Genomic DNA, 56,685 nt, shown 5'->3' with positions numbered 1-56,685 from the left:
TCCACTTCGGTGGGGAGAGGGGCTCCTGCCTTTGTCCGGGCATGTCCCTGACGTTCCCCCTGGTGTTCCCCTGATGTTCCCCTGGCGTTCTCGTCGGGCCCGCGCCATTCCCCCGTTGCCCCGTCGCGCGCTCTGCCCGGGAGGGGATCGCCCGGCACCCGTCACGGATTAGCTTTCTAGAAATATCCCCTAATTAAATGTGCTTCCGCTCTGCGTGGGGCGGTATGGCGCAGCGGCACTACTACTCGGCCACGCGGCGGAGCGGGTGGCGAACCTGCCGGGGCTGCACGTCGGAACCGTGCGGACCTGTGTGCGGGGGGACACCACGGCGGAGCTGCTGGAGATCATCCGCACCCTGACCGAGGAACGGGAATGAGCGACGCCCGGGATGCGCCACCCCGGGGATGAGCAGCACCGGAGACGCGCCGCTCCACCGCCGTGAACCGCACCCACACCGCGGCTCCTGCCCGAAGGGGCATCGAACGCTGCCCCGCTCCCCCTTCTCTCCAGGGGGGCCGACCGGGTACGTATGGGACACGCTTGTCGAGTCCGTCGCCCCCTGGAGAGGTCCGTCTCATGCGCGCGCAAGACCCCGGCAGGAAGGCCGGCGCCGAGCAGGCCCGCCGTCCGGCGCCGCCCACGCTCCAGCAGGCCCCGGACGCGGCCGCGTTGGCGGCGGGCGGACCGTCCCCGGAGAGCATGGCCACGCTCCAGCGCGCCGCCGGGAACGCCGCCGTGACGCGGATGCTGCAACTGGCCCGGGAGCAGCACGGCCCCGGCTGCGGCCATCCGCAGCCCGGTCCGCCGCCGGTCCAGCGCTCCGCCGTCCATGAGGTGCTCAGCCGCCCCGGACAGCCCATGGACGCGTCGCTCAAGGGGGAGATGGAGGCCCGCCTCGGCGCGGACTTCTCCGATGTCCGGCTGCACACCGGAGACGCGGCCCGCGCCTCCGCGACGGAGGTCGGTGCCCGCGCCTACACCTCCGGGCACCACGTCGTCATCGGTGAGGGCGGCGCCGACAAGCACACCCTCGCCCACGAACTCGTCCACGTCATCCAGCAGCGCCAGGGCCCGGTGGCCGGCACCGAAACCGCCGACGGCCTCCAGGTCAGCGACCCGTCGGACCGGTTCGAGCGCGAGGCCGAGGCCGTCGCGAGCCAGGCCCTCCGCGGCGGGCAGCCGGACCTGGCGGAGACCCCCGCCGCCGCGACGGGCCCGGACCGAGGACCGGCACCGGTGCAGCGCATGGAGCGTTCGGCCTCCGCGGCCCATCTCGACCTCCCCTATTTCGACACCGCATTGCAGCAGCGCGGGCCACACCGGCAAGGCGTGCGAAACCGCTTTCTCACTCCCACCCCGGAGCTGACGGAGGAGCAGGAGCAGGACGGGCGCCCGCGACGGCAGATCACCCCGGAACAGGCGGCTCGGTACGAGCGCATTCAGGATCAGGTGATCGAGAACGAGGAACGGGACGGCGACAAGCATTATCCCTTCTTCCATGCCCAGGATCCCCGTATGCGGATCTCGCAGGACGTCTACAAACGCGTCTACGCCCAGCATCACGGCAGGGACGTACCGGAGGACTTCCACTTCCTGAGGTACCCGGGCCCGGAGGAAAAGGAATTCCAGCAGTACGAGAACGTGTCGCAGTTCTTCGATGAAGATATGGCGGCGAACGGGCTGATCGACGACAACATCAACCCCACCAAATCGCACATCATCTCCGCCAACCTGTCCTTGCACGGCGGCCTGAACCACTCGGGCGAGGAGACCTTCCACTACTTCCAGATCGGCAAGGGCCAGACCGAGATCCCGGTCGCTTCCTTCATCGAAGGATTCCTGACGAAATTCGGCCTGGACAGCAGCGGAGTGGCCGAGCTCTACAAGAAGGCCGAAGCCCTCAATGACACCAAGGAGGGCAGTCTCTTCCAGATCATGGTGCCCAAGGACATCGCGGACGACGTCGCCTACCTGGCCCATCCGCACGGCCTGCCCCACGACGACGAGCTGCTCGACGATCTCCACAGCCTGGGACCGATCCGGTACGACAAGCCCGCGCCCGGCACCGCGCAGATCATCGACGGCGGAGTCGACGAGCTCTACGAGTCCGACGACCCCCGGAAGCCCACGCCCGAGGCCGTGAAACGCCTGCAGAAGGGCGATAAGCCTCCCGCCCATTACGGGCGGGAGAAGATGAACGACGAGATCACCAGAAACCTCATCGAGGTCCGCGAACTCTGGAACCGTGACATCAACGAGCCGTCGCCGCTCCCGGAAGGCACCATCCCGTCCGGGCCGGGCGTCACCAAGGATCAGCTGAAGGCCGTACGCCCGCAATTGGACGAGCACGCGGAAGCGGGACGCCAGTGGCGTGTGAAGAATCAGGCCAAGGAGCTCCATAAGAGGACTCTCGACAGGTTCCACGACGGCAAGTACCGGCCGTCCCGGCACCTGGAGGACTACACGGCCAATCCGGAGAAACTGCGCCATCCGGAATTCGAGCGCCAGCAGCAGCTCATCGAGAAGAACCCCGAGCACTTCCAGGGGCAGGGCAAGAACAGTAGCCACGAAATGATGCGGGTGGCGAACCGGCAGAACTTCATGCAGGCCCGTGTTCTCCTCTCGGAGAGCCATATGCTGAACCCGCAGAGCGGTATCAAAATCATCCGGCACACCACGCTGGACGACGACATGCGCGTCAAGTACGAGGCGTTGCTGGACGAGTACGTCGCGGAACTCTTCCGCAAGAAGAACACCGGATCACAGCAGCCCGCGTCGGAGCGGTCCGCGCCGCAGTAGTCCACGCCGCAGGTGCTGATGGGGGCCCGAGTTCATGCGGGCCCCCATCAGCGGGTCCATCGCGGACGTCTACGTCAGAGACCGGCGAGCCGCTCGAAGGGGAACGGCGGCTGGGCCAGCGGACGCACCGCGAGCCGGGTGAGCGGCAGCGCGTTGTCATCGCCCGCGGTCCGGTTGGCGTGCAGGACGCCACAGCCGGTGCAGCGGTGGACGATCACCCACTCGCCGTCCCCGCGTACGGAGATCGCGAGCGGTTCCATGCGCGCCCCGCAGTCCGCCGCCCGGTCGCCGGGGGTGTCGTCGAGGTGACGGCTCCACAGGCAGTTGGGGCAGTGGTTGCGGTGGCTGGTGCCGATGGCGCTCATGGAGATGTCGAGGCCGCACTGGAGGCAGCGGAAGGACTGGGCGCGCGCGGAGGAACGCGTACGTGCCCGTTCGGGGGTCTTGCGGTTCATGTGAAGTGGACTCCTGGCGTGCTGCGTTGACGGAGGGAACATGTCGAACGCCGCTCGTCGCCGAGGAGTACGGTCGCGGTCAGCCGTGCCGTACGGGCAGTGCCGCCGGTGCGGACCGTCCTCGCTGACGAGAGCCGTTCCGCGACGCCTGGGGCATAAAACGCCACCTTTCACATACGGGCCCGGCCCGGTGCAGGGCCCCGCAGTCCACCGTCGATGAAAGCCGGTGCGGGGCCGTGCGGCAATCGAATTTCCGGGCGACCGCCACGCTGTCCGGGCGCCGGCCGCCCCCGCTCCGGACGGGGACGACGCAAGACCCCGTGCCGCCTCCCCCACAGAGGTGACACGGGAATCCAGTCTGACGCCCCGGGGGCCCCGGCTCCAGAGCGCGGGCGGCACCTTTCTTACCCCGGGGTCAGATCGTTTCGTACGGCGTTCCGTCCGCGGTGCTCCGTCTTCTCCGCTCCGCCGCCGCTACTCCGCCAGTCCGCGGGTCTCCTCGATGAAGTCGCGGAACACCGCGGCGTTCGGGACGGACACGACGAAGGAGCTCGGACCCTTGGGGGCGCCCGTCTGCCGCTGGAAGCGCAGCAGGACATCCGAAGTGGGGCTGATCCTCGTCTCCTTGAGCTGGGACCAGTCCAGCAGCACCGGTGGCCGGTCCTTGTCGGCGGCGGGGAAGCGGATGCCGGTGCGGGTGACGGCGACCGGCCCCACCGGAACCTCGCCGTTGGCGTCCAGGGCCGCGTTCAGCGACTCGAACAGCCGCGGGCGGATCTCCTCCTCGATCGTCGAGGCCAGCTCCGACTGGCGCAGGACGTGCATCAGCACGATCGGGGGCTTCCCGTCCGACGGCCAGATCGTGAGATGCCCGTACTTGGTGGTGGACTCGATGCCTCCGCTTCTGAACTTCACGTCGGACTGCTCGTACACCTGCCTGCTGGCCTCGACGTCCTCCCAGAGCAGCGTGACGGGGTACGCGTTGGTGTGGACGAAGAGCAGCCCGTTCTCGTACACGAGGATCAGCCGTATCCCCGTGCGGGGCGGAATCCGGCGCAGGCCGACGAAGATGCCGACGGCGATGGCGGCCAGCACGGGGACGTAGAGCAGCGGCGTCTCCAAGAGCACGTACGCCACCACGGCGATCATCATGTACGGGACGACCAGCCACTCCGTGTGGCGCAGGCGGCGGCGGACGCGGTAGACGTTCCACCGCTCGCCCAGGCCCTTGCGGTCGGCCACTGTGTCGTATTGCTCCAACTTGCCCACGGCTCTTCCCTCTTCCCCTGTGTGGTGCGCGGCGTGGTCCGCCCCCACGCCATCCGGCGCTCACCGAGAAGGATGCCGTTGATCAGCTGACGGTGACCAGCTAATCGTTCTGCTTGATGCAGGTCCGGTCCTTCGCGGGCAGCTTGCCCGTGGCCAGGTAGGCGTTGACCGTGTCGTCCACACAGGTGCTGCCGTAGGCCCCGTAGATCGCGTGCCGGTTGGCGCCCTTGAGGGTGAGCAGCTTGGAGCTCGGCAGCTTGTGGTGGAGTGCGACGCTGCCCGTGTAGGGGGCGCGCGGGTCGCCGGTGGCGGCCACGATCAGCGCCGGGGTGTCGTGTCGCACCTGGGTGGGCTCCTCACGGGGCCGGTCCCAGAAGGCGCACGCGCCGATGTTGTTGGTCAGCGGGCCGAACAGCGGGTGCGCGGCGCGGCTGCGCTCGATGTCCTGCCAGTACTGCTCGGGGTCGCGCGGGGCGGCCACGTCGCCGCACAGGATCGCGGACTGCATGCTGCCGGCGGGCGAACCCTCGCTGGTGAGGCCCAGCCGAAGGACGGCGGCGAACTGCGCGGACAGCCGGGTCGGCTGCTGCCCGTCGGCGGCCTTGGCCAGTACGGACACCTGCTCGCCGAGGGCCTTGCGGTCCTCCTCGGTGTCGCTCGCGATCCCGGAGTTGATGACGAAGGGCGTCTGGGAGCTGTCGAGCCGGAAGACGTCGGGGGCGGTGCCGACGGTCAGCGGGCGGCGCGAGGACGCCTCGACGATGCGGTTGACGGTGGCGAGCACCTGGGCGCGGGTGCGGCCGAGGCCGTAGGTGTCGTGGCGCGCGGCCGCCCAGGCCGCCCAGTCGGCGAGTGCCTGGTCCTGCTCCTTCTCGACGCCCTTGAACAGGCGGGGGTTGTAGCGGCTCGGGTCGATCGCCCCGTCCAGCACCACCCGGTCGTAGCGGCCGGGGAACATCTGGGTGTAGGCCGTGCCCAGATAGGTGCCGTACGAGTAGCCCAGGTAGGAGAGCTTCCGTTCGCCGAGCGCACCGCGGATGACGTCCATGTCGCGGGCCGTGTTGCGGGTGGTGATGTACGGCAGGACCTTCCCGTTGGTGGCGCGGCACTTGTCGGCCAGGCCCTTCTGGAAGGCGACCTGGCGCTCGAAACTCGCCCGGTCGGGACCGGCCGAGCGGATGGAGGGGCCGACGGACCAGCCGCAGTCGAGCGCGTTGCTGCGGCCGACGAAGCGCGGGTCCATGCCGATCAGGTCGTAGAGCGCGCCGGCCTCCTTCATCGCCGGGCGGATCTGCGCGGGGACGGTGAGGCCGGACCCGCCCGGACCGCCGGGGTTGAGGAGCAGCGGGCCGACCCGGTGGCGGGTGTCGGTGGCCTTGAGCCGGGATATCGCGACGGTGAGGGTGCGGCCCTTGGGGTCGGTGTAGTCGAGTGGGACGGTCACCTCGGCGCAGCGCGCGCCGGCGTTCTCCAGCGCGCGGCCCGACGCGTCATCCGGGCCCAGAACGCAGCTGCGCCAGTCGAGGCGCTGGTGGTAGTAGCGGTCGAGCCCGGTCCCGGACGCCGCCGCGCCGCCGTCACGGTCCGGGGCGGCGGTGGCGGCGGTGGCCATGGCGGGGGTCGCGGTGAGGCAGGCGGTGAGGGCGAGGCCCACGGCCGAGGCGCGGCGCGCGGCGGCTCTGAGGGTGGTCACACGGTCTCCTTGGGGGGTGCGGTCGGTGACACGGGAGGTGTCGGTGGGACGGAGGGGGCGGCGGCGCGGGAGGTGTCGGCGGCACGGCATTCGGTTGCCGTGACGGCGAGGGGGCTTGTCCGGCACGTCCGGTGCCGTTGCGGTGCGGCCCGGCATGGTCAGTGCCGGGCCTTCGGATGCCGGGCCCGGTCGGGTGCCGGTCCGGTCAGGAGCCGGGCCGTCGCCCGTCCGTCCCGAGCCTCAGCCTTCCACCGCACCTGACCTCGCATCATCACTCTCCGGCAGGACCGGCCCCTACCGCATCGGCGTTAGATCCGCTACGGGCCATGGCACCTGAGAAGTACGGCGGCGGCCCCGCCCTACCGCAGGAGGCGCAGCCGCCGCACCCACCCCAAACCACCGGTCCACTAACGCACTTGGGCAACCGGCGGCGCGTCCCCCGCGCCCCGCACCCCCCGTATCCCCCGCACCCCGTATCCCCCTGTCCCCGTGATCCGCTACCCGGCCGAGCCCCGCCGCCGGCTCACCACTCGGCTCACCGCTCGGCTCACCGCTCCTCGCCCGGTACCCAGTTCCCGTGCAGCCCCAGCGGCACCCGCGCCGGCAGATGGATCCGCGCCACGGGCTCCCCGGTGAAGTCCTGGGCAGAGAGGATCACCAGGTCGGAGGCGCCGCGCTCCGGGTTGAAGACGTACGCCATGACGTATCCGTCGTCCTCCGCGGTGGGTGACTCCGCGGCGACGAACACGCCCTCCCCCACCGCCCCGTCCCGCCCGAACTCATGCGCCTCGGTGGTCCCGCGGTGCAGATCGTGCTTGAGCAGCGCGTTGCTGAACCCCTCGTCCGGACGGTCGTCGTCGGGTCCGGCCGGCGGCGCGTAGAGCTCGACGGCGGCGGCGTACCCGTAGCGGTAAGGACGCCCCGTGTAACGGGAGTTGAGGCGGGGGAACTCCTGCACCCGGTCGTCCATCCGCTCTTCCCGCACCTTCCCTCCCCTGAGGTCGATCGTCCAACGGTCCAGAGTGGGCCGGCTGGACCCGATGTTCCTGATGTCGAACCCTTCCGGGTGCCGGACGACATCGATGACGATCTCCGGGCCGTTCCCGCCCACCCCCTCATACGCGTTGAGGGTGTGCCCCACCAGGCACGGCGCGATCTCGAACCACCGCACCGCACCGCCCTCGCGCGGCAGCACGCCCACCCGCGCCCCGCGGTCGCCGTCCCAGCGGAAGGGCACCCCCGTGTGCAGATGGGCGGCGCTGAACACCACCGGCGAGTCGAAGACCAGCACGTAGTTGTCGGTCAGCGCGAAGTCGTGCATGTACGGGTTCCCGGGCGCCGGGATGTCGGTGGTCCGCACGACCTTCCCGGCCTCGTCCATCACGATGTGCTGCACGATGTCGGACCCGTAGAGGAACGCGAGCGAATGCAGTTGGCGGGTGCGCGGATCGAAGAGGGAGTGGGCGTTGGCGCTGTACCCCTCCGGGGTCGCCCCCAGGTCGCAGGGGCCGACCGTGTCCAGGTCATAGGTGAGTTCGTACGGGCGGATACCGCCCTCGATGAGCGCGAAGGTGCGGCCCGCGAGTCCGGCGACCTGCACGTTCGGGGAGATGTCCAGCCGTTCGTCCACCTGGTGGCCCCGTCGCGGCTCGCCGAGCTGGTCGGCGACCGTACCGGAGCGCACCCAGCGGTTGCGGTACCACTCGGCCCGCCCGTCCCGGATCCGTACACCGTGCACCATCCCCGCACCAAGGGTCCAGATGTGCGCGGCGGGGTCCTCCACACCGAGCGGATTGGGGCCGATGCGCAGATAGCGGCCGTTGAGGTGCGCCGGTATCCGCCCGGTGACGGGCAGGTCGTACGCCGTGACCTCCTCGGCTACGGGTGCGAAGTTGCCCGACAGATAGCGGTTGACCGTCATGACTGCTGCCCTTCTCGCGCGGCGGCGGAGGTGGAGGGAGAGGAGGCGGATTTCTGAACGGCATCGGGGACGGCATCAGGGCCGGGCTCGGGGACGGACACCGGGATGGACTCGGGGTCGGTGCTGAACGCCCGTCCCACCGCCGTCATCAGGGCGGCATAGCGACGGGCCGCCGTATCCCCCGTGAAGTGTCCGGCGATCTCCAGGCTCACCGCGCCGTGCGACGCGGCCCAGAAGATCTTCGAGATCTCCTCGGCGTCGCCCGGCCGGAAGACTCCGGCGTCGATGCAGGCGGCCACGGCCGCGGCCGAGGCGTCGAACGCGGTCCCGGCCACGGCCAGGGCCTCCGCGCTCGGCCGGTAGCCGGGTACGGCCTGCTCGAACATCACCCGGTAGTAGGCCGGTTCGGCCAGCGCGTGCTCCCGGTAGGCCGTCCCGAGCTGGGTCAGATGCGCCAACGGGTCGTCCACGGCGGGGACTCGCTCCTGCGCCCGCCGCAGACGCGCGAACCCCTCCCGGTACAACGCGTCGACCAGCCCCTCCTTCCCGCCGAAGAGGGTGTAGAGGACCTTGGTCGACGAGCCGATGTCGGTGGCGATCCGGCGCATCGTCAGGGCGGCGGGGCCCTCCGTGACCAGCAGATCGATGGCGCGGTCGAGGATCGTGGTGCGCACGGATTCCTGACCGGCGCGCTGGGCGTCTTGGTAGAGCGTGCTCATGAGTAACAACGTACCCTACGGGTAACGCTGTTACCGCCCGGGTGTGCGAAACGTGGGCGGGGTGACGTTTCACACCCGCCGTCGCGCTTCAACCGGAGCTTCGCCGGCCGCCCTTGGGGTCCGGGCTGCGCGGCACCGCCCTCGCGGTTCGGACGGCAGCCGGCGCCCCGCCCGTCCCACCCGTCCCGCTCAGCGGGAGCTTTTCGCCAGGCGCTCTTCGGGGGCCGTGGGCAACGGCGGCTGCGGCTGGTCCGGTTGCTTGAAGACCAGCGTGCGGTACGTCCAGAAGCGGAAGAGCGTGGCGATGCCGATGCCCAGGAACTTGAAGATGTTGTTCTGGAGCGGGCTGTTCCAGTCGAAGGCGTACGTCGCGGTGTAGAGCACGCCGTTCTCGATGACCAGGCCGATGGCGCTGAAGACCGCGAACAGCGTCAGCTCCTTCGCGCGTCCGCCGCTGTCCCGGTCCCGGTAGGCGAAGTAGCGCAGGCCCAGGTAGTTGAAGGCGATCGCGACGACCGTGGCGATCACGCTGCACCGGACCACCGCGAGATCGGTCACCGCCCGGCACAGGTTGAACGCGCCCAGGTTGACCAGGACGCCGAGGCCGCCCACCGTGCCGAACTTCGCGAGTTCACGGACCAGGCGGCGCAGCCGTCCGCCGGCACCGTCGCGCTCGCGTATGGGACTCAGGGGGCTCATTCGTTCCTTCTCTGGACGACATCCGATTTAGGCGCATAAGCAGCATGTAGTGTAAACGTTTGTGAAAAAATCTCATCTGGCTGACTGGGGACTCGCGTGACGGAAGCGGTACTGCTAGTGGGCGGCAAAGGCACTCGCCTGCGGCCCCTGACGGTGAACACCCCCAAGCCGATGGTTCCGGCGGCCGGAGTGCCGTTTCTGGCGCACCAGCTCGCCCGGCTCAAGTCGGCCGGGGTGGACCACGTGGTCCTCGCCACGTCGTATCTGGCCGAGGTGTTCGAGCCGTACTTCGGTGACGGGTCGGCGCTCGGACTGCGGCTGACCTACGTCACCGAGGCGGAGCCGCTCGGCACGGGCGGCGCCATCCGGTCCGCCGCCGACGCCCTGACCTCGGCGCCGGCCGAGCCCGTGCTCGTCCTCAACGGCGACATCCTCACCGGCCTCGACATCGCGCACCTGGTGGAGCGGCACGAGGCGGCCCGCGCCGCCGTCACCCTGCATCTGACCCGGGTCGAGGACCCGCGCGCCTTCGGGCTCGTCCCCACCGACGAGACGGGCCGGGTGCTCGCCTTCACCGAGAAGCCCACCAGCCCCGCCGAGATCGTCACCGACCAGATCAACGCCGGTTGCTACGTCTTCCGCCGGGAGGTCATCGACGCCATCCCCACGGGCCGTCCGGTCTCCGTGGAGCGCGAGACCTTCCCCGGCCTGCTGGCGGACGGGGCCCACCTCCAGGGCGTCGTCGACCGCACCTACTGGCTGGACCTGGGCCGGCCGGACGCCTTCGTCCAGGCATCCGCCGACCTCGTACGGGGCGTCGTGGCCTCCGCGGCCATGCCCGGCGAGCCCGGACCGTATCTGGTGCTGCCGGGGGCGAAGGTCGCCGCCGGCGCCAAGCTCGGCGGCGGCACGGTCGTCGGCGCGGGCGCCGAAGTGGCCGAGGGCGCCGTGGTCGAGGGCTCGGTCCTGCTGGACGGCGCGCGCGTCGCGGACGGCGCGTGGATCGGCGACAGCCTCGTCGGCGCGGGCGCCCGGATCGGCGCGCGCACCGTCGTGGACGGCGCCGTCGTCGGCGACGGCGCCCGGGTGGGCGCCGACAACGAGCTGCGCAAGGGGGTCCGGGTGTGGTGCGACACGCGCCTGCCGGACGCCTCCGTCCGCTTCTCCGCCGACTGCTGAACCCGCCCCACCGCACTTCCTTCCGTGGCATGCACGGACCCGAACTCTCCGTGGCATGCACGGACCCGTAGAAAGCACCGAGCACGTGGCTACCACCGCACCGGCCCCGCACACCGCGCGGCTCCCCGCACCGCTTCCCGACGCCTGGGCCCGTACCGCCCTGACCATCGTGATGCCGACCTACAACGAGGCCGAGAACCTCCCCGGTATGGCGAAGGAGCTGATGGCCCTCGGCCTGGAGGGGCTGCGCCTGCTGGTCGTCGACGACAACAGCCCCGACGGCACCGGCCGGATCGCCGAGGAGCTCACCGAGCAGTACCCGGGCCGGATCGACGTACTGCACCGCACCACCAAGGACGGTCTGGGCCGGGCGTACGCGGCCGGTATGACCCGGGCCGTGGACGACGGCGCCGCCTATGTGCTGCAGATGGACGCCGACGGCAGCCACCCCGTCGAGTACGTACCGCAGATGCTGGGCAGCGCGCTGTCCACCGGCGCCGGCCTGGTGGTCGGCAGCCGCTATGTGTGCGGCGGCCGGCTGGCCGAGGAGTGGGGTCTGCACCGCCGGCTGCTCTCCCGCTGGGCGAACCGCTACGTCAGCACCGTGCTCCGCACCGGACTGCGCGACGCCACGGCCGGCTTCGTCCTGTGGCGCGCCGACGCGGTCCGCGCCGCCCGGCTGGACCAGGTCCGCTCCAGCGGCTACAGCTTCCAGGTCGAGCTCAAGTACCAGGCCGTCGGCGCCGGATTCACCGCGCTGGAGATACCCATCCACTTCGAGGAGCGCCAGATAGGCGCGTCCAAGATGTCGGCCGCCGTACAGGTCGAATCCGCGATCATGCCGTGGCGCATCCGGCTCGACGGGATACGGGCGCCCGGTGGGGGGAGCGGTCGGCCGGGCCGCAGGTGAGCGCCCCCGGCGCCACGACCATGCCGTCCGGCCGGCCGGAATCCGTCGCCTCGGCGAACTGCCCGAACACCGCCTCCGCGGCCTCCAGCCGGGCGACCTCGGCATCGGTCTCGGCGAGCTTCTCGCGCAGCCGCCCGGCGCGTTCGACCAGCGCCACCCGCCGCTCCATCGCCCGCACCGGCACATCCGCCATGACCGCACCTGCCCGAAGCGGATGTCCCCGACAGAGGGCATGAGGCGGCCGTCGCCCGGCAGAACGACTCCGGCGAACAGGCGCCGCGATGAACGGCCACCCGGCCTGTCACGGCACTTGAAGCGCCGACTGATCCGGTCACGGTGCCACGGCTCCCGCGCTCGTGCGTGAAGCCCTCCGCGTCGACGGTCACTGCGACGCGGGCGAGGCCGCTCCCATGGAACCGGGCTGCGCCCCCGGGCGGCCGAGTGCGCCGTCTTCGGAGTGGGCAACCACCGCTCTCGAAAGGCGGCGCGCCGTTCGTTGGTGAGGCGAAGGCACTTCGCCTGGTCTGCCGCGCCCGCGGATCCCGACGGGTGGCCAGGGGGCGAGCGACACGGTGCGCAGCAGTACGACCTCGGCCGGGCGGCCCGGAGAAGTGGTTCCTCCGGGCCGCCCGGCCGACGATCGACGTCGAGACGAGCAGTTCTGCCGTGGCCGTCTACGACCAGCTGTTCTCCGGGATGTTGCTGGCGGCTGAGGGCCTCGGCAACACCCTGGTCTGGGACGGCACCGCCAGGGCCGGCTGCTGTCTGCGGATCCGGCCGGCGCAGAAGACCGTCAGCAGCACGGGCAGCAGCATGAGCGTGGAGAACGATGCGAAGACCATGTGCTTCTCGTTCTCTATGGCCTCGGCGAAGGCTGCGATCAGGTATTGCGAGACAGCGGCGGTGACCAGGAAGAGGAGCATCGTGCCCAGTGACCGGTCCAGGTGGGTGCCGCCGCGACGCAGTCCGCGGCGCAGTGCCCGCAGTCCGATCCAGGTGGACCCGGCCCATAGCGGTACGAGCAGGAAGAGCCCGGCCCCCTTCACGCTTTGGGCAGCGGTGGTGAAGAAAGTGACGCGGTGTTCCTGTTCCTTGGGCTGCTTGTGGGCGCTGGGCGCGTAACTGCCGAGGTAGTCGGGGCGCAAGCCGAGCAGTTGCTGGCCGCGCAGCTGCGCGACCTCCAGTGCGCGCCCGGGGTGGTGCAGCCAGTACTGGGCCACGTTGCCCAGGGTCAGCTGGTCCTGGAACTCCTGGTAGCGCGGGTCGCGGGAGATCTTCTGGCGATGGCTCCAGAAGTGGTAGCCCGCGTACTTCGACCATTCCTGCGGGAGCCCGAGGAACTCCAGGTCGCCGGCGGTGTCGTGCTTGCCGTCAACGATGCCGGAGAAGATGGTGTCCACGGGGTTCATGCGTATGTAGCGGTCGTGGGTCTGCTGCGACTGGTAGCTCAGTGCGCCTACCGTGATCACCCCCAGCGCGGCCACTGCCCCCAGCACACGCGGCGCCAGCAGCCGGGCCACCCGTCCGCGCAGGTTGCCTATACGGACCGTGCGGAGCAGCAGGATGGCCATGACCGGCACGGTCAGCACCAGCAGCTGGGTCTTGGAGCCGACTGCCAGCATGCCACCGCCCCCGATCATCACCAGGGCGGGGAAGCCGGCCATGAAGCCGCGGCCGAGCAGCGGGATTCCGGCGCAGATGAGGAGGATGCCCAGCACGCCGACGGCTTCTCCGACCGGGGAGGCGAAGTAGTCGAAGTAGGCCGCGTCCGCGACGATCAGCCACACCAGCGCGGCGATGGCGACGCGGGCTGCCAGGCTGACCCGGAGTGCCATCGCCATCGCGGCGATCGCCACGCTCGCGATGAGGCAGCAGATGAGCCCGACGGCGAGCAGGTTGACCTCGCCCTTCAACCCGAGCAGGTGGGTCAGCGGACGCCCCAGGTCGAGCAGCAGCGTCTGGCTGGTCCAGTACGCCTCGACGGTGTTGGTGCACTGCACCGGATCCGGGTTCAGCTCGGCGAGCAGGAAGGAGTAGAACCGCGGGAACCCGTGGGTCTCCGGGATCAGGCCGAGCGTGCAGGTGGCCCGATACCCGTCACCCTGATTGGAGGCCCCCACCGGTACGGGTACCAGATAGCGAAACAGGAAGAGCCCGAGCGAGACGGCGAAAACGACCAGCCCCAACAGGGCGGTCGCCCGAGGGGAGAGTTGGACACCCCGGGCATACCACCGGGGGCGTCCGGATGCCGCGCCGCCAACCTTGGCGTGCTTACGGGACGAGCCGCGCAGTGTCATCGGCCACCTCGCACCCGCGTCGCGAAGGCCGGCACCCGCAGCGGGGCCTGCCGCATCCGGGACGGCAGCTCGGCCGACACCCCCGAAGCACCGTGCCGGCGCTGTCCTGCGCAACGCAGTGAGACCTGGCGGAGGGCGGCACACTCACCGCCCGCAGCCGGGTACGTGAGCGTGCCCCTGCAGTCGGCGACCTTGGAAAGTATCGATGCGGGGCGGATGGCACGTACTGCGTACCGGCGGAGCGGGAGGAGTGCCTGCGCAGCCGTCGAAACCATCGGCCTCGGGGCGCTGCACGTGCGTGGTCTTCGCCGTATCCCCCTACCACTGACCGGCCGTATCGCTTCCCGCACGTCCCCATCCTTGCGTCAAAATAGAGTAATAATTTAATGAATCTACCCTAAGTGAGCTATTTGGGGATCTTGCGCAGGATGTGAGACAGAGGGAGCGAGTACACGCTTCGTCCCCAATCAGACGAAGCATCCAGAGATGCGCCAAGGCTCGACGGGCCGCATGCGGTCAGGGGCGGCCGTGCCCGGGGAGAGGGTCGCCTCTGGCTGTGCGGCTGATCGCGGAGGGGCGTGATGCGTACGACTCGGACTCCGGCCCGGGGTCAGCGCAACTGGTCCGCCGGTACGTTCCGGGGTGTGGGGAGCCCGATACCCGGGAACTTGAAGATGTTGCTCTGCAGCGGTCTGTTCCGGTCGAAGGCGTACGTCGCCACGTGGAGCACGCCGTTCTCGATGACCAAGCCGACCGCACTGCAGGCCGCGAACAGCACGAGCTCCCTCGCGCGGCCGCTTTTGTCGCAGTCCCGGTACGCGAAGTACCGGAACCCCACGTAGTTGAGGGCGATGGCGACGACCGTGGCGATGACGTTGCATCGGACCACCGCAGCGTCGGTCACGGCGCGGCTCAGGTGGAAGACACCCAGGTTGACCAGGACGCCGAGCCCGCCCATGGTGCCGGACTTCCCGAGTTCGCCTATCAGGCAGCGCAGCCCGCCGGGCCACCGACGGCGTCCCCAGCCGACCGGTGCCACCGGGAACGGGGGCCCGTCACCCGAGCGTGTCGAGGATCGCCGCTACCTCGTCGGGCCGGAGCTGCACGCCGACGTGGCCGGTGTCCACGGTGTGGACCTGGAAGGGGTTCCCCGGTGTCAGCGCGTCGGCCTCGGCGATCATCCGGTCCTGCATGGCGAGCGGGATCGCCCGGTCCTGGGCGAAGCGGATATAGGTGCGGGGAATCCGGCCCCAGGTGCCGGCCTGGACGCGGGCATCGGCGGTGAGGACCCGCGCGGAGTCGGCGGGTTCGAGGATGTTCAGGCAGGCCCGGAACTGCTCATCGGTCGCCTCGGCCATCAGCCCCTCCTTGGCCATGTGCAGGAACTGCGGGTCGGCCGAGCGCCAGTTGACCAGGGCCGAGCCGACGTTCCGGTGCCCCAGGGTCTCCAGGTAGTCGGCCACGCTCGGCAGTTGGACGCAGCACCACGCGGAGACGTACACGATCCGGCTGATCAGGTCGGGCACCGCGTTGCCCACACCGCTGATGACCGCCCCGCCACCGCTGGTACCCACCAGGACCACCGGCCCGTACTCCGCGACCCGGCGCACCGCCGCCACGACGTGGGTGACGTTCTCCTCCCACGTCACCCCGGCCAGCGGTGACGGCTGCGCCGAGAAGGACTCCAGATCCTGCGGCGCCTGGTAGGAGAGCGGGAAACGGGCGTCCATACCGTGGCCCGGCAGGTCAACGGCGAGCGCGCGATGTCCGAGCAGCGCAAGCCGCTGGAGAACGGGCGACCACGCGTAGGAACTGCTGTGCGCACCGTGCACGAGCACGAAGGTCGGCCGGCCGTCCCGGCGCGATACGCCCTGTCGGCACTCCTGGACCATGCGGGCTCCTCTCGACGGGAGAACGGGCTCGATTCGACGGGAAAACGGGCTCGATCACCCTGGCATACCGTCATCCGGCCCGGCTCGACGGTGGCCGTGGCCGCATCGGGCTCCGCGCGGTCGGCGTCGCGCAGTTCGGCCGGTAACTCGCCGGCGGTGCCGGATCTGACGGCGAGGACGAGGCGTGGGCGAGGCGGGGCGCCTTTGCGCAGCCTGCCGGGTACGCCGCTCGGCGGCGGCTGCCGCGCCGAGGATCGCGCGCCCCTCGCCCGCGGAGATCCGTCAGAAGCCCCAGGACCCGTCAGCGGACCTCCGACGGTCCCGCCGCGAACGCCTGGGCGACGGCGAGGCTGTCCTCGTAGACATGGTGCCGGGTGACAAGGCCGCCTTCGACCGTGAGGTGCAGGGCGAAGCGGGCGCTGTAGGAGCGCCCGGTGGACCGGGCGGTCTGGCGGATCACGCCGAGTACGACCGCATCATCGCCGTCGATGAGGATGCGCTCGATCTCGGTGGCCGCCCGCCCGGGGACGTGGTGCTCGGCGAGCTCGCGGTAGTGGGCGGCGGCGTCGGCGCGGGTGGTCCGGTGGCGGATCCACGGGGTGGCCGCGCGGCCGTGCTCCGCCGCCGGCCAGTCCAGCTTCCAGTCGCCCCGCTCCGCGTACAGCTCGGCGATCCGCTCGGGGTCGCCCTCGCCGATCCGGCGCAGGAGCTCCTCCACCACGGTGCGCGTGGTCGTGGGGGTGGCTGTGGCCATGGTTGATGCCTCCAACGTGGCGGCCGCGTCGGACCGACGCGGCGAGATCACCATTCTTGTCGGCGACGGCGGTCCGCGACGATTACCCCCCAGGTAAGCGTCCCGGGTAAGTGTCCCGGGTAGGCGCGCATCACCGTGATCCACGCTGGTGCACACCACCGCGATCCGCACTCGCGGCGGGCCCCGTCCGGACCGAACGGCCGGTAAGGCGCCGCCCGTTCGTCCGATGTGCGGGGCACGGCCCCGCGAGTGGCCCGCCGGAGCGCACCGCGGCCGGCCGCCGGACCCACGGCCCGTCACGCCTCCGGCGCCCACCGCTCGCCGTCCATCAGCCGCCCCAGCCCGGCCCAGGCGAAATTCATCAGCGTGGCGGCCGTGTCCTTCGCCGCCGGACGCTGCCGACCCCTTTCCCCTTCCTGTTCCTGTTCCTGTTCCGCCGAAGCGTCCTCGTCCGTACGGACGTTGGCCCACTCCGCGAGCGACTCGGCCGCGCCGACCAGCGCATGCGCCAGACCGGCCACCTCACGGTCGGCCAACTCGCCCACACAGCCCGCCTCCTGGGCCGCCGCGCCGATCAGCTCCGTCACGAACCGCACGATCTCCGCCCGCATCGCGGCCACTTCGAGGGCGAACGGCTCGCCGTGCGTGCGCGCCTGCTGATGCAGCACCGCCCAGCCGTCCGGATGCTCGGCGGTGTGCGCGAAGAAGCCCGTCAGCCCGCTCCACAGCTGGCGGTCGGCGGGCGCGTCCGGTTCGACGGCCGCCGTCACCGCCTCGACCAGCGCCGCCGACTCCCGTCGGATCACCGCGCTGAACAGCTCTTCTTTCGAGTTCAGATAGAGGTAGACGAGCGGTTTGGAGACCCCGGCCACCTCGGCGATCTCATCCATCGAGGCCGCCCGATAGCCACGCCGCGCGAACGTGCGCACCGCGGCGTCCAGCATCTGCTGCTCCCGCACCGCCCGCGGCACCCGCTTGCTCTTCACAGCACTCACGCCGCACGCCCTTCCAGCCCGCCCCATTTACTGCAAAGTAAGTTTACGATCTCCGCTCTCCGCCACCCGGCCCTTGACCCAGTCCTGGGCAATGCGAGACGATACGTCTCGTCACGCGATGGCCGCGGCAGCCGCCACCACGGCTCCGTCGCAGGCGCCGTTCCGCCGTTCCGCCACCGTTCCGATCCGTTCCACCGTTCCGTCCCACCGCCCCCCCGAAGCCAGCTTCCGAAGCCGGCCCCGGAAGCCGTTCACCGCCCCGGAAAGGCCGCCCCATGCAGCAGCAACAACAATTCATCGACACCGCCCCGGGATTCCGTCTGTGGACCGAACAACTCGGCCCCGTCGACGCGCCCCCGCTGCTCCTGATCGCGGGCGCCACGATGCCCGGCCCCGGCTGGCCCGAACCGCTGGTCGACGCGCTCGCCGCCCACCACCGCGTCATCCGCTACGACCACCGCGACACCGGCCGCTCCACCTGGGCCTTCGACGAACGGCCGTACCGCATCACCGATCTCGCCCAGGACGTGATCGCCGTCCTGGACGGCCTCGGCATCGGCCGGGCCCATATCGTCGGGCTGTCCCTCGGCGGCATGCTGGCCCAACTGGCGCTGGCCGACCACCCGGACCGGCTGCTCAGCGCCACCCTGATCGGCACCAACGCGCTCAGCACCGCCCCGTACACCCGCCCCGACGGCACCGAGATCCCGGCCGCCGACCTGCCCGGCATCTCGCCGGAGGTCCTGGAGATGTGGGCCCGCCCCGTCGAGGACCACGGCCCGGAGGCCGAACTGGACCGCCGGGTCGCGCACTGGCGCCTCCTCGCCGGGCCCCAACTCCCCTTCGACGCCGACTACTTCCGCGATCTCGAACGCGGCATCATCGAGCACACCGGCCACTACACCTCCTCCACCGCACACGGCCGCGCCGACCACTCCGGCATGCTCCGCACCGAGCAGCTCGCCGCGAACGAGATCCCGACCCTGGTCATCTCCGCCCCCGCCGAACCGGTCTTCCCGCCCCCGCACCCGCACCACCTCACCCAGGCCATCGGCACCGCACACCTCGTGGAGATAGCGGGCATGGGCCACGCCCTCCCCCCGGCCGTCCACGCCCCACTGGCCGGCGCCTTGCTGCGGCATACGGGGGCTACCGCCTGAGCGGGGGGAATCGCCGGCCCCGAGCCCGTGGGCCCACCGCGCCGGGACGCACACCGAGTACCTGGAACACGGTGAGCCACCGAGGCTCCGCACAACGGCTGACGCAGTGAGGCGGGTCCGTCCCGATGGCACCGTCCGGATCGGCGGTTGGGCGTTCAGCTCGGCTCGGGGACGTCGTGGATCGTGTCGGACGGCCCGGGGGACCGCCCGGAGCCGCTACCGCCGCAGCGCGGCATGATCAAGGATTTCGTTCCCCGGACCCCCGGTCCGCGCGCGCCCGCAGCCTCGCCGCTCGTGGGTCGTCGAACTCGGCGATCAAACGCAGCACGTCGCTCCAGCACCGACGGGCCTCCTCCGGGCGGTCGGCCCGGAGGGCGGTGGCCAGCGCGTCCAGGGCAACGGCCGCGTTCCAGGAATCTCCCAGCTCTCGGTGGACGGCCGCCGCCCGCCGGTGAAACGCCGCCGCCTCCTCGTCTCTCCCGAGCCGTGCGTACACCTCTCCCGTACCGTGCCAAGCCAGGGCCTCGCGACTGCGATCCCCCAGGCGCCGATGCAGCACGGCTGACCGCTGGTAGGACTCCAAAGCCACCCCGGGCCGGCCGAGCGCCAGCTGCGCGGCACCGAGCGTCAGCAGCCAGAACCCTTCCAGCGTGTGATCGCGCAACTCCAGCGCGATCTCCACCGCTTCCTGCGCCGCCCGCAGTCCCTTCTCGGGTTCACCGCGGTCGAGATGCACGGCGCTGAGAACCGCCAGCGCATCGCCCACGCTCGCGCTGTCTCCCTGCTCGCGGTGCGCGACGACGGCCTCCCGCACATCGTCGGCCGCTTCGGTCAGCAACCCGGCATCGTGCCGGGCTCTGCCACGGTTGGAGAGGACAACGGCCTGCCAGCCAGCGTCGGCCAGTTCCCGGAAGCCGGCCAAGGCGCCCTGGAACATGCTCTCGGCTTGCGGCAACCGCCTCCTGCGGAGATGCAGCAGGCCGAGTGCGTTCAACGACACCGCCTCGCCGTGCCGGTCGCCCAGTTCTCGCCAGATCCCGAGCGCATCCTCGTGGTGACCCAGGCTCTCCGCGGGGCGATTGATGCGCCGGTAGATGATCCCCAGGCCGTCCAGGAGCCTGGCCTCCCACCAGCGGTCGCCCGTCCGTCGCACGGCACGCAGGCCGATCTCGCCGATGGGCAGCCACTCCGCGGCCGGGGCGGACGGCGGCTGCCCATATCGCCACACGGCAGCCAGCCGCCAGGCGTGACCGTCCCTGCCGGCGTCCTCGGCGGCGCGCACAGCGGGCAGTATGTTGGCCTGCTCGCGCTCCGACCATTCCACTGCCTGGTCGTAGCCGGGGAGGGACAGCGGTTCCGTGCTTTCGCCGTGTTGCGGTAGCGGCACATGCTCTTCGTCCGGTGCGATCCATCCCTGCGCCGCATCCGCCATGCGCAGATACCAGTCCAGCAGCCGGCCAAGGGCCTCACCGCGCGAGTCGTCGCTCTCCTCCTCTCGCACGCGGTCCACCGCATAGACGCGCAACAGGTCATGGAACTCATACCGGTCCGCTGCGGTCTGTTCCACCAAGTGGGCGCCCACCAGTACGTCGAGCACCTGCCGGGCACGCCGCACGCTGATGCCCGCCAGCGCGGAGACCGCGCCGGCTCCGAGGTCGGGACCGGGATGCAGCCCGAGCAACCGGAAGACGCGCGATGCCTCGGCAGGCAGCGCCCGGTACGACCAGGCGAACACCGTCCGCACCGCTTCGGCTTCCTCCTCGTCACCGGAGCTGAGGGCATCCCACAGTGCCGATTCGTCCCGCAGGTCGGCGATCAGCTCTTCCAGCCGCATGTGCGGATGGCTCGCCGCCCGCTCCGCCGCGATACGCAGGGCCAAGGGCAGCCTCGCGCACAGGCGCGAAAGCTCTGACAGCTTCTCCTCGTCGTCCTGCGGACGGAACCCGGCCGTCACGACCCGCAGCAACGCGACGGCCGCTTCCTCGGGCAGGGTTCCCAGCGTGATGCGGTGCGCGCCGTCCCGTATCGCCAGTCCCGACAGCCGGTTGCGGCTGGTCACGATCGTCAGACATCGATCACCGCCCGGCAACAGCGGGCGGACCTGGCTGACGGTGGAGGCGTTGTCCAGGACGACGAGAACTCGGCGGTCGGCCAGCAGGGACCGATACAGCGCGGCCGCGGCCTCCGCGTCCGGCGGCACGGCGTCGGAGGGAACGCCGAGCGCAGTGAGGAAGCGATGCAGTGCTTCCCCCGCGGTCACGGGCTCCTGCGGATCGTAGCCACGGAGGTTGAGGTGGAGTTGGCCGTCGGGAAAGCGGTCCCGGACCTGGTGGGCCCAGTGCAGGGCGAGCGACGTCTTGCCCGCTCCCGCGGTACCCGCGATCACGCAGATGGAGACGACCACGGGTTCGCCGTCCCGGCCCGGCAGCACCGCGTCCAGCCGCTCCAGTTCGTCCACGCGGTTGACGAAGCCCCTTACGTCACCGGGGAGTTGACGTGGCGGTGAGGTTCCGCGGTCCCGGCTCCCGTGGTGGTGGAAGTGCACCCCGCCACTGACATTCCCCGCTTGCACCACATCGCGGGACGTCCCCGACATCTCCGACCAAGTGCTACCGGGAGGCTCCTCACTCCCGCGGCCGTTCCCGCTGGTCAATCAGTCCTCTTCCCGTCCGAGGCCCGGCCGGGGGAACTGCGACACATACCGGTCGACACAGGAGACCACGTCCTCACCGTTCTCATAGAGAGACGCGATGAACCTCTCCCAGCTCTCCGCGAGCCCGGCGTCGGTGAATCGCCTGCCCCCTTCCAGCACGCCCGCCTCGGTATAGACGACCTCGTAGAGCACCCGCCCGCCGATCACCACGACCTCCGGCAGCAGGCGGGCCTTCTCCCACGGGCGCACTCGCTCGGCGTCGACGACCCGGATACCCATACCGGCCTTCGCCTGCACGCTCAGTGCGTGCAGCTCCCACCACATATAGGGAGTTGGCGGCGCCTCCACCACACGGACACGGCGGAACGGCGCGCCGCGCTGCTCGTCCTCCCGTGCGATGGCCAGCCAGCGGCCGCGCTCCTCATCCAGGAGCCGCAGCGCCTCGTCCCAGCGGCCCTGGCCGAGCGCATCCCGACTGGGATCGTTCCGCTCTTCGAAATGCTGGCGGCGCTCGAACTTCCAGGACACGTGATCACGCGTGGCGCTCTCGCGTTCCGCGAAATCGCTGTTGTAGAGGTCCAGAGGAAGGTAGACCCCGCGCGATGGATCAAGGTGCAGGGCGTCGAGATCAAGCATCGGGAATATCCGGCTTCGCCAACCGCAGCATGCGCCCAGGGATGATGACGATGCGCTCGTCCGGTGCGACGGTGACTCCCCCGGGAAGACGCGAGCTGTACGTCTCCGTGTGATCCCGGCCAATCACCGCGATATCCCCGTTGTCCAGTTCCCAGATGTCCGGACAGCCGCTCTTGTCCTTTGATTCCCCCGACTCCTGGGCCGACTTCCCCAGCCGCCGGGCGAACGAGGCTGAGGGGTCGACTTCCCACCCACGGTCCATGGCCGCCTCCGAGTTCACCGATCCGGACAGGTCCACCACACTAGTGACGCGGCTCACATCAGGACAACAGCGCGTCCGAGGCCCCTCACACCTGGCGACGAGAAGGCCGCAGACACCAGTACCAGGTAACTCACGGCATTCGACCCGGCGTGCCCATCCTTCGGTAACTCCACCAACGGCGTTATGGACCGGCAGCGCACACGAATGCGCCCCGGCCTTGAAAAAAGGCCGGGGCGCATCCACGGAAGAACTCAGGCTAAGCAGCAGCCGCCACGGAGACCTTCTCCTCCACGCCGTCAGCGACGGCCGTGTCCAGGCTGATGTCCGCGGCACGCCCGTACGCCTCGTGATCCAGGATCTTCTCCTTGGCGGAGACCAGGATCGGGATGACGACCTGACCGGCCACGTTGGTGGCGGTACGCATCATGTCGAGGATCGGGTCGATCGCCATCAGCAGGCCGACGCCCTCCAGGGGGAGGCCCAGGGTGGAGAGGGTCAGGGTCAGCATGACCGTCGCGCCGGTCAGGCCGGCGGTGGCGGCCGAGCCGATGACCGAGACGAAGGCGATCAGGAGGTAGTCGCCGATGCCCAGCGGGACGTCGAAGATCTGCGCGATGAAGATCGCGGCGATGGCCGGGTAGATCGAGGCGCAGCCGTCCATCTTGGTCGTCGAGCCGAACGGCACCGCGAAGGAGGCATACTCCTTCGGCACACCGAGGCGCTCGGTGACCTTCTGGGTGACGGGCATGGTGCCGACCGAGGAGCGGGAGACGAAGGCCAGCTGGATCGCGGGCCAGGCGCCCTTGAAGAACTGGAGCGGGTTGACCTTGGCGACCGTGCCGAGCAGCAGCGGGTAGACGCCGAACAGGACGATGGCGCAGCCGACGTAGATGTCGACGGTGAAGGTCGCGTACTTGCCGATCAGGTTCCAGCCGTACGTCGCGATCGCCTTGCCGATGAGGCCGACGGTGCCGATCGGGGCGAGGCGGATGACCCACCACAGCGCCTTCTGGAGCAGTTCCAGCACCGAGCGGCTGATCTTCAGCACCGGCTCGGCCTTCTCACCGAGCTGGAGGGCGGCGATCCCGGCGACGGCCGCCATGAAGACGATCTGGAGGACGTTGAGTTCGGTGAACGGCGTGACGACATCGGTGGGGACGATGCCGGTCAGGAAGTCGATCCAGGAGCCGGCGTGCTGCGGGAGCTTGCCGTCCTTGGGGGTCAGGCCGGTGCCCGCGCCGGGGTTGGTGATCAGGCCGATGGCCAGGCCGATCGCGACGGCGATCAGCGAGGTGACCATGAACCACAGCAGGGTGCGGGTGGCGAGCCGGGCGGCGTTGTTGACCTGCCGCAGGTTGGTGATCGACACCAGGATCGCGAAGAAGACGAGGGGGGCGACGGCCAGCTTCAGCAGCTGGATGAAGAGGTCGCCGATCTGCTTGAGGGTGGCCGTGAGCCAGCCGACGTCACCGCTCTTGGCGATCCAGCCGAGCAGCACGCCGAGGACGAGGCCGGCCAGGATCTGGGCCCAGAACGGGACCTTGGGTATGCGGAACTTGGAAGTCTTGGGGGCCTGGGACGAGGCCGGGGTCTCGGCAGACGTGGACAACGGACACACTCCGGGGACAGGTGACGGCGTCGGGAAGCGGTGAAAGGGCGCCAGGAGGTCCGTACAGGGATCTCCGGCCGCTGTGCGGGGTCAGCGGCGGCAACAGGCCGCGGACATGCAGCGGCAAAGATCAATGTGCAGGCGCGCCACGAGCGGAACGCTCATGGGGAAGGCGGGCGCGGCTGCTGTCTTCATGTCAGGTACGTTAACACTTGAACTTTGAGGGACCCAAAGAAGATCTTTGAGATCTCACGGCGCGGACCGCGGAGATCTCAGCGCTCGGACGCCCCGCGCCCACCGGCCGCCCCATCGGTACGTCCCGGAAGCGCGGTACGCCCCGGAAACACGCAGCCGCCCCGCCGCGGAGCGGAACTCCACGGCGGGGCGGCTGTCGGGTGTGTGCGGCGTCTTACGACAGCCCGTCCTCCTGGCTGGCGTTGGCCGCGAGCCGTTCGCGCTGGCGGTCGACCTTGGACACGATCTGCTCGGACATCGCGTCGCGCTGCTTGCGCAGCAGGACGAAGCTGAGCGGTGCGGAGATGACGATGGCGAGCAGCAGCAGCCAGACGGTGCTGGAGCTGCCGACGCCGAGCGGAATGATCCGGAAGTAGGCGAGCACCCACACCACGGCGAACGACGCGACGAAGAGGCCGATGCGAAGGGCGGTGTAGCGGAGCGTGGCGAACTTGTGGCTACTCACGGACGGGACCTTCTTCTCAACGGCAACCAAAGGGTCACCCTCCAGTCAAGCACAGCGGCCCGCGTGATCTTCCTGACCCCCGTCGGCGGCCCGCGCCCCGCGGCTCAGTGGAGTTCGAGCCACATCGTGACGTCGTCACGGAGGTCGCCGTCGGCGACCTTGATCGCGCCGGGCACCCGGCCGACCTCCTTGTAGCCGCAGGCGGTGTAGAAGCGGGAGATGCCCGTGCCGCCGCGGCAGGTGAGCCGTATACCGGTGATGCCGTCGAGGGTGCGGGCGGCGTCGGCGACCGCGGCCATCAGCGCGCGGCCGGTGCCCCGGCCCTGCTCGGAGGGGTGCACCATCACGGTGTACACCCACAGCCAGTGCCGCATCAGCCGGTGGCTGTTGAGGTTCAGGAACGCCGTCGCCAACACCCGGCCGGCCGCGTCCCGGCCCACCACCAGGCGCTCGCGCCCCTCGGCCATCGCCGCCAGATGGCCCAGCAGGTCGGGGCGGACGTCCTCGGGCGTCACCGGCGGGACGAAGCCGACGGCACCGCCGGCGTTGCTGACATCCGTCCACAACGCGCAGATCCCGTCACGCAGTTCGGGGGTGACGGAAGGGTCCAGGTCGAAGCGCACGCTCATGACCTGGACCCTAGACCCGGCCACTGACATCGTCAGCGGCAGCCCCGGTCAGAGGCGCATCGGCTGCGGCGCCTCGCGGCGCGCCGCGTCCGGGCCCGGGTACTCGCGGATGATCTCGTAGCGGGTGTTGCGCTCGACGGGGCGGAAGCCCGCGTCGCGGATCAGCTCCAGCAGGTCGTCGCGGGTGAGCTTGTTCGGCGTGCCGTAGTTGTCCGCGTCGTGCGTGATCTTGTACTCGACGACCGAACCGTCCATGTCGTCCGCGCCGTGCTGGAGCGCCAGCTGCGCGGTCTGCACACCGTGCATGACCCAGAAGACCTTGACGTGCGGGACGTTGTCGAACAGCAGCCGGGAGACCGCGAAGGTCTTCAGCGCCTCCGCGCCGGTCGCCATCGTCGTGCGCGCCTGGAGGCGGTTGCGGACCTTGCCGTCCTTCATGTCCACGAAGTCGTGCTGGTAGCGCAGCGGGATGAAGACCTGGAAGCCGCCGGTCTCGTCCTGGAGCTCACGCAGCCGCAGGACGTGGTCCACCCGGTGCCGGGGCTCCTCGATGTGCCCGTACAGCATCGTCGCCGGGGTCTTGAGCCCCTTCTCGTGGGCGAGCCGGTGGATGCGCGACCAGTCCTCCCAGTGGGTGTTGTGGTCGACGATGTGCTGGCGGACCTCCCAGTCGAAGATCTCCGCGCCGCCGCCGGTCAGCGACTCCAGACCGGCGTCGATCAGCTCGTCGAGGATCTCGCTCGCGCTGAGCCCGGAGATGGTCTCGAAGTGGTGGATCTCGGTGGCGGTGAACGCCTTGAGGGAGACCGTGTCGGGCAGCGCCTCCTTGAGGGCGCTGAGCGAGCGCGGGTAGTAGCGCCACGGCAGGGTCGGGTGCAGACCGTTGACGATGTGCAGCTCGGTGAGGTTCTCGTTCTCCATCGCCTTGGCGAGGCGGACAGCCTCCTCGATGCGCATCGTGTACGCGTCCTTCTCGCCCGGCTTGCGCTGGAAGGAGCAGTACGCGCAGGACGCGGTGCACACGTTCGTCATGTTGAGGTGACGGTTGACGTTGAAGTGGACGACGTCGCCGTTCTTACGGGTGCGCACCTCGTGGGCGAGCCCGCCCAGCCATGCCAGGTCGTCGGACTCGTAGAGCGCGATACCGTCCTCGCGGGTCAGCCGCTCTCCGGCGTGGACCTTCGCCTCCAGCTCACGCTTGAGGCCCACATCCATTGACGCAGCCATCCGGTCGCCTCCCAGTATCTCTGCCGTGTCCGTCCGGTAACTCGTGCCGCTCCGGCGCCGGAATCGGGCGTGGAGCGGGCTCAGCCGAGCCTACTCCCCCGTTACCGGAGCGGACGGGACCCCCTCGACGGGCCCCGTCCGCCCGGCCCTCCCGGTCCGTGCCCGGGGCTACTCGGCCTCTCCGGGCAGTTCGCCGACCCGGTTCTCCCACTTGGTGGAGAGCACGATCGTGGTGCGGGTACGGGAGACGCCCTTGGTGCCGGAGAGCCGCCGGATGGTGCGCTCCAGCCCGTCCACGTCGCCCACCCGCACCTTGAGCATGTACGAGTCCTCGCCGGCGATGAACCAGGCGTCCTCGATCTCGGCGAGGTCGCGCAGCCGGCGTGCGACGTCCTCGTGGTCGGCGGCGTCCGACAGCGAGACGCCGACCAGCGCGGTGACGCCGAGCCCGAGCGAGGCGGCGTCGACCGTCGCGCGGTAACCGGTGATCACACCGGCCGCTTCGAGGCGGTTGATCCGGTCCGTGACGCTCGGACCGGAGAGGCCGACGAGCCGGCCGAGCTCCGCGTAGGAGGCCCTGCCGTTCTCGCGAAGTGCCTGGATGAGCTGCCTATCCACCGCGTCCATGCCCTCAAGCCTTCCAATCTTTACGCGTTTTCGAGTTCTGCATGTAGAATCTAAGGCATACAGGCCCTCGGAGCCTGCGATTCACCCAAACGATCAATGACGATCTTCACAGGAGTTGTCACCGTGTACTCGATCGAGATGGCCTACGCCCGCATGCGCGAGCTGCAGGACCAGGCCAATCGTTCACGTGCCCACCGCCCCGCGGCCCCCCGCGCCCGGCGCCTCCTCGGCCGCGCCGCCGCAGCGGCCGCCAAGAAGCGCTAGGGAGCGTCCGGGGCCGCTCCCTTGGAGCCGCCCCCCAGCTCCCCCTCCCACCGCCGGAACAGCCCGTGCGGCACCTCTGCCGCATCGAGCACCCGGCCCGCGACGAAGTCCACCAGATCCTGGATGTGTGTCGCCCCCGCGTAGAACGCGGGCGAGGCGGGCAGCACCACGGCGCCCGCCTCGTCCAGCGCCACCAGATGCTTCAGCGTCGGCCCGTTCAGCGGGGTCTCCCGCACCGTGACCACCAGCCGGCGGCGCTCCTTGAGCGTCACGCTCGCCACCCGCTGGAGCAGATCCTTCGAGAGTCCGAGCGCCACCCCGGCGACGCACGCCGTGCTCGCCGGGACGATCAGCATCCCCTTGACCGGGTACGACCCGGACGAGGGCCCGGCCGCCAGATCCCCGGCCGGCCAGTACCGCACGTCCGCCAGCGCCGCCTCGGGCACCTCGAACGTCTCCGGTTTGCCGTCCGCCCCGCGCGCCAGCCACTCCCGCAGATCGGCGCGCCAGTGCGCGTCCCGGAAGGCGATCCCGGTCTCGTCCAGCAGGGTCAGCCGCGACGCCCGGCTGACGATCAGGTCCACCGCCTCCCCGGCGGCGAGCAGCCCGCGCAGCACGGACGCGGCATACGGCGTACCGGACGCGCCGGAGATTCCCACGACCCACGGACGGCGCCGGCCGGGGTCCTGCTGACTGGTGTTGTTGTGCGGCGACTCCACGGCATCGAGCCTATCCGCCGGAACCATGGACCCGGTCACGGCCGTTCCTCCCCTTGACACCCCCAGGTGATTGACTCACCCCTGGCGGCCAGGTCCGCCCGGCACGGCCCGCGACAGGTACGGCACACGGAAGGAAGACCGGACATGGCCTCACGCGCGAAGCCCGCGATCTGTCTGATGCTGGGCTGGGTCGGGCTGCTCTGGCTGCTGGAGGGCATCGACGTCATCAGCGGGAACGCCCTGGACGCCTTCGGCATCCAGCCGCGCGACCCGGCGGCCCTGCTCGATGTGATACCCGCCGCCTTCCTGCACTTCGGCTTCGGCCACCTCGCCGCCAACACCCTGCCGCTGCTGGTGCTCGGCTTCCTCGCCGCGCTCCGCGCCGGGCTGCGCCGCTTCCTCGGCGTCGCCCTGCTGATCATCGTCATCAGCGGCCTGGGCGTCTGGCTGACCGCGCCCCCGCACAGCAACACCGCGGGCGCCTCCGGCGTCGTCTTCGGCCTCTTCGGCTATCTGCTGGTGCGCGGCTTCATCGAGCGCAAGGTCCTCGACATCGGCATCGGCCTGATAGTCGCCGTGCTGTACGGCTCGATCGTGTGGGGCGCGCTGCCGACCGACAGCGGGATCAGCTGGCAGGCGCATCTGTTCGGGCTGATCGGCGGGGTGCTGGCGGCGTTCGTCCTCCGCCAGCGGCGCCCCGTACCGCTGCCCGCGGGCGGCGTCCGGTTCGCTCCGTAGCGGCAGGGCACGGCAGGGCACGACACGGCTCAGAACAGCACGGACACGGAACAGCACCGTGGCCCCGGTTCCCGTACGGATACGGGGACCGGGGCCACGGCGGCCGCGCACCCGGGGCCCCGGGTGCGCGCAACGTTCAGACCGTGAGGCCGCGCACCAGCAGGTCCAGCAGCGCGAAGCCGAAGAGCGCGATGCCGATGAAGCCGTTGACCTGGAAGAACGCCCGGTTGAGCCGGGACAGGTCGTGCGGCCGGACGATCGTGTGCTCGTAGACGAACGCGACGGCGACGACCACCAGGCCGATCCAGAAGCACACCCCGGCACCGATGGCCAGCGCGTACCAGACCAGCAGGGCCGTGGTGACGACATGGCAGGCGCGGGCGCCGTGCAGCGCGGCCGGGATGCCGAAGCGGGCCGGCACCGACTTCACACCGTGCGCGCGGTCGGCCTGGACGTCCTGGGTGGCGAAGATCAGGTCGAACCCGCCGATCCAGACGCCGACCGCCAGCCCCAGGATGACCGCGTCCCAGGACCAGGTCCCGGTGATCGCGATCCACGCGCCGACCGGCCCCATCGCCTGGGCCAGGCCCAGGATCGCGTGCGGGAAGTTCGTGAAGCGCTTGCCGTACGGATAGACCACCATCGGGATCACCGCGACCGGTGCCAGCGCCAGGCAGAGCGGGTTGAGCAGCGCGGCCGCGCCGAGGAAGCAGACGACGGCGATCAGCGCGCCGGTCCACGCCGACTTCACGGAGACCGCGCCGGTGACCAGCTCACGGCCGGCGGTGCGCGGGTTCCGGGCGTCGATCTCCCGGTCGATGATGCGGTTGGCGGCCATCGCGAACGTCCGCAGGCCGACCATCGCGACGGTGACCAGCAGCAGCCGGGTCCAGTGGACGGTCCGGTCCCACTGGAACATCGCGGTCAGCGCGGCGATATAGGCGAACGGCAGCGCGAAGACCGAGTGCTCGATCATCACCAGCCGGAGGAACGCCTTGGTCCGGCCCGGCTGCGGGACCGCGGCGGCGGCACTGGTCACAGCCCGTACCCCGGTTCGCCCTCGCGGCGGCGGGGAAACCCCGGCTCCGGCCTGCCGTTCTCCCGATCGAGCCTGCCGATCACAGCCCGTACTCCTTCCAGCGCTTCGTCACCCGGTCGGCGGTCCGCGGGTCGGACTCGACCATGTTCGGCCAGCCGCCGTCCCGCGTGTACCCCTCCTCGGGCCACTTCTTCGTCGCGTCGATGCCCGCCTTGCCGCCCCAGAACTGCTGGTAGGAGGCGTGGTCGAGATGGTCGACCGGCCCCTCGACGACGGTCAGGTCGCGGGCGTAGTCCGTGTTGCCCAGCGCCCGCCAGGACACCTCGTGCAGGTTGTGGACATCGCAGTCGGCGTCCACGACCACGATCAGTTTGGTCAGCGACATCATGTGGGCGCCCCAGATGGCGTGCATGACCTTCTGTGCGTGCTTGGGGTACTTCTTGTCGATCGAGACGATCGCGCAGTTGTGGAAGCCCCCGGACTCCGGCAGGTGGTAGTCCACGATGTCGGGCACGATGATCTTGAGGAGCGGCAGGAAGAACCGCTCGGTGGCCCGCCCCAGCGGGCCGTCCTCGGTCGGCGGCCGGCCCACCACGATCGACTGGAGCAGCGGCCGCTTGCGCATCGTGACGCAGTCGATGGTCAGCGCCGGGAACGGCTCCTGCGGCGTGTAGAAGCCGGTGTGGTCGCCGAACGGGCCCTCCGGCAGCATCTTTCCGGGCTCCAGCCAGCCCTCCAGCACGACCTCGGCGTTGGCCGGGACCTGGAGTGGCACGGTCTTGCAGTCCACCATCTCGATCCGCTTGCCCTGTACGAAGCCCGCGAAGAGGTACTCGTCGATATCGCCGGGCAGCGGGGCCGTGGAGGCGTACGTCACCGACGGCGGGCAGCCGAAGGCGATGGCGACCGGCAGCCGCTCACCGCGCTTGGCCGCGACCTGGTAGTGGTTGCGGCTGTCCTTGTGGATCTGCCAGTGCATGCCGATGGTGCGCTTGTCGTGACGCTGGAGGCGGTAGAGGCCGAGGTTGCGCACGCCCGACTCGGGGTGCTTGGTGTGCGTCAGCCCCAGGTTGAAGAAGGAGCCGCCGTCCTCGGGCCAGGTGAACAGCGCGGGCAGCGCGTCGAGGTCCACCTCGTCACCGGTGAGCACGACCTCCTGGGCGGGGGCGCTCTCGCCCTTCACCTTCTTCGGCGGTACGTGCGTCATGCGGGCGAGCTTGCCGAACGCCTCCCGCACCCCGACGAAGCCCTGCGGCAGCTCCGGCTTGAGCAGCCCGCCGATCTTGTCGCTGATGTCGCTGTACGCGTCGAGGCCGAGCGCCTTGAGCAGCCGGCGGTCGGTTCCGTAGACGTTCATGGCCAGCGGCATCGCCGAACCCTTGACGTTCTCGAAGAGCAGCGCCGGACCGCCGGCCTTCTGCACCCGGTCCACGATCTCGCCGATTTCCAGATACGGATCGACCTCGGCCTTGATGCGCTTGAGGTCGCCTTCCCTGTCGAGCGCGCGCAGGAACGAGCGAAGATCGTCATAAGCCATGCGTTCCAGTATCCGTTACGCACTACCCTGTACGGGTCACCGGGCCCCGCCGCGGGCCCGCCGCCGCTCGCAGGGGGCCCGTTCCGCAATGCTCAGGTATCTGCCGTTCCTTCTGGTGCTGGCACTGTGGATCTACGCGTTCATCGACTGCCTCAACACCCCCGAATCGCAGGTGCGCGGGCTGCCCAAGGTGGTCTGGGTGATCATCATCCTGCTCTTCGGCGAGGTGCTGGTCGGCCCGGTCGCCTGGCTGGCCGCGGGCAAGGTCCGCGGGCCGCGGCCGGACGGCTCGGCGCCCTTCGCGGGGCGCGGCGGGCGCCGTACGCAGTGGGTCGCGCCGGACGACAATCCCGAGTTCCTCAAGTCCCTCAAGGACGAGAGCGCGCCCGCCAAGGACGCCGCCGACGCGAAGGGCGCCGAGAGCGCCGAGGACTCCGCGCGGCTCAAGGACTGGGAGGCCGATCTGCGCCGCCGCGAGGAGGAGCTGCGCCGCAAGGAGAACGGCCCCGAGGACACCCCGCCGCCCGCCAAGGGCTGACCCGCCGGGCCCGCGGCCCCCGTCCGCACCGCCGGCCCGTTTGCCGGGCCCCGGCCGGACGAGGAGAGTGACCGGCATGAACCACGTGCAGGAGCAGGCCCGCGCGATGCTGGCGACCGCGGTCGCCGAGGCGCGGGCCGGGCTGGCCGAGGGCGGCATCCCCATCGGCGCGGCCCTCTACGGCCCCGACGGCACCCTGCTGGGCCGCGGCCGCAACCGCCGCGTCCAGGACGACGACCCGTCCGTCCACGCGGAGACCGCCGCCTTCCGCGCGGCGGGCCGCCAGCGCAGCTACCGCGGCACCACGATGGTCTCCACCCTCTCCCCCTGCTGGTACTGCAGCGGCCTGGTCCGCCAGTTCGGCATCTCCCGGCTGGTGGTCGGCGAGGCCCGCACCTTCCACGGCGGCCATGACTGGCTCGCCCGGCACGGCGTACGGATCGTGCTGCTCGACGACCCCGAGTGCGCGGCGATGATGCGCGACTTCATCGGGGCGCACCCGGCCCTGTGGAACGAGGACATCGGCGCCGAGTGAACCCGGGGGCCGCGCGGCCGGCCGAACCGGCGGGCCGCGTCGAGCGAGCGGGAGTCGCCCGGACCTCAGCCGAGTCGCTTGCGCATCTTGACCGAGGTCGTCTCGTAGCCGAGCGACTCGTAGAGGCCGCGCGCACCCGGGTTGAACCCGAAAACACTGAGGCCGAGCGTATGAGCGCCCCGCGCGCGGGCGTATTCCTCACCGAGGACCATGGCCATTCGGCCGAAGCCCCGCCCCTGCTTGTCGGCGTCGATCGCGATGTCCCAGATCCACCAGGCGCCGGGGTCATCACTCGTGTCCGGTCCGATCCAGAGGTAGCCGACGGTTTCCCCGGCGTCGTCGACCACGTCGAAGACCGCATGCCCGGGACTCGGCGTACCGGAGGGAAAAGAGCGGGCCATGCTCTCGCCGGCCTGCCGGTGGGCATCCTCGGGTGATTGCCCCGTGGCGACAAGGTCTTTGGCGTACTCGGCTCGACTGCGTTCGAGCCAGGAAGGGAGGAGTTGGGCGTCCAGGTGGCGGAGGGTCACAGACATCGGATCAGCCTTCCACACCGCGGACGTGGGAACGGCGCGGCCCCCGCCCAGCCGTTGCGACAGGCCCCCGCTGTCGCTGGGCATGGCGTCGGTGGCGGCTGCCGCCGGGGTCGTCGCGACGCTCGCGAACGCGGGGTTCCTCGCCGTGACCATGACCACCGCCGCCACGCTGCTCCCGCCCGGCAAGAAGGGGCGCGCGCTCGCGGTGCTGCTGTCGGGCATCACGGTGGCCACGATCGCCGGTGTCCCCGGGGGGATCGCTGCTCGGCACCCGGCCCGGCGGAAACCGGTCGCCCGGCGGGCCCACCGTCCGTCAGGATGCGGTGCCATGAGCACCGGACAGCGCGCCCCCGCGCGCCCCGCCCCGACCACCACGCCGCAGCCGCCACCTGCCGGAACGCCCGAACCGGCGCGCCGCGTCCGGGCACTGCACACCGCGCGAACGGTCACCGTCTACCAGGCGTACGCACCCGCGCTCGGCGACCCCGCCGCCCGGGACGGCCGCTTCCCGGCGGCCTGGAAGCGCGAGCGGATGACCTGGATCAAACCGTCCTTCCTCTGGATGATGTACCGCTGCGGCTGGGCCACCAAGCCCGACCAGGAACGCGTGCTCGCCATCGAGATCGACCGGGCCGGTTTCGACTGGGCACTGCGCCACGCCTGCCTCTCGCACCACGACCCGTCCACCCAGCCCGACCGCACCACCTGGCGACGGCAACTGAAAACCTCACCGGCCCGCGTGCAATGGGACCCCGAACGCGATCTGCACCTGCGACCGCTCCCCCACCGCTCCCTCCAACTCGGCCTGACCGGCGAGGCATCCCGCCGCTACGCCGACGAGTGGACGGTCACCATCACGGACGTGACACCCCTGGCCCACGAGATCCACCACCTGATGCGCACCGGCCGGACAACGGCGGCAGCCGCCCTCCTCCCCGACGAACGGCCCTACCCGGCACCGGAGGAGACGCCGGCGCTCAGCAAGCTCACCCCGACGCCCGCCGAGTCACTGCCGGACTGCTGACCGGCTCGCTACCGTCGCTGTCGTCGCTGTCACCGCTGTCACCGCTGTCACCGCTGTCGTCGCTGTCGTCGCTGTCGTCGTCGGCGGAATCGGACAACCGCCCGCCCCTGCTCTCGGCGACCCGCAGCGCGTCACGCAGCGCCTCGCACAGCCGATGCCCCACAAACCGGAGTTCCCCGGCACCCGCCATCTGATCACCGAGCATCTCGACCGAGTGCCGGAGCACATCCTCGGCCGTACCGAGCTGGATCTCTTCCCACTCGTCAGCGAGCCGTGACAGAAGGCTGTCGCCGTCATCGGTCACCAGATAGGACGGTTGCCCGGCCGGGCCAGGCCACGGGAGCAGTCGGGGATGCCTGCTCACAGCGTCACCGTCCTTCCGTGCGCCGCGCCTGCCGGCCCCGTGCGAGAGCCGCACTCACGCCGCCGCGCGGCCGCACACTCATGGGCGACCGCATACGGTCGGGCCAGATAGGCGTCCTCGTCCCGCATCGACCGCCAGACGTACGGGTCGGGTACCCACCGCGAACTCATCGTCGGCGCATCCGCACAGCTCACGGCGGGGTTCATTGCGGCGGCGCGATGCTGACCCCGCGCGGGCAGCAACAGACTCAGCAACCGCTCGAAAACCCTGCCGGTATGGTTCCGCATGTTGACCTGCTTTCACCAGGTTGGCCGTGCCCCGGGGTGCCTGCACAGCACCGCCGGGGCTTCCTGTCCCGACAGTCAACGACGGTCTTTGGCCATGCGGCAGCGTTCACGCAGGGGTTCATGCGCACACGGGGGTTCGGCGAGACCGTCCCGGGGGTTCACGATGAACCCCCGTACCAGGAACCGCCGTGCCAGGATGCTTACTTGACGTGACGCCAGGGGTGGCAGCAGAGCGTGAGCAAAGAGCCGAACCACCAGTTGGCCGCTGTCATGGCGGAGGCCGGAGTCTCGAACAAGGGATTGGCCAAGCGAGTCCGCGACATCGCGCAGCGCCATGGCGAATACCTGGGAACCACATATATCGCCGTTCAGCGATGGCTGAACGGCGGCGGTATCCAGCACCGAACCGCTGTATTCATGGCGGAGGTGCTGGGCGACAAGTTGGGGCGGAAGGTCAGTCCCGAAGACCTCGGTTTCCCCGGTGCGAGGCCGGTGCCCGTCAACGAGGCCGGCATAAGCTATGCCACCTCGCTGACCGAGGCGCTGAACACACTCGACAGCCTCACCCATCAGCGCCCGGAAGACGGACCCGCGGATGGTTCCCCGCTGCCTGACGGCGATGTGCACTCCGCAGCGCTTTCCTGGCTTGTCTCTCGCCCCGACGGTTTGCCCACGGACGCCCCCGCCACCCGTCGAGTCGGCATGCGTGACGTCGCCGCGATCCGGACTGCCGCCGGGTTCTTCATGCAGCTTGATTTCCAGTTCGGCGGCGGGCACGCGCACAAGGCATTCCGCCACTACTTCCGGGAAGACGTACTTCCTTTACTGGGTGCCGGCTTCAGCGCCAAGGCAGGAGAAGCACTCTTCTACGCCGCATCGGAGATGGCACAGCTTCTCGCCTGGACCGCATACGACAGCGGCAACCATGCCCTGTCCAGCCGTTACATGGTGTCGACATTGCGCCTTACGCAGGCATCCGGCGATCGCATGATGGGCGCGCGCATCCTGACCAACATGAGTCATCAGGCAAATTACCTGGGCCGAGCGACCCACGCCGTCGTGCTCGCCCGCGCATCGGTCGAGGGCGGGAGGAATCATGCGACGCCTCGTGCCATGGCCCTTTTCTCCGCCCATGAGGCACGTGCGCTGTCCACCGCTCAGGACCACAAGGGCGCTGCCCGCGCGATGGGCGAAGCGGAGAGATTCTTCGAGCGGGCCGACAGCGCTGATGACCCCGAATGGCTTTCCTACATGGACGAGGCCGAACTCTTCGGCGAGTTCTGCCACTGTTTCCGCGATCTCGGACAGGGGCCTGAAGCCGTTCGGTTCGCCGAACGTGCCGTAGCACTCACCGACCCCAAATACGCCCGCACACTGGGTTTCTGCCGCATGGTCCTCGCGCAGAGCCAGTTGCTCAACGGCGAACTCGAAGCCGCTGTGGCGACCGCAGGTCTCGCCGTCGAAGAAGGGGACGCCCTGCAGTCCGCGCGATTCCAACGCTATGTGGGCGACTTCCAGCGCGCGGTCTCCACCCACGTGAACAATCCCGCCGTCCAGCAGTTCAACGAACAGCTGCGGAACGCAGTGGCACGCCTTGACCAGGAGTAACCAGGCTCAGCCGGGGTTCCAGTCGCGCGGCGCGTTCTCGTCCCGGAGCGAGGCGATACGCCGCGCGTACTCCGCCGCTGTCTCCGGGCTTTCGGAAGCGTTCTGCATCAGCCATGTCGTCATGTTGAATTCCTGAACCGCTCGCAGCGTGGAGAACCCGGACCAGGCCCGGAGATCCCGGCCGTAGGAGCTGACGAAGTCCCCGTACTCCGCCGAGGTCTGCCATCCCAAGCTGTGGTGTTCTGTCGCCGTCACCATGAGATCCCATTCCGGAAAGTCATGGCTGAACCTTTCCAGGTCGATCAGGATCACCTGACCATTCCGATCCACCATGAGGTTCTGTACGTGGGCATCCCCATGCACAGGCCCCTTCTTGGCTGCGAACCGAAGCGCGGAGACACGGACCTGCAGCTCATGCGCGCGCTTGCGCAGGAATGCGCGGTCGTCCTCGGGTATGCCCGTGGCCGCAGCGATCCGCTGCTCCGTCCGGTCCAGGCCGGAGAAGGGAGGCAGCCTCAGCGATGCCGGCACGCCCAGTGAGTGCAGGTCCCGGAGAACAGAGCCCAGTTCCCCGTACGTCGCCTTCCGATCGCCTTCCACGATCAGGTGCCAGAACGTGACCGGGTGGCCATCGATGATCAGAGGCTGCTCCAGGTCATCGACGATCCGCGCCGCAGGAAACCCCTCGTGCCCCAGCCAGCGCGACACCTCCACCTCACCCCGTACAGCGGGCAGGTACTCGGTCGATCTTGCGATCCGCACCACCACAGGCTGCGCCGCCAGCCTGAACAGCGCGTTCTCTCCCAATCGGATCAAGCACGCATCGTCAGCGTCGAGGCCCACGCGGCGGCACGCTGCCGCCATCACCCGCGCGGCACCCTCCGGCGTGAACCTCTCCGCCACGCCCCGTGCGGCATCAGACGGCATGCCCGAACCAACTCCCCTGGAACTCGCCAACGTGGCAGCCCGGACCGCCGAGACAGCCGGCCACCAGCGGTGGACATCAAGGCGACGCTACCCAGAAGCGACGGAAAGCCTCACCCGCTCGCGGGCAATCAACCGTCCCGCCCCTACGCCAACAAACGGACGCCCGCCACCGCACACAGAGGGCACCACCGACACCCGAGAGCCGCCTCCCACCCCGCAGCAAGCAGACACCCACGCCAGTCGCACCCCGCCCCCCGTGCGCGACCCCCTCGGCGGCCAGGAGTTTCCGGTGGTCAGTCCGGTGTCCTGACAAACCGCCATGAGGGCGTAGCGGGGTGTGCGCGCGGTCCGCCACGCGCTGCGGCGTACGGCGTACGGGGCGTAGTCATGATCAGCCAACTCGCGACTGTTAACGGCCAATTGACGCTTCGTTCAGGAACCTCCCCCTGCCTGGGACACTCCGCCACCGCCAGAGTCGGACCCGCCCACCGAGGGCTCCGGCGACTCAGGGAAAGCGAGTGGCATCCATGCCCGATATGACCCGACGCAGACTTCTCGGCTCCGCGGCCGGTGCGGTCGGCGGCGCCGCCGCGCTGTCGCTGCTGCCGCCCAGCGTCCAAAAGGCCGTCGCGGCCGGCCCGCCCCGGCACGGCGGGCTGCACGACATCGAGCACGTCGTCCTGCTCATGCAGGAGAACCGCTCGTTCGACCACTACTTCGGCACCCTGAGCGGCGTCCGCGGCTTCGCCGACCCGGACGCGCTCACGCTGCCCAACGGGCGCTCCGTCTTCCACCAGCCGGACGCCGAGAACCCGGACGGCTACCTGCTGCCGTTCCGGCTCAACACGCACACCTCCAGCGCCCAGGCCATCCCGTCCACCAGCCACGCCTGGTCCGTCCAGCACGAGGCGTGGAACGGCGGCAAGATGGACCGCTGGCTGCCCGCGCACCGCAAGGCCGACGGTGTGAACGGCCCGTACGTGATGGGCTACCACACCCGTCAGGACATCCCGTTCCAGTTCGCGCTGGCCGAGTCCTTCACCCTCTGCGACAACTACTTCTGCTCCGTCTTCGGCCCGACCTGGCCCAACCGCCTCTACTGGATGACCGGCACCATCGACCCGGGCGGCACCCACGGCGGCCCGGTCCTCAACAACACCGCGCCCTCGCCGTACCGCTGGACGACCTACGCCGAGCGGCTCCAGAAGGCGGGCATCAGCTGGCAGGTGTACCAGGAGGAGGACAACTACGGCTGCAATCTGCTGGAGGAGTTCGCACAGTTCAAGAACGCGAAGCCGGGCAGCCCGCTGTACGAGCGCGGGATGCGCCGGCGGCCCGCGGGCGCCTTCGAGGACGACGCCCGCAACGACCGGCTGCCGGCCGTCTCCTGGCTGATCCCCACCAGCACCCAGTCCGAGCACCCGGACTATCTGCCGGCCGCCGGCGCCGACTTCGTCGCGCGCAAGATCGAGGCGATCGCCGCCAACCCGAAGCTCTGGCGCAAGACCGCGTTCATCCTCAACTACGACGAGAACGACGGCCTCTTCGACCATGTGCCGCCGCCCACCCCGCCGCCGGGGACGAAGGGCGAGTTCGTCAAGGGGCTGCCGATCGGCGGCGGCTTCCGCGTCCCCTGCATGATCATCTCGCCCTGGACGGTGGGCGGCTGGGCCGCGGGTGACGCCTTCGACCACACCTCGGTGCTCCAGTTCCTGGAGCACTGGACGGGTGTCGAGGAGCCCAACATCACCGACTGGCGGCGGGAGACCTTCGGCGATCTCACCTCGGCGTTCGGCTTCGGCCGGCCCGCGAACCGGCCGCCGCGGCTGCCGCGCGACACCGCCAAGAAGCTGGCCGAGGCCAAATGGGAGGTGGCGCATCTGCCCAAGCCGACGCTGCCGGGCAAGGGCCAGCAGGAGCCGCACCAGGAGAGCGGCGGGCGCAAACGGCGCTGACCGCGCCCCGCGGACCGCTCAGAGCGCGCGCTCGTACGCCCCGTACAGCGCGCGCCAGCGGTCCAGGGTCCACGTGCTCCAGTCGACCGGGCGGCCGGCCAGCGCCTCGGCCAGGAACTCGAAGTGCTGGTGCCAGCCGGCCAGCCGCCCCAGCACGGCGCTGTCCGGGACGGTCAGCTCGTTGGTGAAGAGCAGCAGGGTGCCGGTGGCGTGATCCGGGTCGGCCCGGAGCTCGAAGCGGATCCGTCCGTGCACGTCGACGGTGTACTCCGCCAGCCGGGCCGGGCCCCAGCAGGTGACCTGGCCGGACGCGACGGTGGCGGCCCCGTACTCGTCGCCGTTCAGCCAGCGCAGCGTGATCGCGCCGCCCTCGCGCTGGACGAAGGGGTCGGCGGCGGCCAGCCAGGTGCGCAGGCCGTCCGGGCCGGCGACCGCGGCCCAGACCTCCTCCACCGGCTGCGGGAAACGCAGCGTGAAGGTGAGGACGTGGCTGTCCCCGCCGGCGGAGACGACGGTGCCGTACGGGATCGGGCTCTCCATGAGGCCACGATCGCGTACGGCACCGGTGGGCGCAGCTCAGACTCCGGCGTAGGAGTGCAGTCCCGTGACGAAGATGTTCACGCCGTAGTAGTTGAAGAGGTAGCAGGCGAACGCGATCAGGCCGAGCCAGGCGGCCTTGCGGCCCTTCCAGCCGGCCGTGGCGCGGGCGTGCAGGTAGCAGGCGTAGGCGACCCAGGTGATGAAGGACCAGACCTCCTTGGGGTCCCAGCCCCAGTAGCGGCCCCAGGCGGCCTCGGCCCAGATGGCGCCCGCGATGATGGTGAACGTCCACAGCGGGAAGACGGTGGCGTTGATGCGGTACGCGAACTTGTCGAGCGAGGCGGCCGAGGGCAGCCGCTCCATGACCGAGGTGGCGAAGGCACCGGGCTGCTTGCCCGCCGGGTCGGCGCGCTTGGCCTCGTAGCGGTCGCGGAAGAGGAAGAGCAGCGTCGAGACGGCGCCCAGGTAGAGGACCGCGCCGGAGATGATCGCGCAGCTGACGTGGATCCACAGCCAGTACGAGTGCAGCGCCGGCACCAGCTGGTCACTGGCGGTGTAGAGCACGCTGACCGCGAGCCCGAGGTCGAGCAGGACCGTGGTGATCAGCGGCAGGCCCAGCCAGCGGACCTTCTTCTTGAGCACGAGCAGGACCAGGTACGCGGTGACGGCGACCGCGGCGAAGGTCGTGGAGAACTCGTACATGTTGCCCCAGGGGGCACGCTCCACGGACAGGGCGCGGGTGACGACCCCGCCGACGTGCAGCGCCCAGGCCAGGACGGTCAGCGAGACGGCGATCCGTCCGTAGAGGTCGCCCTTCTCGGTACCGCCCGCGGCGCCCGGCCCGTCGGGGACGTCGCGGCTGCCGGGGGCGGCCTTGGTGACGACCTCCGGGCGCTCCAGGACAGCCGTGCCGCCCTTGCGCTCCACCCGGGTGGCGGCCGCGGCGGGGGTCCGTACCTCGCTGGTCAGCGCGGCCGCGGTGCGTCCGACCTTGCTGCGGGAGCCGAACACCCATTCGGCCATGTAGGCGAGGAAGGCCAGGGTGTAGACGGCCATCGCCGAATAGACGAGCACATTGCTGTTGTGTGCCAGCGTCTCGTTGGCTGCGGCAGCGATATTCACGCGCGCGCTCCTTCGGAGGGATCAGCAGGATCGGCGGAGTCGGTGGGCTCCGCGGAGTCTTCGGGGCCGGGCTCCGGTGCCGCTCCGGGGTCCGGATCCGCGGCGGGCGGGGCGTCCGGCCCCAGCGCCACGGCGATATCGGCGAGTTCCTCGCCCAGACGGGGCGACTCGCTGCGGCCGAGACCGGCGATCTCGACGACGGTGACGCCGACGCCGTTCTCCTCGACCCGCTCGGCGCGCACCCACACCCGGCGGCGCTGGATGAACAGCGAGCCCGCCAGGCCGAGCAGGGCGGCGACCGCGCCGGTCAGCGCGAGACCGTTGCCGGGCTGGTGGGTGACCTTGAAGCTGGCCCAGTTCTTGATGCCCTTGAACGTGATGCTGCCGTCGCCCCCGGGCAGCGTCATCGTCTCGCCGGGCAGCATCATCTTGGCGACCTTCTTGCCGCCGTCGACGTACTGCTTGAGGTTCTTGCGCTCCAGCTTGTAGACGCTCTGCGGCAGTCCGGAGGAAACGCCCAGGTCACCGTGGTAGGCGGTGAGCGTCAGCACCGGATAGTCCAGCGCCGGGAACTGCGAGAACATCGAACCGGAGCCCTTGCCGCCGAACGTCGGCACGAAGAAGCCCTGGAAGCCGAGCTGATTGGGCTTGCCGTCCTTGGTCTGCGCGCCGGGCACCTTCACCACACCGGTCGAGGTGAGGTTCTTGGCGTCCTGCGGCAGGAACGGCACCGCGCCCTCGTAGACGACCTTGCCGCGGCCGTCCTTGACGCTGACCACCGGCGCGTAGCCGTGCGAGAGCAGGAAGACCTTGGAGCCCTCGACGTCGAGCGGCTCGTTCACGTCGATCGCGGTCTTGTGCGGTGCGCCGTCCGCGCCGGTGAAGTACGTGATGTGGGCACGGAAGGTGCGCGGGGTGGCCTTCTGCGGCCCGGTCCGCTCGTACGTCGCGTCGAACTTGTCGAGCGAGAAGCCGAACGGCTCCATCGCGCCGGTGTCGAAGAACGGGCCGGACTTGAAGTCGTCGTACTGGGTGAGGCTGTTGGCGAAGCCGCCGTCGCCCTCGGTCAGCAGCTTGCCGCCCTCGGACTTCCACAGGCTGCCGACGGCGAACGCCACCAGCATCACGATCAGCGCGATATGGAAGACGAGGTTGCCGGCCTCGCGCAGATAGCCCTTCTCGGAAGCGACCGCGGTGCCGTCCCGGTGGGCCCGGAACCGCCGCTTCTTCAGCACCCGCTGCGCCGCCGCGAGCACCGCCTCGGGCTCCGCGTCCGTCCGCCAGGTGGTGTACGCGGGCAGCCGGGTCAGCCGGCGCGGCGCGCCCGGCGGCCGGCTGCGCAGCTGCCCCACGAACTGCCAGCTGCGCGGCAGGATGCAGCCGATGAGGGAGATGAACAGCAGCAGGTAGATCGCCGAGAACCACACCGAGCTGTAGACGTGGAACATCCCCAGCTTGTCGTAGATCCCCCCGAGGGTGGGGTGCCCGGTCATGAAGTCTTCGACCTTGACGGGGTCGACGCTGGTCTGCGGGATCAGCGAGCCGGGGATCGCGCCGATCGACAGCAGGAAGAGCAGCAGCAGCGCCACCCGCATCGAGGTGAGCTGCCGCCAGAACCACCGCGCCCAGCCGACCGGCCCGAGCGAGGGGAAGGAGATCTCTTCCCCGGGGGCGGTGGAGAGCCGGGAGCCGGCCGCGCCGAGGTCCGCGCCCGGGGTGGTCTGCGCGCCGGTGCCCGGGTCCGCGCCCGGGTCGCGGGGGGTGTCGGTCTTCGTGGACATCGATCAGATCCCAACGGTGAAGCTCTGTGTCCAGCTCTGGACCTCGGACATCATGGTGTCCCAGACGCCGGTGACGAGGAGGATGCCGAGCGCGACCATCATGCCGCCGCCGGTCCGCAGCACCCACACGTAGTGCCGCTTGACCCAGCCGAACGCGCCGAGCGCCCGGCGGAAGGCCAGCGCGACGACGATGAACGGCAGGCCCAGGCCCAGGCAGTAGACGACGGTCAGCAGGGCGCCGCGCCAGGCGCTCGCCTCGTAGAGCGAGAGGGTGTTGACGGCGGTGAGGGTGGGGCCCAGGCAGGGCGTCCAGCCGACGCCGAAGAGCACCCCGATCACCGGCGCGCCGAGCAGCCCCATGGCGGGCTTCTTGTGGAAGCGCAGCTCGCGCTGGCCGAAGCGTTTGAGGACGCCCGCGAACGCCAGCCCGAGCAGGATCATCAGGACGCCCAGGATCCGCGAGATGAGGTCCTTGTGGCTCTGGAGGACGGACCCGAAGTACCCGAAGAGGGCGCCGCCGGAGACGAAGACGGCGGTGAAGCCGAGGACGAAGAGCGAGGCACCGGCCAGCATCCGGCCGCGTTTGGCGTCGGCGAGGTCGGTGCCGGTGACGCCGGTGACGTACGACATATAGCCGGGGACCAGCGGCAGGACGCAGGGGGAGAAGAAGGAGACCAGGCCGCCGAGGAGGGCGACGGGCACGGCGGCCAGCAGGGCTCCGGTCAGGATGGTCTGGTTCTGCGCGGCGGCGAGCAGCATCACGCGATCACTTCTCGGCGATCAGCGGAGTGACCATCTTGCGCAGATCGTCTTCCGTGAGCGGGCCGATCGAGCGGGCGGCGATCCTGCCCTGGCGGTCGACGGCGATGGTGGTGGGGATGGACTGCGGGTTCAGGCTGCCCTTGGGGAAGCGCAGCATCAGTTTGCCCGCCGGGTCGAAGAGACTCGGATAGGGCACCTTGTGCTCTTCCTCGAAGGTGACGGCCTGCGACTTCTCGGCGTCCCGGGTGTTGATCCCGATGAACTGGACGCCCTTGTCCTTGGTCTCGTTCGCGACCTTGGCGAAGTTCGGCGCCTCGCCGATGCACGGCCCGCACCACGATCCCCAGATGTTGAGGATGACGACCTTGCCCTTGTAGTCGGCGACGGCCAGTTTCTTGCCGGTGGTGGTCTCACCGGAGAGCTCGGGCACCGGTTTCCGCTCCGCCTTGGCGACCGTGTCGATACCGTCCTTGCCCTGGACGAACTGGGTCTGCGCGGAACCGCCGGAGGCGCCTTCCCCACAGGCGCTCAGGGTCAGCGACGCGGCCGCGGCCCCCGCGGCGAGCAGGGTGACGCGGCGGCGGTTGAGGCGGCGTGGGGCGCGGCAGGCACTCATGTGAAAAGTTTCGCATGGGCCGTTTCGTGATTTTCCGCGCCCCCCTCGCCCCGCCCCGCCCCGGACAAAGCGGCATGTCAGGGGCGGTGGGACGGCCTCAGGCAGCGGTCATGAACGACTTCCAGCCGCCCCTCGGCTGCTGCCCGACACCTACCCGCTGGAGCTTGCTGAGCACCGCGGGGTCCTGTGCGTCGAGCCAGTCGGTGAACTGGCGGAAGGACACCAGGCGGACGTCCTTGTGCTGCTCGTTCGCTATGTGCTTGAGCGCCTCGGCGACGGCGTCCATGTAGATACCGCCGTTCCACTGCTCGAAGTGGTTGCCGATGAAGAACGGCGCGCGGTTGGTCTCGTAGGCCCGCTGGAAGCCGGAGATGTACGCGTCGGTAGCCTGCTTGCGCCAGCCCGGGTAGTTGGCCGGCGGCGCCTTCGTGGTGTTCTTCGACTGGTTGGCGAGGATGTTGTAGTCCATCGACAGGACCTCGAACCGGTGACCGGGGAACGGGATCTGCTGGAGCGGGAAGTCCCAGACACCCATCTTCTTCCTGGGCCACATCTGGAGGCCGCCGGGCGAGCTGGCGTCGTAGCGCCAGCCGAGCCGCTTGGCCGTCGGCAGCAGGTTCTCCTGGCCCAGCAGGCAGGGGGTACGGCCGCCGGTCAGCTCCTTCTGGTAGTCGAAGGGCAGCGGCTCCATGTCGGTGAAGCCGGTGTTCGTACGCCACTTGGTGACGAAGTCCATCGCCTGGTCGATCTCGGACTGCCACTGCTGCGGCGTCCAGTGCTTGACCGTGCCGGCGCCCGAGCAGAAGTGGCCGTTGAAGTGCGTGCCGACCTCATGGCCGTCCAGCCATGCCGCGCGGACGTTCTTCAGCGTCTCCTTGATGTGGTCATCGGTGAGATAGCCGATGTCGGAGGCGCCGGGCCGGTTGTTCGGCGGGCGGTAGAGGTGCTTCTTCGACTCGGGCAGGAGGTACAGCCCGGAGAGGAAGAAGGTCATGGCCGCGCCGTGGTCCTTGGCGAGCTTGAGGAACCGGGGGAAGAGGCCGTTGCCGACCTCTCCCGCGCCGTCCCAGGAGAAGACCACGAACTGCGGCGGGGTCTGGCCGGGCTCCAGCCGCTGGGGCTTGTCCGGCTGGTTGGGCTGCGCTCCGGAGTCGGCGGTCGAGCCGTCGCCGATGAGTTTCGACCGGGCCTTGACCGAGTCCTTCACCCGCTGCTTGTCCGCCTCGGTGTCGGAGCCGGTGGAGCAGCCCGCGACACCCAGCGCCGCGGCCGCCCCCACTCCCATCCCCAGCAGGCTCCGCCGACTGATCGCGCGCATGACCCTCGCCCTCCGTGCTCACCAAGCTCAATATCCATATAAACGGACAACCGAGAAGAGGGCATGTCGGGGGCGGAGGTTCCGGATTATTCGCTCAAATCTCTTATTCTTCTCACTATTGACATAGCGCCAACTGATGGGCGATCAGGCCCCGAACGCCTTGGCCTTCCCCTTGACCGGCTTGGCGCCCGCCAGCAGATGAGACGGCACAAGATCACGTGCCGGTTCCGTATAACCGACCGAGATGATCCTGTCGCCGTGGAAAGTGAACGACGTCAGCGAGGCGAGCGTGCACTGCCGCTTGCGCGGGTCGTGCCAGAGCCGGCGCCGCTCGGCGAAGCTGCGCACGATCCAGATCGGCAGCTGATGGCTGACCGCCACCGCCTCGTGCCCGCGCGCCGCGTCCCGCGCCGCACCGAGCGCCGCCATCATCCGCACGACCTGCTCGATGTACGGCTCGCCCCAGGAGGGCCGGAACGGATTCGTCAGGTACTTCCAGTTGGCGGGCTTCTTCAGCGCACCGTCGCCCACCCCGAAGGTCTTCCCCTCGAAGACGTTGGCCGCCTCGATCAGCCGCTCGTCGGTGGACAGCGCCAGTCCGTGCGCACCCGCGATCGGCGTCGCCGTCTCCTGGGCACGCTCCAGCGGCGAGGCGACGACATGCGTGATGTCCCGCTCCGCGAGATGCTCCGCGACCCGGTCGGCCATCTTCCGGCCCAGGTCGGAGAGGTGATACCCGGGCCGGCGCCCGTAGAGGACACCGTCGGGATTGTGCACCTCGCCGTGCCGCATCAGATGCACCACGGTGATGTCTTCGCTGCTCATGTCACCCATTCATTCAGTCGTCTTGGGTCTGTCGCCGGGCTGCCGGCCGCGGGGCCGCCGGTTCGCGGGGCCGGCGGCCGGAGCGCCGGGCCGTGGCACGGTCCGCCCCGGCCGGTCGCCCCGGCGTGTCGGCCCGCGTCCCGTCAGGCGGTCGCCGCGGCGGCGGCCCGCGCCGCGGCCGGCAGCGCGGCGGCGATCCGCTCGATCGCCGCGGCGTCGTGCGCGGTCGAGACGAACCACGACTCGAAGGCGGACGGCGGGAGATAGACGCCCTGCGCCAGCATCGAGTGGAAGAAGGCGGTGAAACGGAACGACTCCTGCGCCTTTGCCGCGTCGTAGTCGGTCACCTCGGCGTCCGTGAAGAAGACCGAGAACATGTTGCCCGCGACCTGCACCCGGTGCGCGACGCCCGCCTCCGTCAGCGCCGCGGCGACCAGCCCCCGCACCTCCGCCGAGACCGCGTCGACCGTCTCGTACGCGGCGTCGTCCAGCAGCCGCAGCTGCGCGACGCCCGCGGCGGTGGCGATCGGGTTCCCCGACAGGGTGCCCGCCTGGTAGACCGGGCCGGCCGGCGCGAGATGCGCCATGACGTCGGCGCGGCCGCCGAACGCCGCCGCCGGGAAGCCGCCGCCCATGACCTTCCCGAAGGTCATCAGGTCGGGGCGGACGCCGTCGATCCCGTACCAGCCGGCCTTGCTGACCCGGAAGCCCGTCATGACCTCGTCGGAGATGTACAGCGCGCCGTTCGCCGCGCAGACGTCCTTGAGCCCCTGGTTGAAGCCGGGCAGCGGCGGCACCACGCCCATGTTGCCCGGCGACGCCTCGGTGATCACACAGGCGATCTCGCCCGGGTGCGCGGCGAACGCGGCCCGCACCGCCTCGATGTCGTTGTACGGCAGCACGATCGTGTCGCCGGCCTGCGCACCGGTCACGCCCGGGGTGTCCGGCAGCCCGAAGGTCGCCACACCGGAGCCCGCCGCGGCCAGCAGCGCGTCCACATGCCCGTGGTAGCAGCCCGCGAACTTGATCACCTTCGCCCGGCCGGTGAACCCGCGCGCCAGCCGGATCGCCGACATCGTCGCCTCGGTACCGCTGGAGACCAGCCGCACCTGCTCGACCGGCGCGATCCGCGCCACGATCTCCTCGGCCAGCTCGACCTCGCCCACACCGGGCGTACCGAAGGACGTACCGTGGCCGACCGCCTCTTGGACCGCCGCGAGCACCGCGGGGTGCGAGTGGCCGAGAATCATCGGCCCCCACGAGCACACGAGGTCGACATACTCGCGGCCGTCGGCGTCGGTGAGGTACGGCCCCCTACCGGACACCATGAACCGGGGCGTACCGCCCACGGCACGGAACGCCCGCACCGGGGAGTTCACGCCACCGGGCGTCACCACGGACGCGCGGTCGAAGAGCGACTGGGAAACAGGGGCTTCATACGGAAAAGGCACTGTGATCCTGACCTGCGTAGACGGAGGGAGGGCGGCGGCACATGGACACAACCCGGCTGACAACGACGCTGAAACGAGCGGGAATCTCCCGGCGGGACCATCCGGGGGCACCGCTTGGTCCCATCTCGGTCCCTTTTTGATTCCTGTCGCTCTCGACCGGGCCTCAGCCCCTGCGCGTCTGCAAAACTGGGGCGGCGTACGAATAAGTCACGTAACCAATGGTCTCAGAGGCGCACGGGAGCGTGCGGCCGGGCGTTTCACCCGCCGGTGACGGGGGAGGTCTCTGGGACGATGATCAGGTTGCGCGGCGGTGGCTGCGAGTGGTTCGGGTGGAGATATGCATCGCGGTGGCGAACTCGGCGAGGGGACCGATGACCTGGGTCCCGAGCGCGCCCAGCGCGGCCGTCACCGGCGCGAGGACATCGACGGCGGGGAACGCAGGGGCGGCCGCATGGGGGTGACGTACAAGTACTTCGGCGCGATGAACGGCGCCACGGCGGCCCGGGTGCCGATCTCGATGCGCCCCGAGGAGCTCGGCGGCGACGAACTCGGCATGGGCGGCATGTTCACGAAGATCAAGCCGGAGACGATGGCCGCCATGGTCCTCACCGGCATAGAGGGCATACCGCTCCATAAGGTTCCCCCGCTCGAACTGGTCGTCCTGCACCCCGACTACGCCGTCGTCAAACTGCCCATGACGGTGGTCGACCCGCTGCGCGGCGTCGGCGAGGAATCGGTCGGCGCGGCCGCCTTCATCTGGTCCACCGTCCCGGACCGCGGCGGCCCCCGCGACGCCTTCGCCGTCTACCAGCTGCTGCACGCCTGGCAGGACTTCAGCCACCGGCTGCACGACGCGGGACATCAGGCGTACTGCCTGGTGTGGCCCTGACCACAGCCTCCCCCGCCACGGCCCCGCCCGGCGCGACGGCACCGCCGGGCAGCGCCGTGGCGGCCGCGCTCTCCGGGCGCACGCCGTTCACCACGTCGGCCGGGCCGAGACCCCGCCGTCGACGACGAGGTCCTGCCCGGTGATCCACGAGGCCATCGGCGAGGCGAGAAAGACACAGGCGTCGCCGATGTCCTCGGGCCGCCCCAACCGCCCGGTGGGCGACGCCGCCCGCCAGCGGCGCACCCCCTCCGGCCACGCCTCCTCCAGACCGGGGCGCGCGATCAGCCCCGGCGAGACGCTGTTGACCCGGATGCCGTACGCCCCGTACTCCAGGGCCGCCGACCGCGCGTGCATCACCACCGCCGCCTTCGCCGCGCAGTAGTGGGCGTGGTGCGGCGCCGGGTGGGCCGCCTCGATGGAGGCGATATGGGTGACCGACCCGCCGCCGCCCTCCCGCATCACCACCGCCGCGGCCTGGGTGCAGGCGAAGACGCTGTGCACATCGGGGTCCGCCACGGCCCGCCAGTCGGCGAGCGACATCGCCGCCAGTTCCTGGGTCGGCTGCACACCCGCGTTGTTCACCAGCGCCGTCAGCCGGCCCCGCCAGCCGGCCGCCTCGCGCACCAGCCGGTGGCACTCCGCCTCGACGGCCAGATCGGCGCCCAGCGCCAGCGCGCTGCCCCCGCCCTCCTGGATCTCCGCGACGAGCGCCCACGCGGCGTCCGCCCGGGTGTGGAAGTGCGCGACGACGGCGGCCCCGGCGGCGGCGAACCGCAGCGCGATCCCCCGCCCGATACCGCCGCTCGCCCCCGTGACGAGGACCACCTGACCGGTGAGGTCCGGGAGCTGGGGGCCGGGGCGGTGGGAGTGGTCGGCGGGGTCGGAGCGGTCCGGGTGGCCTGTGGTGCCGGGGCTTGCGGGGCTTGCGGGGCTTGCGGGGCTTGCGGGGTGATCGTCGCGGTTGTCGGTCATGGGTGTGCCAGCGCGGTGATCCGCGCCGCCTCCTGGGGAAAGCGCGCGGCCAGTTCGGCGCCGTCCCCGTGCTCGTAGTCCTCGAAGGTGAAGCCGGGCGCCATCGTGCAGCCCAGGAGCGCCCAGGAGCCGCCCTCGGCGACCTCGGCGCCCATCCAGGTACCGGCCGGCACCGTGAACTGGACGTGCTGGCCGCCCAGAATGTCCGGCCCGAGGGTGACGGTACGGGCCGTGCCGCCGGGGCCGTGGCCGTTGCCCGCGCCGCTCAGGTCGTCACGCACGCCTTCCCCCTTCTCCCTCCCGTCTCCCTCTCCCCCGCCCTCGGTCAGCAGGAGGAGGGTGAGCGGATCGCCGCGGTAGAAGTGCCAGATCTCATCGGTTGGCAGCCGGTGCAGGGCGGAGCCGCCACCGCGCCCGGCGGTCAGCAGCAGGACGATCGCCGACCCCTCGGGGCGCCCGTCGGGGCGCTCGGGACCGGCCCAGGTACGCCGGTACAGCCCGCCCTCACGGGGCAGCGGCACCAGTCCGTAGAAGTCGATCAGCGCCTCGGGAAGCCGCTCGGGTGTTCTGGGGTGCTCGTCCATCCGCGGGCCGCCTCCGCCTCGTCCACCGTCTCCTCGGGCACCGGCCTCCGCCGTCGCCCCGGCCGTATTGCACCCTAGGCACGAACGGGTGGCGGCGCGGGCAGGATCGGGCCATGTCCGATGCCCCGACCGGCGACTCGTCCGGCACACCGTCCGACATGCCGTCCGATGCTCCGGGTGGGAACGCGTCCCCCGCGCCGGACCGGGGGTCGCCCGGACGACGCTGACACCGGAGGCCCGGCGGGTCTTCGCCGGGCATGTGGCGCGGGTGGCGGCGCGGGTGCCGCCGTCTCAGGGGCGTTCGGCCGTGAGGTAGCGCTGGACCGTAGGTGCCAGCCAGGCGACCAGTTCGTCCCGGCTGAGGCCGACGGCCGGCGGGATGTGCAGGATGTAGCGGCAGAGCGCCATGCCCATGATCTGCGCGGAGATCAGCACGGCGCGGGTCGGCGCCTCCTCGGGCACCGGGCAGACGGCGGCCAGAACCGGGCTCAACTGGTCGGCGAACACCCCGCGCATACGCTCCGCGCCCGCCTCGTTGGTGACGCCGACGCGCACCACGCCGGTCAGCACATCGTCGGACTCCCAGCGCTCCAGGAAGTGGCGTACGAGCCGGGCGCCCCATTCGTCGTGCGGTACGCCCGTGAGGTCGGGGAGGCGCAGATCGATCTCGGAGGCGGCCGCGAAGAGGCCCTCCTTGTTGCCGTAGTAGCGCATCACCATCGACGGGTCGATGTCCGCGTCCCGGGCGATGGCGCGGATGGTGGCGCGCTCGTAGCCGTCGGCGGCGAAGCGGTCCCGGGCGGCCGCCAGGATCGCGGCCCGGGTCGCGTCGGAGCGGCGCGGGCGCGCGACAGCCTCGGCCGCGGCCACGTCGCGGGCGGACACGCCACGGGCGGCCGCCTCGCGGGCGGCTGCGGGGGAGCCGGCGTCAGTGGCGGAGCCCGCGTCGGCGGCGGCGGGGGTGTCAGCGCTGGAGGTGTCAGCGGTGGCGGGAGGAGCGTGTTCGGCCATGTCAACAACTGTAGGCCAACGAGTGTTGACACGCCAGGATCGGCAGATCTACGCTTGCCAACAAGCGTTGACCAACACATGTTGGCATCAAGCGTTATGTTGGCACTGGAGGCAGCCATGGAGGCCCTGCACCACAAGACCAGCACCACCACCCCGGCGACGGAGGTCATCGTCGTCGGCGCCGGCCCGACCGGTCTGCTGCTCGCCGGCGACCTCGCGGCGGCCGGCCTCGGCGTCACTCTCCTGGAGCGCCGCCCCGACACCACCAGCAATCTCAGCCGCGCCCTGGTCGTGCACGCCCGCTCCCTGGAGCAGCTGGACGCCCGCGGCCTGGCCGACGAGCTCATCGCGGGCGGCCATCCGCTCGGCCGTTTGCAGCTCTTCGGGGGCTTCCGGCTCGATCTGACCGGGCTCCGGTCCCGCTTCCCATTCGTGCTGGTCACCCCGCAGTTCAAGGTGGAGCGGCTGCTGGAGCGGCGGGCCCGGCAGGCCGGGGTCGTCTTCCGGTGCGGCACCAAGGTGCTCGGCCTCGACCAGGACGCCGACGGCGTGACGGTCCGCGTCCAGGACGCCGACGGCACCCGCACCCTCCGTGCCGGGTACGTCGTGGGGACCGACGGCGTGCGCAGCACCGTCCGCGAGTCCCTCGGCCTGCCCTTCCCGGGCCAGACCATCATCCGCTCCATGATCCTCGCCGATGTCCGGCTGGCCCAGGAGCCGCCCTTCCCCTTCACCGTCAGCTTCGGCAGGGACGCCCTCCTCCTGATCGGCTCGTTCGGCGACGGCTGGTACCGCGTCATGGGCTGGAACCGGCGCCGCCAGGAACCCACCGATGCCCCCGCCGGTCTCGACGAGCTCCGCGAATGCGCCCGCCTCGCCCTCAGCAGCGACTACGGCATGCACGACGCCCGCTGGATCTCCCGCTTCCACAGCGACGAACGCCAGGTCCCCGAGTACCGCGTGGGGCGCGTCTTCCTCGCCGGGGACGCCGCCCATGTGCACTCCCCCGCCGGCGGCCAGGGCATGAACACCGGCCTCCAGGACGCCGCCAACCTCAGCTGGAAACTGGCCGCGGTCCTGCGCGGCCGGGCCCCCGACAGCCTGCTGGACAGCTACCAGTCCGAGCGCCACCCGGTGGGCAAGATGGTGCTGCGCACCAGCGGCGCCCTCACCCGGTTCGGCCTACTGCACGCCCGGCCGCAGCGTGTTCTCGGCGCCGTGGCCCTCCGACTCGTCAGCCACGTGGGACCGCTGGCCCAACGGGCGCTCCGTATGGTCTCCGGCATCGGCATCGCCTACTCCGCCGCCCCCGGCGCCCACCCCCTCACCGGCCGCCGCGCTCCCGACCTCCGCCTGGCCGACGGCAGCCGCCTCTACGAACTCCTGCGCCGCGGCGCCTTCGTCCTCATCACCCCCGCCGACGAACCCGCGCCCCAACAGCCCACGGACGACCGCGTCATCCGCGCCTCCTGGGACAGCGGCCGACGCACCGCACTGCTCGTACGGCCCGACGGCTATATCGCCTGGGCCACCGACTCGACCACCCCGGCCGAACGCGCCGCCGCACTGCGCACCGCCCTCACCCACTGGACCGGCACCGCGGACGAGACCCGTACCGCGGACGCCGACAACCCGCCCACCGGACCCACCGCGACCGGCGCCACGGCCGCTGACGCCACGGCCACCCGCCCTCCAGCCGCTGACACCACCACGACCACCGGAAACGCGGGCGCCGACGCGACGGTCAGCGGTGCCGAGCCCGCTGACGCCACGGCTACCGGGGCCGGGTCCGAGGCCAGGGCCAGCACCGGAGCCAGGGCCGGGTCCGGGGCCAGGGCCGGTGCAGACTCCGGGTCCGGTGCAGACTCCGGGTCCGAAAGTCCCGTCCTCGCGGGCTCGCCCGGCGCTCCCCCCTCGCGGGAACGTGCGGCGGATATACCTGCGGATCGGTGAGACGGCGGCGCCGGTGGCCGATGAACACCGGTTCCGCCCCTTCCGCCGCCCGCATACCGTGCGCACCGCACCGCCCGTCCGCACAGCGCCGATCGCCCGACATCCGATGGCCGACGCCCCGTCCTCCACCTCCCGTCTCCCGACTCCCTCTGCGCCAGCTCCCCCTGCCCCTGCCTACGCTGTCCCGCATGCTGATCGCCCGTTCCGTCGTCCTCTTCGTTGTCGCCGCCCTCTTCGAGATCGGCGGCGCCTGGCTGGTCTGGCAGGGGGTCCGCGAACACAAGGGCTGGGTCTGGATCGGCGCCGGCGTGCTCGCCCTGGGCGTGTACGGCTTCGTCGCCACCCTCCAGCCGGACGCCGAATTCGGCCGCATCCTCGCCGCGTACGGCGGAGTCTTCGTCGCCGGATCACTGGCCTGGGGAATGGTCGCGGACGGCTACCGCCCCGACCGCTGGGACGTCATCGGCGCGCTCATCTGCCTGGCCGGTATGGCAGTGATCATGTACGCGCCGCGAGGCCGCTGACCACGCCTGCATATCCTGGCCGCGCACCACCGCGGCGCAGGCCCGCGGCATACCGCCATACGCACCGCTACGCGCCCACACGCCGCACGCCTATACACACATCACACCCCCACATCCGCCACAGGCCCGAGGAGAGCGCCATGACCGCCGATGCCCGTACCGCCGTCGTCACCGGAGCCAGCAGCGGCATCGGCGCCGCGACCGCGCGGCAGCTGGCCTCGGCCGGCTACCGCGTCGTGCTGACCGCCCGCCGCAAGGAGCGCATCGAGGCGCTGGCCGCCGAGTTGCCGCACGCGGAGGCATACGCGCTCGATGTCACCGACCGCGCCGCCGTGAATGCCTTCGCGGCCTCCCTCGACCATTGCGACGTCCTGGTCAACAACGCCGGCGGCGCGCTCGGCGCGGAGTCGGTCGCGACCGGTGACCCCGCCGACTGGCGCGCGATGTACGAGGTCAATGTCCTCGGCGTGCTCCACATCACCCAGGCACTGCTGCCCGCGCTGACCGCCTCCGGCGACGGCACCGTCGTCGTCCTGTCGTCCACCGCGGGCCTGGCCACCTACGAGGGCGGCGGCGGTTATGTCGCCGCCAAGCACGGCGCGCATGTCATCGCCGAAACGCTCCGCCTGGAGCTGTGCGGACAGCCCGTACGCGTCATAGAGATCGCCCCCGGCATGGTCAAGACCGAGGAGTTCGCCACCACCCGTTTCCGCGGCGACACGGCCAAGGCCGCCAAGGTCTACGAGGGCGTCGCCGAGCCCCTGAACGCGGACGATGTCGCCGACACGATCGCCTGGGCCGTGAGCCGCCCCTCGCATGTCAACATCGACCTCCTGGTGGTCCGCCCGCGCGCCCAGGCGTCCAACTCCAAGGTCCACCGCACCTCCTGAGGACCCACGGTGCTTCCCCCGAGGGCGGCACCGCACCCCGACCCGCGTTTCGCGAACCCCGGAGAGCCGGACACACTTCGCTTTCGACGCCGGTGCACGGGTGGGCCGCTTCCGCCGAACGCAGAAGGTAAATCGCGCAGCGCCGTCTCGCCCCGGGCGAGGCGGCGCTGTCGGCGTCTCGTCGGCCCGGCCCGGCCCGGCCCCCGCATGCTCCGCCCCGGTCTCATATGCCCTGGCCCAGCCAGTCGCCGGATGCGCCGTTGACGCCCGGCCCGTCCCAGGACAGAGCCGCGCAAACCGGCCTCGGCCCGACCGGTCCGTACGACCTCGTTCCGGCTGAACCGTACGACCTCGTCCCACCGGTCGGGCGGACGAGGACCCAGCTCGGCGGCCGCGCACCCACCGCCCGCAATCGTCACCCGCTTCTCCCCGAGGTGGCGCTCCTTGAAGTCGCACTCCTTGAGGTCGTACGCGTTCCGGCGGGCGATCCGCCCACCTGGGCCGACCAGCAGCCGCACCACCTCCACGCAGCGCAGCGGACCACCGCCTCCACCAGCGCCCGCACGCCTCCCCCTCCCAACCAACCTATCGAAATGACAACTATCGCATTAGATTTGATCGTGTTACCGTTGCACCATGTTGGAGATTTCGACCCGGGTGCCGGTGCAGGCGGTGGTCCGCGCGGAGAGAGAACAGCGGGCCGCGGCGAACCGCACACGGCGGCGGGCCTGCCTCGGATGACCGGTCAGCAGGTCCGGCCGACCGGCCGCCAGGCGCAACCCGCCCGTCCGACCGCTCCGCCGACGTCGTCGAAGCGGTCACGGCCGCTCAGCACGGCGCCGTAGCGCCACCCGCAGCGAGCGACAGGGGAAGACGTCGACGCCCAGCACCTTCGGCACGGTGCGCGATCCACGGCGGGCCCGGTACGGCCGTCACCAGCCACGGCAGCTCGCCCGGCCGGCCGGATCGAGCGGCACCACAGGCGACGACCACCGTCGCCACATCGCGGCGGGACACGCGGAGTACGCCGCGTACCGGGAGGACAGGCCCGGCACCTGCCCGGTCACAGCACGGCGCTGCGCCACGCCACGCCGACGACGGCATCCGCCTCCCGATTACCGCGCAGACCACCACCCATACCGCGCCCGCCAACCAATGACGCCACGACCACACATCGCGCAATTCATTTACTCGATTCATCGACCCCATTGATCTCTTGATTTCTTGATCTCTTGATCTCTTGATCTCTTGATCTCTTACGAAGGAAAGGGCGGGTTAAGTTGCCCGGCACGGGAAAATCATCATCGCGGAAGTATGCGGCGACCGTAATTTGCCATACCTGGTCGGACCGCATACTGGTGGCGATCGGATTTCCGGCCCTGGGAGCGCTGGCCGGCTGGCTCTTGAAGCTGCTGGTCAACTGGGCAGCTTCATGGCCCTGGAAGCCGTGGGAGGGCCCGATGAAGCTCATCAACAACGCCCCTGAGCCGGCGGTGACGATCGGAAGCCTGGTGGTGGGCGCCTTGGCCGGGGTCGTGATCGTATTCCTGGCCGAGCACGAGTATGTGACCGTCACCATCGAGGACGATCAGGTCACCTTGGCTCGCGGTGACTCCAGCCAGACGGTGCCCCGGTCCGCGATCCGTGCGGTGTTCGTCGACAGCAAGCGCTTGGTGCTGCTCGGCGGAAAGGGCCAGGAACTGGCCGTGGAGAGCAAGAACGAGGGCGCGGACCTGCCCTCGGCAAAATCGATCGCGGCCGGCTTCCAGGCACACGGATATCCGTGGCTGCCGAACGGCGATCCGTACAAGAACGAATACCGGCGGTGGGTGGAGGACATGCCCGGCCTTCCCTCCGGCAGCAACGCGATCTTCAAGGCGCGGGCCACGGCGCTGGAGAAGGGCGACGAGAAGAGCATCGCGGAGCTTCGTGCGGAGCTGGGCAAGCTCGGCGTGGTCGTACGCGATACGGACAAGAGGCAGTGGTGGCGCTGCGTCCAGGTGTAGGGCGCGGAGGTCGGACGACACGGACGACGCCTTAACTTGTCGGGGCTCCGAGGGCGAACGACAGACTGAACGGCGCCCCACCGCGCAGAACGGCCCGCCGCCCGCCGATTGCCTCCCGCACCGCTGGAAAAAACCACCGCTCGGCTTACACAAAGCCATAGCACATAAAGGCATAAACTCGCATGAGGTGAGTCGGCGGCGGGAATCTCACCCGCCGCCGCTCTCAGAACCGTGCGGGAACCTCTCGGCTCACACGGCTCCCATCGCCCAGCCATCAGGTTTGAG

At 70.4% G+C, this 56,685-nt stretch carries 52 protein-coding genes and 2 pseudogenes; 17 read left to right on the top strand and 37 right to left on the bottom strand.

Going from position 1 to position 56,685, the window contains the following annotated elements; all coding sequences use genetic code 11:
- Positions 1-576: 576 nt before the first annotated feature.
- A complete protein-coding gene (locus IH09_RS39815) occupies positions 577-2,799 on the top strand; it encodes an eCIS core domain-containing protein (RefSeq protein ID WP_240151122.1) in 2,223 nt (740 codons plus the stop codon).
- A 74-nt stretch (positions 2,800-2,873) separates the two neighbouring features.
- Here the strand turns inward: IH09_RS39815 and IH09_RS12055 are convergent, their stop codons facing one another.
- The 6 genes from IH09_RS12055 to IH09_RS12030 form a co-directional block, all read right to left on the bottom strand.
- Positions 2,874-3,254 (bottom strand): RNHCP domain-containing protein, encoded by a 381-nt coding sequence (locus tag IH09_RS12055; protein ID WP_110952237.1) that lies wholly within the window; start codon positions 3,252-3,254, stop codon positions 2,874-2,876.
- Between the two features lie 474 nt (positions 3,255-3,728).
- Complete coding sequence (locus tag IH09_RS12050; protein WP_052856175.1) at positions 3,729-4,523, bottom strand: DUF6585 family protein; 795 nt, start codon at positions 4,521-4,523, stop codon at positions 3,729-3,731.
- A 100-nt stretch (positions 4,524-4,623) separates the two neighbouring features.
- Positions 4,624-6,216 carry an alpha/beta fold hydrolase gene (locus tag IH09_RS12045; RefSeq protein ID WP_052856174.1) on the bottom strand — a complete coding sequence of 531 codons (1,593 nt, stop codon included), beginning with the start codon at positions 6,214-6,216 and terminating at the stop codon, positions 4,624-4,626.
- A gap of 547 nt (positions 6,217-6,763) precedes the next feature.
- Positions 6,764-8,137 (bottom strand): carotenoid oxygenase family protein, encoded by a 1,374-nt coding sequence (locus IH09_RS12040; RefSeq protein ID WP_052856173.1) that lies wholly within the window; start codon positions 8,135-8,137, stop codon positions 6,764-6,766.
- Positions 8,134-8,856: a TetR/AcrR family transcriptional regulator gene (locus tag IH09_RS12035; RefSeq protein ID WP_052856172.1), complete on the bottom strand. Its 723-nt coding sequence runs from the start codon at positions 8,854-8,856 to the stop codon at positions 8,134-8,136. Before IH09_RS12035 ends, IH09_RS12040 begins: the two co-directional genes overlap by 4 nt.
- A 189-nt stretch (positions 8,857-9,045) precedes the next feature.
- Positions 9,046-9,555: a GtrA family protein gene (locus IH09_RS12030; RefSeq protein WP_094791187.1), complete on the bottom strand. Its 510-nt coding sequence runs from the start codon at positions 9,553-9,555 to the stop codon at positions 9,046-9,048.
- A gap of 96 nt (positions 9,556-9,651) precedes the next feature.
- On the opposite strand from IH09_RS12030, the gene IH09_RS12025 reads away from it, so the two are divergent.
- Together IH09_RS12025 and IH09_RS12020 are read left to right on the top strand one after the other, a co-directional pair.
- Positions 9,652-10,734, top strand: coding sequence for a mannose-1-phosphate guanylyltransferase (locus tag IH09_RS12025; RefSeq protein WP_052856171.1), 1,083 nt, complete (start codon positions 9,652-9,654; stop codon positions 10,732-10,734).
- Positions 10,735-10,789: 55 nt separating this feature from the next.
- Complete coding sequence (locus IH09_RS12020) at positions 10,790-11,644, top strand: polyprenol monophosphomannose synthase (RefSeq protein ID WP_052856170.1); 855 nt, start codon at positions 10,790-10,792, stop codon at positions 11,642-11,644.
- Here IH09_RS12020 and IH09_RS12015 read toward each other — a convergent pair.
- From IH09_RS12015 to IH09_RS11990, 6 genes and pseudogenes are all read right to left on the bottom strand, one after another.
- Positions 11,571-11,837 (bottom strand): hypothetical protein, encoded by a 267-nt coding sequence (locus IH09_RS12015; protein WP_052856169.1) that lies wholly within the window; start codon positions 11,835-11,837, stop codon positions 11,571-11,573. The two genes, IH09_RS12020 and IH09_RS12015, sit on opposite strands and share 74 nt — an antisense overlap.
- Positions 11,838-12,318: 481 nt before the next feature.
- Entirely contained in the window at positions 12,319-13,941 is a 1,623-nt protein-coding gene (wsfD, locus tag IH09_RS12010) for a glycan biosynthesis hexose transferase WsfD (protein ID WP_190233266.1), read from the bottom strand.
- Between the two features lie 643 nt (positions 13,942-14,584).
- Positions 14,585-14,899, bottom strand: a pseudogene (locus tag IH09_RS12005) (GtrA family protein); the annotation flags it as partial.
- Between the two features lie 97 nt (positions 14,900-14,996).
- Entirely contained in the window at positions 14,997-15,833 is an 837-nt protein-coding gene (locus IH09_RS12000) for an alpha/beta fold hydrolase (protein WP_052856166.1), read from the bottom strand.
- A gap of 301 nt (positions 15,834-16,134) precedes the next feature.
- Positions 16,135-16,587: a nuclear transport factor 2 family protein gene (locus IH09_RS11995; RefSeq protein ID WP_052856165.1), complete on the bottom strand. Its 453-nt coding sequence runs from the start codon at positions 16,585-16,587 to the stop codon at positions 16,135-16,137.
- Between the two features lie 296 nt (positions 16,588-16,883).
- Positions 16,884-17,609 (bottom strand): TetR/AcrR family transcriptional regulator, encoded by a 726-nt coding sequence (locus IH09_RS11990; RefSeq protein WP_052856164.1) that lies wholly within the window; start codon positions 17,607-17,609, stop codon positions 16,884-16,886.
- A gap of 248 nt (positions 17,610-17,857) precedes the next feature.
- On the opposite strand from IH09_RS11990, the gene IH09_RS11985 reads away from it, so the two are divergent.
- Positions 17,858-18,742 carry an alpha/beta fold hydrolase gene (locus tag IH09_RS11985; protein ID WP_052856163.1) on the top strand — a complete coding sequence of 295 codons (885 nt, stop codon included), beginning with the start codon at positions 17,858-17,860 and terminating at the stop codon, positions 18,740-18,742.
- Between the two features lie 238 nt (positions 18,743-18,980).
- Here IH09_RS11985 and IH09_RS11980 read toward each other — a convergent pair whose 3' ends face one another.
- From IH09_RS11980 to IH09_RS11945, 8 genes are all read right to left on the bottom strand, one after another.
- Entirely contained in the window at positions 18,981-21,200 is a 2,220-nt protein-coding gene (locus IH09_RS11980; protein ID WP_318279437.1) for an ATP-binding protein, read from the bottom strand.
- A gap of 195 nt (positions 21,201-21,395) precedes the next feature.
- Positions 21,396-22,031, bottom strand: coding sequence for a DUF6879 family protein (locus tag IH09_RS11975; RefSeq protein ID WP_052856161.1), 636 nt, complete (start codon positions 22,029-22,031; stop codon positions 21,396-21,398).
- Positions 22,024-22,293, bottom strand: a complete 270-nt coding sequence (locus IH09_RS11970) for a hypothetical protein (protein WP_052856275.1) — start codon at positions 22,291-22,293, stop codon at positions 22,024-22,026. Before IH09_RS11970 ends, IH09_RS11975 begins: the two co-directional genes overlap by 8 nt.
- Positions 22,294-22,549: 256 nt before the next feature.
- Positions 22,550-23,902 (bottom strand): dicarboxylate/amino acid:cation symporter, encoded by a 1,353-nt coding sequence (locus IH09_RS11965; RefSeq protein WP_052856160.1) that lies wholly within the window; start codon positions 23,900-23,902, stop codon positions 22,550-22,552.
- A 409-nt stretch (positions 23,903-24,311) separates the two neighbouring features.
- Entirely contained in the window at positions 24,312-24,602 is a 291-nt protein-coding gene (locus IH09_RS11960) for a DUF4229 domain-containing protein (protein WP_052856274.1), read from the bottom strand.
- Between the two features lie 104 nt (positions 24,603-24,706).
- On the bottom strand, positions 24,707-25,231 hold the full coding sequence (locus IH09_RS11955; protein ID WP_052856159.1) for a GNAT family N-acetyltransferase: 525 nt from the start codon (positions 25,229-25,231) through the stop codon (positions 24,707-24,709).
- Positions 25,232-25,279: 48 nt separating this feature from the next.
- Positions 25,280-26,446, bottom strand: a complete 1,167-nt coding sequence (gene mqnE / locus IH09_RS11950) for an aminofutalosine synthase MqnE (protein ID WP_052856158.1) — start codon at positions 26,444-26,446, stop codon at positions 25,280-25,282.
- 180 nt (positions 26,447-26,626) lie between these two features.
- Positions 26,627-27,085: an Lrp/AsnC family transcriptional regulator gene (locus IH09_RS11945; protein WP_052856157.1), complete on the bottom strand. Its 459-nt coding sequence runs from the start codon at positions 27,083-27,085 to the stop codon at positions 26,627-26,629.
- A gap of 96 nt (positions 27,086-27,181) precedes the next feature.
- On the opposite strand from IH09_RS11945, the gene IH09_RS38970 reads away from it, so the two are divergent.
- Entirely contained in the window at positions 27,182-27,349 is a 168-nt protein-coding gene (locus IH09_RS38970; protein WP_172450433.1) for a hypothetical protein, read from the top strand.
- On the opposite strand, the gene IH09_RS11940 is transcribed toward IH09_RS38970, so the two are convergent.
- A complete protein-coding gene (locus tag IH09_RS11940) occupies positions 27,346-28,068 on the bottom strand; it encodes a UbiX family flavin prenyltransferase (RefSeq protein ID WP_172450431.1) in 723 nt (240 codons plus the stop codon). The genes IH09_RS38970 and IH09_RS11940 overlap by 4 nt on opposite strands.
- 144 nt (positions 28,069-28,212) lie before the next feature.
- Here IH09_RS11940 and IH09_RS11935 point away from each other — a divergent pair, with 144 nt between their 5' ends.
- Positions 28,213-28,806, top strand: a complete 594-nt coding sequence (locus IH09_RS11935; RefSeq protein WP_052856156.1) for a rhomboid family intramembrane serine protease — start codon at positions 28,213-28,215, stop codon at positions 28,804-28,806.
- Between the two features lie 136 nt (positions 28,807-28,942).
- On the opposite strand, the gene mqnP is transcribed toward IH09_RS11935, so the two are convergent.
- Both mqnP and IH09_RS11925 read right to left on the bottom strand, forming a co-directional pair.
- Positions 28,943-29,845: a menaquinone biosynthesis prenyltransferase MqnP gene (gene mqnP, locus IH09_RS11930; RefSeq protein WP_052856155.1), complete on the bottom strand. Its 903-nt coding sequence runs from the start codon at positions 29,843-29,845 to the stop codon at positions 28,943-28,945.
- 79 nt (positions 29,846-29,924) lie between these two features.
- Positions 29,925-31,382, bottom strand: a complete 1,458-nt coding sequence (locus tag IH09_RS11925; RefSeq protein ID WP_052856154.1) for a menaquinone biosynthesis decarboxylase — start codon at positions 31,380-31,382, stop codon at positions 29,925-29,927.
- A gap of 88 nt (positions 31,383-31,470) precedes the next feature.
- Between IH09_RS11925 and IH09_RS11920 the strand changes: the two genes are divergently transcribed.
- Both IH09_RS11920 and IH09_RS11915 read left to right on the top strand, forming a co-directional pair.
- Positions 31,471-31,920 (top strand): PLD nuclease N-terminal domain-containing protein, encoded by a 450-nt coding sequence (locus tag IH09_RS11920; protein WP_052856153.1) that lies wholly within the window; start codon positions 31,471-31,473, stop codon positions 31,918-31,920.
- A gap of 76 nt (positions 31,921-31,996) precedes the next feature.
- Positions 31,997-32,455 carry a nucleoside deaminase gene (locus IH09_RS11915; protein ID WP_052856152.1) on the top strand — a complete coding sequence of 153 codons (459 nt, stop codon included), beginning with the start codon at positions 31,997-31,999 and terminating at the stop codon, positions 32,453-32,455.
- 65 nt (positions 32,456-32,520) lie between these two features.
- On the opposite strand, the gene IH09_RS40595 is transcribed toward IH09_RS11915, so the two are convergent.
- Positions 32,521-32,856, bottom strand: a complete 336-nt coding sequence (locus IH09_RS40595; protein WP_240151123.1) for a GNAT family N-acetyltransferase — start codon at positions 32,854-32,856, stop codon at positions 32,521-32,523.
- A 226-nt stretch (positions 32,857-33,082) separates the two neighbouring features.
- Between IH09_RS40595 and IH09_RS40590 the strand changes: the two are divergent.
- Both IH09_RS40590 and IH09_RS11905 read left to right on the top strand, forming a co-directional pair.
- Positions 33,083-33,247, top strand: a pseudogene (locus tag IH09_RS40590) (Cmx/CmrA family chloramphenicol efflux MFS transporter); the annotation flags it as partial.
- A 72-nt stretch (positions 33,248-33,319) separates the two neighbouring features.
- Positions 33,320-34,015, top strand: coding sequence for a DUF4291 domain-containing protein (locus IH09_RS11905; RefSeq protein WP_110952235.1), 696 nt, complete (start codon positions 33,320-33,322; stop codon positions 34,013-34,015).
- Here IH09_RS11905 and IH09_RS11900 read toward each other — a convergent pair.
- The gene (locus tag IH09_RS11900; protein WP_052856151.1) at positions 33,978-34,379 is read right to left on the bottom strand and encodes a hypothetical protein; all 402 of its coding nucleotides are present in this window, start codon (positions 34,377-34,379) and stop codon (positions 33,978-33,980) included. The two genes, IH09_RS11905 and IH09_RS11900, sit on opposite strands and share 38 nt — an antisense overlap.
- A 521-nt stretch (positions 34,380-34,900) precedes the next feature.
- Here IH09_RS11900 and IH09_RS11895 point away from each other — a divergent pair.
- Positions 34,901-36,274, top strand: coding sequence for a hypothetical protein (locus IH09_RS11895; protein ID WP_052856150.1), 1,374 nt, complete (start codon positions 34,901-34,903; stop codon positions 36,272-36,274).
- Positions 36,275-36,280: 6 nt separating this feature from the next.
- Here the strand turns inward: IH09_RS11895 and IH09_RS11890 are convergent, their stop codons facing one another.
- Positions 36,281-37,201 (bottom strand): phosphotransferase enzyme family protein, encoded by a 921-nt coding sequence (locus IH09_RS11890; RefSeq protein WP_052856149.1) that lies wholly within the window; start codon positions 37,199-37,201, stop codon positions 36,281-36,283.
- Positions 37,202-37,728: 527 nt separating this feature from the next.
- Here IH09_RS11890 and IH09_RS11885 point away from each other — a divergent pair.
- Positions 37,729-39,156 (top strand): alkaline phosphatase family protein, encoded by a 1,428-nt coding sequence (locus tag IH09_RS11885; RefSeq protein WP_052856148.1) that lies wholly within the window; start codon positions 37,729-37,731, stop codon positions 39,154-39,156.
- Positions 39,157-39,174: 18 nt separating this feature from the next.
- On the opposite strand, the gene IH09_RS11880 is transcribed toward IH09_RS11885, so the two are convergent.
- From IH09_RS11880 to hemL, 8 genes are all read right to left on the bottom strand, one after another.
- A complete protein-coding gene (locus tag IH09_RS11880; RefSeq protein WP_052856147.1) occupies positions 39,175-39,696 on the bottom strand; it encodes an SRPBCC domain-containing protein in 522 nt (173 codons plus the stop codon).
- A gap of 36 nt (positions 39,697-39,732) precedes the next feature.
- Positions 39,733-40,818, bottom strand: a complete 1,086-nt coding sequence (ccsB, locus tag IH09_RS11875) for a c-type cytochrome biogenesis protein CcsB (RefSeq protein ID WP_052856146.1) — start codon at positions 40,816-40,818, stop codon at positions 39,733-39,735.
- On the bottom strand, positions 40,815-42,599 hold the full coding sequence (resB, locus tag IH09_RS11870) for a cytochrome c biogenesis protein ResB (RefSeq protein ID WP_052856145.1): 1,785 nt from the start codon (positions 42,597-42,599) through the stop codon (positions 40,815-40,817). Before resB ends, ccsB begins: the two co-directional genes overlap by 4 nt.
- 3 nt (positions 42,600-42,602) lie before the next feature.
- Complete coding sequence (locus IH09_RS11865) at positions 42,603-43,358, bottom strand: cytochrome c biogenesis CcdA family protein (protein ID WP_052856144.1); 756 nt, start codon at positions 43,356-43,358, stop codon at positions 42,603-42,605.
- Positions 43,359-43,365: 7 nt separating this feature from the next.
- Entirely contained in the window at positions 43,366-43,977 is a 612-nt protein-coding gene (locus IH09_RS11860) for a TlpA family protein disulfide reductase (protein ID WP_052856143.1), read from the bottom strand.
- A gap of 97 nt (positions 43,978-44,074) precedes the next feature.
- Positions 44,075-45,295 (bottom strand): polysaccharide deacetylase family protein, encoded by a 1,221-nt coding sequence (locus tag IH09_RS11855; protein ID WP_052856142.1) that lies wholly within the window; start codon positions 45,293-45,295, stop codon positions 44,075-44,077.
- Between the two features lie 144 nt (positions 45,296-45,439).
- A complete protein-coding gene (locus tag IH09_RS11850; protein WP_052856141.1) occupies positions 45,440-46,120 on the bottom strand; it encodes a histidine phosphatase family protein in 681 nt (226 codons plus the stop codon).
- 143 nt (positions 46,121-46,263) lie between these two features.
- Positions 46,264-47,571: a glutamate-1-semialdehyde 2,1-aminomutase gene (hemL, locus tag IH09_RS11845; protein ID WP_190233265.1), complete on the bottom strand. Its 1,308-nt coding sequence runs from the start codon at positions 47,569-47,571 to the stop codon at positions 46,264-46,266.
- A gap of 337 nt (positions 47,572-47,908) precedes the next feature.
- On the opposite strand from hemL, the gene IH09_RS11840 reads away from it, so the two are divergent.
- Positions 47,909-48,460 carry a hypothetical protein gene (locus IH09_RS11840; protein WP_094791169.1) on the top strand — a complete coding sequence of 184 codons (552 nt, stop codon included), beginning with the start codon at positions 47,909-47,911 and terminating at the stop codon, positions 48,458-48,460.
- 87 nt (positions 48,461-48,547) lie between these two features.
- Here the strand turns inward: IH09_RS11840 and IH09_RS11835 are convergent, their stop codons facing one another.
- The 3 genes from IH09_RS11835 to IH09_RS11825 all read right to left on the bottom strand — a co-directional run bounded on the left by IH09_RS11835 (position 48,548) and on the right by IH09_RS11825 (position 51,027).
- Positions 48,548-49,432 (bottom strand): SDR family NAD(P)-dependent oxidoreductase, encoded by an 885-nt coding sequence (locus tag IH09_RS11835; protein ID WP_110952233.1) that lies wholly within the window; start codon positions 49,430-49,432, stop codon positions 48,548-48,550.
- Positions 49,429-50,016: a cupin domain-containing protein gene (locus IH09_RS11830; protein WP_052856139.1), complete on the bottom strand. Its 588-nt coding sequence runs from the start codon at positions 50,014-50,016 to the stop codon at positions 49,429-49,431. The genes IH09_RS11835 and IH09_RS11830 overlap by 4 nt, the downstream gene beginning before the upstream one ends.
- A 291-nt stretch (positions 50,017-50,307) precedes the next feature.
- Positions 50,308-51,027 (bottom strand): TetR/AcrR family transcriptional regulator, encoded by a 720-nt coding sequence (locus IH09_RS11825; protein ID WP_110952232.1) that lies wholly within the window; start codon positions 51,025-51,027, stop codon positions 50,308-50,310.
- A gap of 117 nt (positions 51,028-51,144) precedes the next feature.
- Between IH09_RS11825 and IH09_RS11820 the strand changes: the two genes are divergently transcribed.
- The 4 genes from IH09_RS11820 (at position 51,145) to IH09_RS11805 (ending at position 56,400) form a co-directional block, all read left to right on the top strand.
- Positions 51,145-52,980, top strand: coding sequence for an FAD-dependent monooxygenase (locus IH09_RS11820; protein ID WP_110952231.1), 1,836 nt, complete (start codon positions 51,145-51,147; stop codon positions 52,978-52,980).
- A 188-nt stretch (positions 52,981-53,168) separates the two neighbouring features.
- Positions 53,169-53,504 carry a YnfA family protein gene (locus IH09_RS11815; protein ID WP_052856138.1) on the top strand — a complete coding sequence of 112 codons (336 nt, stop codon included), beginning with the start codon at positions 53,169-53,171 and terminating at the stop codon, positions 53,502-53,504.
- Positions 53,505-53,644: 140 nt separating this feature from the next.
- Complete coding sequence (locus IH09_RS11810) at positions 53,645-54,394, top strand: SDR family oxidoreductase (RefSeq protein WP_052856137.1); 750 nt, start codon at positions 53,645-53,647, stop codon at positions 54,392-54,394.
- Between the two features lie 1,280 nt (positions 54,395-55,674).
- Positions 55,675-56,400 (top strand): YqeB family protein, encoded by a 726-nt coding sequence (locus tag IH09_RS11805; protein WP_446750523.1) that lies wholly within the window; start codon positions 55,675-55,677, stop codon positions 56,398-56,400.
- Positions 56,401-56,685 lie beyond the last annotated feature (285 nt).

The sequence above is a fragment of the Streptomyces celluloflavus genome (genome assembly GCA_000720995.1).
GTDB lineage: Bacteria > Actinomycetota > Actinomycetes > Streptomycetales > Streptomycetaceae > Streptomyces > Streptomyces celluloflavus.
This window is presented reverse-complemented; position numbering and strand designations above follow the sequence as displayed.

Bases quoted from the DNA above. Each gene is read 5' to 3' on its own strand.
- IH09_RS39815 (WP_240151122.1), top strand. From the start codon at position 577: ATGCGCGCGCAAGACCCCGGCAGGAAGGCCGGCGCCGAGCAGGCCCGC.
- IH09_RS12055 (WP_110952237.1), bottom strand. From the start codon at position 3,254: ATGAACCGCAAGACCCCCGAACGGGCACGTACGCGTTCCTCCGCGCGC.
- IH09_RS12040 (WP_052856173.1), bottom strand. From the start codon at position 8,137: ATGACGGTCAACCGCTATCTGTCGGGCAACTTCGCACCCGTAGCCGAG.
- IH09_RS12035 (WP_052856172.1), bottom strand. From the start codon at position 8,856: ATGAGCACGCTCTACCAAGACGCCCAGCGCGCCGGTCAGGAATCCGTG.
- IH09_RS12030 (WP_094791187.1), bottom strand. From the start codon at position 9,555: ATGAGCCCCCTGAGTCCCATACGCGAGCGCGACGGTGCCGGCGGACGG.
- IH09_RS12020 (WP_052856170.1), top strand. From the start codon at position 10,790: ATGCACGGACCCGTAGAAAGCACCGAGCACGTGGCTACCACCGCACCG.
- IH09_RS12015 (WP_052856169.1), bottom strand. From the start codon at position 11,837: ATGGCGGATGTGCCGGTGCGGGCGATGGAGCGGCGGGTGGCGCTGGTC.
- wsfD (WP_190233266.1), bottom strand. From the start codon at position 13,941: ATGACACTGCGCGGCTCGTCCCGTAAGCACGCCAAGGTTGGCGGCGCG.
- IH09_RS12000 (WP_052856166.1), bottom strand. From the start codon at position 15,833: ATGGTCCAGGAGTGCCGACAGGGCGTATCGCGCCGGGACGGCCGGCCG.
- IH09_RS11995 (WP_052856165.1), bottom strand. From the start codon at position 16,587: ATGGCCACAGCCACCCCCACGACCACGCGCACCGTGGTGGAGGAGCTC.
- IH09_RS11990 (WP_052856164.1), bottom strand. From the start codon at position 17,609: ATGGGGCGGGCTGGAAGGGCGTGCGGCGTGAGTGCTGTGAAGAGCAAG.
- IH09_RS11985 (WP_052856163.1), top strand. From the start codon at position 17,858: ATGCAGCAGCAACAACAATTCATCGACACCGCCCCGGGATTCCGTCTG.
- IH09_RS11975 (WP_052856161.1), bottom strand. From the start codon at position 22,031: ATGCTTGATCTCGACGCCCTGCACCTTGATCCATCGCGCGGGGTCTAC.
- IH09_RS11970 (WP_052856275.1), bottom strand. From the start codon at position 22,293: ATGGACCGTGGGTGGGAAGTCGACCCCTCAGCCTCGTTCGCCCGGCGG.
- IH09_RS11955 (WP_052856159.1), bottom strand. From the start codon at position 25,231: ATGAGCGTGCGCTTCGACCTGGACCCTTCCGTCACCCCCGAACTGCGT.
- mqnE (WP_052856158.1), bottom strand. From the start codon at position 26,446: ATGGATGTGGGCCTCAAGCGTGAGCTGGAGGCGAAGGTCCACGCCGGA.
- IH09_RS11945 (WP_052856157.1), bottom strand. From the start codon at position 27,085: ATGGACGCGGTGGATAGGCAGCTCATCCAGGCACTTCGCGAGAACGGC.
- IH09_RS38970 (WP_172450433.1), top strand. From the start codon at position 27,182: ATGACGATCTTCACAGGAGTTGTCACCGTGTACTCGATCGAGATGGCC.
- IH09_RS11935 (WP_052856156.1), top strand. From the start codon at position 28,213: ATGGCCTCACGCGCGAAGCCCGCGATCTGTCTGATGCTGGGCTGGGTC.
- IH09_RS11925 (WP_052856154.1), bottom strand. From the start codon at position 31,382: ATGGCTTATGACGATCTTCGCTCGTTCCTGCGCGCGCTCGACAGGGAA.
- IH09_RS11920 (WP_052856153.1), top strand. From the start codon at position 31,471: ATGCTCAGGTATCTGCCGTTCCTTCTGGTGCTGGCACTGTGGATCTAC.
- IH09_RS11915 (WP_052856152.1), top strand. From the start codon at position 31,997: ATGAACCACGTGCAGGAGCAGGCCCGCGCGATGCTGGCGACCGCGGTC.
- IH09_RS40595 (WP_240151123.1), bottom strand. From the start codon at position 32,856: ATGGCCCGCTCTTTTCCCTCCGGTACGCCGAGTCCCGGGCATGCGGTC.
- IH09_RS11905 (WP_110952235.1), top strand. From the start codon at position 33,320: ATGAGCACCGGACAGCGCGCCCCCGCGCGCCCCGCCCCGACCACCACG.
- IH09_RS11890 (WP_052856149.1), bottom strand. From the start codon at position 37,201: ATGCCGTCTGATGCCGCACGGGGCGTGGCGGAGAGGTTCACGCCGGAG.
- IH09_RS11885 (WP_052856148.1), top strand. From the start codon at position 37,729: ATGCCCGATATGACCCGACGCAGACTTCTCGGCTCCGCGGCCGGTGCG.
- IH09_RS11880 (WP_052856147.1), bottom strand. From the start codon at position 39,696: ATGGAGAGCCCGATCCCGTACGGCACCGTCGTCTCCGCCGGCGGGGAC.
- resB (WP_052856145.1), bottom strand. From the start codon at position 42,599: ATGTCCACGAAGACCGACACCCCCCGCGACCCGGGCGCGGACCCGGGC.
- IH09_RS11865 (WP_052856144.1), bottom strand. From the start codon at position 43,358: ATGCTGCTCGCCGCCGCGCAGAACCAGACCATCCTGACCGGAGCCCTG.
- IH09_RS11860 (WP_052856143.1), bottom strand. From the start codon at position 43,977: ATGAGTGCCTGCCGCGCCCCACGCCGCCTCAACCGCCGCCGCGTCACC.
- IH09_RS11855 (WP_052856142.1), bottom strand. From the start codon at position 45,295: ATGCGCGCGATCAGTCGGCGGAGCCTGCTGGGGATGGGAGTGGGGGCG.
- IH09_RS11850 (WP_052856141.1), bottom strand. From the start codon at position 46,120: ATGAGCAGCGAAGACATCACCGTGGTGCATCTGATGCGGCACGGCGAG.
- IH09_RS11840 (WP_094791169.1), top strand. From the start codon at position 47,909: ATGCATCGCGGTGGCGAACTCGGCGAGGGGACCGATGACCTGGGTCCC.
- IH09_RS11835 (WP_110952233.1), bottom strand. From the start codon at position 49,432: ATGACCGACAACCGCGACGATCACCCCGCAAGCCCCGCAAGCCCCGCA.
- IH09_RS11830 (WP_052856139.1), bottom strand. From the start codon at position 50,016: ATGGACGAGCACCCCAGAACACCCGAGCGGCTTCCCGAGGCGCTGATC.
- IH09_RS11825 (WP_110952232.1), bottom strand. From the start codon at position 51,027: ATGGCCGAACACGCTCCTCCCGCCACCGCTGACACCTCCAGCGCTGAC.
- IH09_RS11820 (WP_110952231.1), top strand. From the start codon at position 51,145: ATGGAGGCCCTGCACCACAAGACCAGCACCACCACCCCGGCGACGGAG.
- IH09_RS11815 (WP_052856138.1), top strand. From the start codon at position 53,169: ATGCTGATCGCCCGTTCCGTCGTCCTCTTCGTTGTCGCCGCCCTCTTC.
- IH09_RS11810 (WP_052856137.1), top strand. From the start codon at position 53,645: ATGACCGCCGATGCCCGTACCGCCGTCGTCACCGGAGCCAGCAGCGGC.